The 43719-nt window shown below is 41.7% G+C and carries 40 protein-coding genes, 1 tRNA gene and 1 pseudogene; 19 read left to right on the plus strand and 23 right to left on the minus strand.

Annotated features, from left to right (window positions below; translation table 11 throughout):
* Positions 1-664, plus strand: a 664-nt coding sequence (locus PR833_RS17790; RefSeq protein ID WP_272526389.1) for a site-specific integrase, incomplete at its 5' end; no start/stop codon positions are given.
* A 233-nt stretch (positions 665-897) separates the two neighbouring features.
* Here the strand turns inward: PR833_RS17790 and PR833_RS17795 are convergent.
* Positions 898-973: transfer RNA gene (locus PR833_RS17795), tRNA-Phe, on the minus strand.
* 126 nt (positions 974-1099) lie between these two features.
* Positions 1100-1678 (minus strand): division control transcriptional repressor DicD, encoded by a 579-nt coding sequence (gene dicD / locus PR833_RS17800; protein WP_014657506.1) that lies wholly within the window; start codon positions 1676-1678, stop codon positions 1100-1102.
* A gap of 203 nt (positions 1679-1881) precedes the next feature.
* Between dicD and PR833_RS17805 the strand changes: the two genes are divergently transcribed.
* Positions 1882-3021, plus strand: a complete 1140-nt coding sequence (locus PR833_RS17805) for a glycerate kinase (RefSeq protein WP_102781125.1) — start codon at positions 1882-1884, stop codon at positions 3019-3021.
* 253 nt (positions 3022-3274) lie between these two features.
* Here PR833_RS17805 and PR833_RS17810 read toward each other — a convergent pair whose 3' ends face one another.
* Together PR833_RS17810 and aspA are read right to left on the minus strand one after the other, a co-directional pair.
* On the minus strand, positions 3275-4597 hold the full coding sequence (locus PR833_RS17810) for an anaerobic C4-dicarboxylate transporter (protein WP_004925858.1): 1323 nt from the start codon (positions 4595-4597) through the stop codon (positions 3275-3277).
* A 145-nt stretch (positions 4598-4742) separates the two neighbouring features.
* Entirely contained in the window at positions 4743-6167 is a 1425-nt protein-coding gene (gene aspA / locus PR833_RS17815) for an aspartate ammonia-lyase (protein ID WP_004925857.1), read from the minus strand.
* Positions 6168-6674: 507 nt separating this feature from the next.
* Between aspA and PR833_RS17820 the strand changes: the two genes are divergently transcribed.
* The 4 genes from PR833_RS17820 (at position 6675) to PR833_RS17835 (ending at position 10323) form a co-directional block, all read left to right on the plus strand.
* Positions 6675-7187 carry an FxsA family protein gene (locus PR833_RS17820; protein ID WP_004925855.1) on the plus strand — a complete coding sequence of 171 codons (513 nt, stop codon included), beginning with the start codon at positions 6675-6677 and terminating at the stop codon, positions 7185-7187.
* Between the two features lie 164 nt (positions 7188-7351).
* A complete protein-coding gene (locus tag PR833_RS17825) occupies positions 7352-7645 on the plus strand; it encodes a co-chaperone GroES (RefSeq protein WP_008914587.1) in 294 nt (97 codons plus the stop codon).
* A gap of 51 nt (positions 7646-7696) precedes the next feature.
* Positions 7697-9340, plus strand: coding sequence for a chaperonin GroEL (gene groL, locus PR833_RS17830; protein WP_004925846.1), 1644 nt, complete (start codon positions 7697-7699; stop codon positions 9338-9340).
* A gap of 638 nt (positions 9341-9978) precedes the next feature.
* Positions 9979-10323: a DUF4156 domain-containing protein gene (locus tag PR833_RS17835; RefSeq protein ID WP_014657509.1), complete on the plus strand. Its 345-nt coding sequence runs from the start codon at positions 9979-9981 to the stop codon at positions 10321-10323.
* 47 nt (positions 10324-10370) lie between these two features.
* Here PR833_RS17835 and epmB read toward each other — a convergent pair whose 3' ends face one another.
* A complete protein-coding gene (epmB, locus tag PR833_RS17840) occupies positions 10371-11399 on the minus strand; it encodes an EF-P beta-lysylation protein EpmB (RefSeq protein WP_272526390.1) in 1029 nt (342 codons plus the stop codon).
* A 43-nt stretch (positions 11400-11442) separates the two neighbouring features.
* Here epmB and efp point away from each other — a divergent pair, with 43 nt between their 5' ends.
* Positions 11443-12009: an elongation factor P gene (efp, locus tag PR833_RS17845; protein ID WP_004925840.1), complete on the plus strand. Its 567-nt coding sequence runs from the start codon at positions 11443-11445 to the stop codon at positions 12007-12009.
* A gap of 78 nt (positions 12010-12087) precedes the next feature.
* On the opposite strand, the gene PR833_RS17850 is transcribed toward efp, so the two are convergent.
* The 3 genes from PR833_RS17850 to PR833_RS17860 form a co-directional block, all read right to left on the minus strand.
* The gene (locus tag PR833_RS17850) at positions 12088-12285 is read right to left on the minus strand and encodes a YbdD/YjiX family protein (protein WP_004925837.1); all 198 of its coding nucleotides are present in this window, start codon (positions 12283-12285) and stop codon (positions 12088-12090) included.
* A gap of 125 nt (positions 12286-12410) precedes the next feature.
* On the minus strand, positions 12411-14504 hold the full coding sequence (cstA, locus tag PR833_RS17855; RefSeq protein ID WP_014657510.1) for a pyruvate/proton symporter CstA: 2094 nt from the start codon (positions 14502-14504) through the stop codon (positions 12411-12413).
* Between the two features lie 328 nt (positions 14505-14832).
* Positions 14833-15741: an EamA family transporter gene (locus PR833_RS17860; protein ID WP_014657511.1), complete on the minus strand. Its 909-nt coding sequence runs from the start codon at positions 15739-15741 to the stop codon at positions 14833-14835.
* A 357-nt stretch (positions 15742-16098) separates the two neighbouring features.
* Here PR833_RS17860 and sugE point away from each other — a divergent pair, with 357 nt between their 5' ends.
* Positions 16099-16413 (plus strand): quaternary ammonium compound efflux SMR transporter SugE, encoded by a 315-nt coding sequence (gene sugE / locus PR833_RS17865; protein WP_014657512.1) that lies wholly within the window; start codon positions 16099-16101, stop codon positions 16411-16413.
* A 285-nt stretch (positions 16414-16698) separates the two neighbouring features.
* On the opposite strand, the gene PR833_RS17870 is transcribed toward sugE, so the two are convergent.
* Positions 16699-17430 carry a GntR family transcriptional regulator gene (locus PR833_RS17870; RefSeq protein ID WP_004925825.1) on the minus strand — a complete coding sequence of 244 codons (732 nt, stop codon included), beginning with the start codon at positions 17428-17430 and terminating at the stop codon, positions 16699-16701.
* A 241-nt stretch (positions 17431-17671) separates the two neighbouring features.
* On the opposite strand from PR833_RS17870, the gene PR833_RS17875 reads away from it, so the two are divergent.
* The 3 genes from PR833_RS17875 (at position 17672) to PR833_RS17885 (ending at position 20558) form a co-directional block, all read left to right on the plus strand.
* Positions 17672-18832, plus strand: a complete 1161-nt coding sequence (locus tag PR833_RS17875) for a mandelate racemase/muconate lactonizing enzyme family protein (RefSeq protein ID WP_004925816.1) — start codon at positions 17672-17674, stop codon at positions 18830-18832.
* Positions 18833-18902: 70 nt separating this feature from the next.
* On the plus strand, positions 18903-20201 hold the full coding sequence (locus tag PR833_RS17880) for an MFS transporter (protein ID WP_014657513.1): 1299 nt from the start codon (positions 18903-18905) through the stop codon (positions 20199-20201).
* Positions 20202-20231: 30 nt separating this feature from the next.
* Positions 20232-20558 carry a cupin domain-containing protein gene (locus PR833_RS17885; RefSeq protein ID WP_014657514.1) on the plus strand — a complete coding sequence of 109 codons (327 nt, stop codon included), beginning with the start codon at positions 20232-20234 and terminating at the stop codon, positions 20556-20558.
* Between the two features lie 790 nt (positions 20559-21348).
* Here PR833_RS17885 and frdD read toward each other — a convergent pair.
* The 4 genes from frdD to frdA are packed head-to-tail and all read right to left on the minus strand — an operon-like array spanning position 21349 to position 24651.
* Entirely contained in the window at positions 21349-21702 is a 354-nt protein-coding gene (gene frdD, locus PR833_RS17890) for a fumarate reductase subunit FrdD (RefSeq protein WP_004925804.1), read from the minus strand.
* Positions 21703-21717: 15 nt separating this feature from the next.
* A complete protein-coding gene (gene frdC / locus PR833_RS17895) occupies positions 21718-22113 on the minus strand; it encodes a fumarate reductase subunit FrdC (protein WP_004925800.1) in 396 nt (131 codons plus the stop codon).
* A gap of 14 nt (positions 22114-22127) precedes the next feature.
* A complete protein-coding gene (locus tag PR833_RS17900) occupies positions 22128-22862 on the minus strand; it encodes a succinate dehydrogenase/fumarate reductase iron-sulfur subunit (protein ID WP_004925796.1) in 735 nt (244 codons plus the stop codon).
* Entirely contained in the window at positions 22855-24651 is a 1797-nt protein-coding gene (gene frdA, locus PR833_RS17905; RefSeq protein ID WP_004925792.1) for a fumarate reductase (quinol) flavoprotein subunit, read from the minus strand. The genes PR833_RS17900 and frdA overlap by 8 nt, the downstream gene beginning before the upstream one ends.
* A gap of 802 nt (positions 24652-25453) precedes the next feature.
* Here frdA and epmA point away from each other — a divergent pair.
* On the plus strand, positions 25454-26431 hold the full coding sequence (epmA, locus tag PR833_RS17910; RefSeq protein WP_072502745.1) for an elongation factor P--(R)-beta-lysine ligase: 978 nt from the start codon (positions 25454-25456) through the stop codon (positions 26429-26431).
* 44 nt (positions 26432-26475) lie between these two features.
* Here epmA and glpQ read toward each other — a convergent pair whose 3' ends face one another.
* Together glpQ and glpT are read right to left on the minus strand one after the other, a co-directional pair.
* The gene (gene glpQ / locus PR833_RS17915) at positions 26476-27552 is read right to left on the minus strand and encodes a glycerophosphodiester phosphodiesterase (protein WP_036942962.1); all 1077 of its coding nucleotides are present in this window, start codon (positions 27550-27552) and stop codon (positions 26476-26478) included.
* 99 nt (positions 27553-27651) lie between these two features.
* Entirely contained in the window at positions 27652-29001 is a 1350-nt protein-coding gene (gene glpT / locus PR833_RS17920; RefSeq protein ID WP_072502746.1) for a glycerol-3-phosphate transporter, read from the minus strand.
* Positions 29002-29430: 429 nt separating this feature from the next.
* On the opposite strand from glpT, the gene glpA reads away from it, so the two are divergent.
* From glpA to PR833_RS17940, 4 genes are all read left to right on the plus strand, one after another.
* Positions 29431-31086 (plus strand): anaerobic glycerol-3-phosphate dehydrogenase subunit A, encoded by a 1656-nt coding sequence (gene glpA / locus PR833_RS17925; protein ID WP_072502747.1) that lies wholly within the window; start codon positions 29431-29433, stop codon positions 31084-31086.
* Positions 31076-32371 (plus strand): glycerol-3-phosphate dehydrogenase subunit GlpB, encoded by a 1296-nt coding sequence (gene glpB / locus PR833_RS17930; RefSeq protein WP_053109812.1) that lies wholly within the window; start codon positions 31076-31078, stop codon positions 32369-32371. Before glpA ends, glpB begins: the two co-directional genes overlap by 11 nt.
* Positions 32368-33561: an anaerobic glycerol-3-phosphate dehydrogenase subunit GlpC gene (gene glpC / locus PR833_RS17935; RefSeq protein ID WP_014657520.1), complete on the plus strand. Its 1194-nt coding sequence runs from the start codon at positions 32368-32370 to the stop codon at positions 33559-33561. Before glpB ends, glpC begins: the two co-directional genes overlap by 4 nt.
* A 133-nt stretch (positions 33562-33694) precedes the next feature.
* Positions 33695-34213 (plus strand): GNAT family N-acetyltransferase, encoded by a 519-nt coding sequence (locus PR833_RS17940; RefSeq protein ID WP_163767733.1) that lies wholly within the window; start codon positions 33695-33697, stop codon positions 34211-34213.
* 45 nt (positions 34214-34258) lie between these two features.
* Here PR833_RS17940 and dhaL read toward each other — a convergent pair whose 3' ends face one another.
* The 3 genes from dhaL to PR833_RS17955 form a co-directional block, all read right to left on the minus strand.
* Entirely contained in the window at positions 34259-34879 is a 621-nt protein-coding gene (gene dhaL, locus PR833_RS17945) for a dihydroxyacetone kinase subunit DhaL (protein WP_272526391.1), read from the minus strand.
* Between the two features lie 63 nt (positions 34880-34942).
* Complete coding sequence (gene dhaK / locus PR833_RS17950; protein WP_004925762.1) at positions 34943-36013, minus strand: dihydroxyacetone kinase subunit DhaK; 1071 nt, start codon at positions 36011-36013, stop codon at positions 34943-34945.
* Between the two features lie 218 nt (positions 36014-36231).
* Positions 36232-36900 carry a 7-cyano-7-deazaguanine/7-aminomethyl-7-deazaguanine transporter gene (locus PR833_RS17955; protein ID WP_004925758.1) on the minus strand — a complete coding sequence of 223 codons (669 nt, stop codon included), beginning with the start codon at positions 36898-36900 and terminating at the stop codon, positions 36232-36234.
* A 169-nt stretch (positions 36901-37069) separates the two neighbouring features.
* On the opposite strand from PR833_RS17955, the gene tusA reads away from it, so the two are divergent.
* Entirely contained in the window at positions 37070-37324 is a 255-nt protein-coding gene (gene tusA, locus PR833_RS17960; protein ID WP_141173453.1) for a sulfurtransferase TusA, read from the plus strand.
* 68 nt (positions 37325-37392) lie between these two features.
* Here the strand turns inward: tusA and PR833_RS17965 are convergent, their stop codons facing one another.
* The 3 genes from PR833_RS17965 to PR833_RS17975 form a co-directional block, all read right to left on the minus strand.
* Positions 37393-38358 carry an Rpn family recombination-promoting nuclease/putative transposase gene (locus PR833_RS17965; protein WP_272526392.1) on the minus strand — a complete coding sequence of 322 codons (966 nt, stop codon included), beginning with the start codon at positions 38356-38358 and terminating at the stop codon, positions 37393-37395.
* Between the two features lie 267 nt (positions 38359-38625).
* Positions 38626-41025 (minus strand): zinc/cadmium/mercury/lead-transporting ATPase, encoded by a 2400-nt coding sequence (locus PR833_RS17970; protein WP_272526393.1) that lies wholly within the window; start codon positions 41023-41025, stop codon positions 38626-38628.
* A gap of 142 nt (positions 41026-41167) precedes the next feature.
* On the minus strand, positions 41168-41797 hold the full coding sequence (locus PR833_RS17975) for a lysoplasmalogenase (RefSeq protein ID WP_004925743.1): 630 nt from the start codon (positions 41795-41797) through the stop codon (positions 41168-41170).
* Between the two features lie 55 nt (positions 41798-41852).
* On the opposite strand from PR833_RS17975, the gene PR833_RS17980 reads away from it, so the two are divergent.
* Positions 41853-42257 (plus strand): DUF2500 family protein, encoded by a 405-nt coding sequence (locus tag PR833_RS17980; protein ID WP_004925740.1) that lies wholly within the window; start codon positions 41853-41855, stop codon positions 42255-42257.
* Positions 42258-42262: 5 nt separating this feature from the next.
* Here the strand turns inward: PR833_RS17980 and PR833_RS17985 are convergent, their stop codons facing one another.
* Entirely contained in the window at positions 42263-42547 is a 285-nt protein-coding gene (locus PR833_RS17985; RefSeq protein WP_004925735.1) for a DUF1145 family protein, read from the minus strand.
* Complete coding sequence (gene rsmD, locus PR833_RS17990; RefSeq protein WP_169342330.1) at positions 42537-43139, minus strand: 16S rRNA (guanine(966)-N(2))-methyltransferase; 603 nt, start codon at positions 43137-43139, stop codon at positions 42537-42539. The genes PR833_RS17985 and rsmD overlap by 11 nt, the downstream gene beginning before the upstream one ends.
* 217 nt (positions 43140-43356) lie before the next feature.
* On the opposite strand from rsmD, the pseudogene PR833_RS17995 reads away from it, so the two are divergent.
* Positions 43357-43719 (plus strand): annotated as a pseudogene (locus PR833_RS17995) (signal recognition particle-docking protein FtsY); the annotation flags it as partial.

A 43719-nucleotide genomic window follows, 5' to 3' on the forward strand; every position in this document is an offset into this window, starting at 1 on the left:
TCGTATTCTGGAACAATTTCAGCAACAGGAAAATATGCTGCCACCTGATCAGGCTCACTTTCAGGCATGTGCGGTTTATCCCACTCGATTCTGGTTTGCTGTGCTGGAAACGCTGAGGCTGACGGCTATTCGTTTTAACCAGCTGATTAACCTGCATATTGGCGATCTGGATTTTGAGGAGTGTACGATCACATTGCGCAGTGAAAGCAGTAAAAATCACCGGGAATATCAGATTGCTTTTGTTCAGCCACTACGTTGTTTACTGGCGCCCTTGGTTGAGGAAATGCGTTGTCACGGGGCGGATAAAAACGATATTTTGTTTGATGTTCATCGTCTTTATCATAAACGACTATCCCGCTCTGAAACTCCACTCAGTCAGACGATACGTTCTTTTTTCCGTCGTTTATCAAAGGAATGTGGATTTCATGTCAGTCCCCATCGTTTCAGACATACACTGGCGACGACATTAATGAAACATCCTGAACGTAATATGCAATTGACGAAACAGATGTTAGGACACCGTAGTCTCTCTTCAACTATGGAATATATTGCTCTGGATGCATACAGTACAGTCAGGATCTTGGAGAATGAGTTAGGTGAGTTTTTAACAATGGGATTAGGTGGTGAACTTACAAGGCTAGCATCAAAAAGACAGAGGATGTGATATAAATAAAAAATATTTACACAAAGTTGACTATTTTATCAACTTTGTGTATAAGCTGGATTTGATTGAGAAGGGTGTTCTAGGAAAACACCCTTACTTGATAAATCATTGTCAACCACGTGAGAAGTCATGAACGTGATTACAACTGAAATTCAAGTTTTAACCGAGCGTTGGAGATCTCACTTCCAGCGACCGTGCTAGGGAAACGGTTACACCATTTCCGAAAGGAAAGATGGTGCCCGGACTCGGAATCGAACCAAGGACACGGGGATTTTCAATCCCCTGCTCTACCGACTGAGCTATCCGGGCAACGGGGCGCATTAAACCGTATTAGGTGGTTGGCGTCAACGAATTTTTGCTAAAAAAACGCAGTTTTTAACTGAGTGTTTTCTTTTTCAGCAAAAATTGTTGGTTTAACGCGCGATTACTGTTTTATTAACTTAAAGCTCCTTTTTTACGGCATAACGCAATAGTTAAAATATCCTCTGAGAGATGCTGAGCAATTTCGACATCTTTAATATCTCTTTGAATCAGTAAACGATTCAAACAGCCCTCTAAAACTAATTCCATTTGATTTGCCACGAGCACGGGGTCTTCAATATCTAATTCATCTAATAACTCTTTGGTATATAGAAAAGAGTTATCTTTTTGTATTCGGCTTAGTTGATGGATAGGGTGCTGTGGATCAGGATAGTGATTACAGGCTGAGACAAATAAACATCCTGGGAAACGCCCTTCGCTAACACGTTGGTACAGCTGTTGGTAGCGTGCGGAAAGTTTTTGTTGGGGGCTTAACGACTCATCTAACCGTGTTTGACGTTGCCAAATTTCAATCTGTTGCCCATGATAACGCAGGCAATCGTACACTAAGGCCTCATCATCAGGCCAAAATTGGCGGATCATGTTGAAATCAGGGGCTATCTCATGGAGAAGATGCTCGATAGAGGCAGAGAGGCCTTGTTTTTCTAACTGGTTTAGAGCATGGCTTAAAATTTGTTCGCGCTGTACTGACATTGTTAGCTCCATCACAATATTGTTCTCATCTTCCCATCATAACAATGATCATTATTGATTTATAGCAGTTTGCTTTGTGAGCAATATTGTTGATGACAAAAATAGGTAAGGTGTGATCAGGGTAACTGTCAGACAATTTGCAGTATGAGAGCTATCAACATGATACGATTAAATAATTATCGTGTTTTTCATAGGTACTCATCATGAAAATTATTATAGCTCCAGATTCATTCAAAGAGAGCATGAGTGCAGAATCTGCTGCCGATGCCGTGAAACAAGGCTTCCAAGCGGTATTTCCTGATGCAACATTTTTAAGTTTACCCATAGCAGATGGTGGGGAAGGTACGGTTGATGCGTTGATTGCCGCTGCGAGCGGAGAAAGAGTATCTGTTGAGGTATTTGATCCACTCAATAAACCTATAACAGCAGCTTATGGTTTGCTTCATCAAGGAACGACAGCAGCGATTGAAATGGCTGCTGCAAGTGGATTGATGTTAGTTCCACCAAAAGAGCGTAACCCGATGCTAACCAGCAGTTATGGCACAGGTCAATTAATTAAAGATGCCTTAGATAAAGGCGTACAGCAGATTATTTTAGGTATTGGTGGGAGTGCAACGGTTGATGGTGGCGTTGGTATGCTGCAAGCCTTAGGGGCTGTTTTTTATGATGAGCAGCAACAACGGCTAGGCCAAGGGGGGGAAGTACTCAATAAGATCGCCAGTATTGATATTTCAGGTCTCGACCCTCGTTTAAAAGATTGTGACATTGATGTGGCGTGTGATGTGGACAACCCTCTTGTTGGTGAGCGTGGTGCCGCTACAGTATTTGGTCCTCAAAAAGGGGCAACACCTGAAATGGTTGCCATGTTAGAACGTGGGCTGAATCAACTGGCAAATGTAATAAAAAGCACAACAGGTATAGATTACCGTCACTTAGCAGGAGGTGGTGCGGCTGGAGGAATATCTGTCGCCGCAGCCGCCTTTTTGGGAGCACAACTAAAACCGGGCATCGATATTGTGATTCAAGCGGTCGATTTAGAAAAAGAGATGATGGATGCTGATTTAGTGATCGTTGGTGAAGGGAGTATGGACGGGCAAACCGCAGGGGGAAAAGCACCGATTGGTGTTGCCAAAGTGGCGGCAAAATACCATGTTCCAGTGATAGCATTAAGTGGTGTGTTAGGGAAAGGTGTGGACGCTTTACATCAAGAAGGCATTGATGCTTTCTTTAGCATATTGCCTCGCTTGTGCGCGCTCGACGAAGCATTAAATGAAGGCGCCATTAATTTACAGCAGACCGCTTATAATGTGGCGAAGGTGTTAAAAATAGGGCAGAAGCTTTAATCGCGCGACGATAGGTTAATTCATCACGGATAGCTGTTTTGATGACTTAATTGCTTTTATGAGGTGAATGATAGCGGTTTATGGCTTGATGACTGCACATTCAAATCTAAACATGCCCTGCTATATGTGCAATGGCGTATGAATAAATCTGCTAGTAGGATACGGTCTGGGTTATCCGTGCAACGCTATTTAGTTTTTTAAAAGAAAACCCGCAAAATATTGCGGGTTTTTGTATGGGTAGAATATCCAATAACTACAGGATCATACCGCCGAATAGGAAACCGAAGGTAACAGCTAAGATCACGGCAATAGTGCCCGGAATAAAGAATGGATGGTTAAAGACGAAACGGCCAATGCGTGTGGTTCCGGTATCATCCATTTGTACAGCAGCAACCAGTGTTGGGTATGTTGGTAGAATAAACAGACCAGATACTGCTGAGAATGATGCGATAGCTGTCAGTGGGCTAACATGAAGCGCGAGTGCCATAGGCATCAACGCTTTTGCTGTTGCAGCTTGTGAGTACAGTAGAGCTGAACAGAAGAAGAAGATCACGGCTAGCATCCATGAATGTTCATGGATCAGGTCACCCGCTGTTGCTTTAATCCAATCAATATTATGTTGTACGAATGTATCACCTAACCATGCAACACCTAAAATACAGATACATGCGCTCATACCGGCTTTAAAGGTACTTGAGTTAAGGATCGCGTCAGTATTGACTCGGCATAAAATAGTGATGAGGGTCGCTACACTCAGCATAATGATTAAGATAGCATTAGTGGTGTTCATCAATGGTGTTTTGACTATTTCTAAGCTTGGGCTGTTGATAATAGCGTAGACAACAACACCGACAACGCCTAGCAAGAACAAAAATACAGATGATTTTGCACCAGGTTTGATAGCTTTAACTTGGCTACCACGCAGTTCAACTAAGCCTTCTGCTAAACGTTTTTGGTAAACAGGATCATCAGACAGTTTCGAGTTAAACGTCCAAGAGATGATGAATGACATCAAAATGATAGCAAGGAAAGTGGATGGCAGTAAAATAGCGAGCAACGTAATATAGCTAACAGTGTTACCTGCACCGACCATGGCGGAGTTTTCCATCACAGAGGCCATATACACAACTGCCGCTGAGATTGGGGACGCTGTAATACCAATTTGAGCCGCAACAACCGCAGTTGAAAGTGGGCGGCAAGGTTTGACGCCTTGTTCTTTTGCCACTTCTGCAATGACGGGTAAAGTTGCTAAAGAGATATTCCCTGTACCAGCAAATAAGGTTAGGAAATAGGTCACGATTGGTGCAAGGATGGTGATGTATTTAGGATTACGACGCAGTAGTTTTTCTGTCTGATCGACTAAGTAATCAAGTCCACCTGCAATTTGCATTGCAGAAATGGCAGCGATCACAGCCATAATAATAGAGATAACGTCAAATGGTATAGTACCTGGTTTTACGCCAATAGCAGCGAGTACCAGTACACCTAGGCCACCGGCAAAGCCGATACCTATCCCACCGAGACGGGCCCCCAAAAATATGGCCAGCAGAACAATGATAAATTCTACGGCTAACATAGTGTTTACTCCTCGACAAATTTAAAATTAAAAATATGAAACTGTAGTGTTAATTTTTTGTGTGTGCATAAAACTAAAAAGGCACGCTTTCCGAAGGAGAGGCGTGCCTTGATTTTTAAGAGTTATTTATGGTTAGCATAAACGATTAGTCATCAAATCTTTTCGCTTTATAAGCTGGGTGTTTTAGGTTCTCAACAGAGAAAATATCATCCAGCTGCTCTTCGGTCAGTAGGCCGCGCTCCAGAACGACTTCACGGACACTCTTGCCTGTTTCAGCACAGATCTTACCTACGATATCACCATTATGGTGACCAATGAATGGGTTCAGGTAAGTGACAATACCGATAGAGTTAAAAACAAACGCTTCACAGATTTCTTTGTTCACTGTGATACCGTTAATGCATTTTTCAACTAAGTTACGGCACGCATTGTTCATCAGAGAAATGGATTCAAACATCGCTTGACCGATAGCTGGCTCCATTACGTTCAACTGTAGCTGACCCGCTTCAGCTGCCATTGTAACACAAACATCGTTACCGATAACTTTGAAACAAGCTTGGTTAACCACTTCAGGAATAACTGGGTTAACTTTTGCTGGCATAATTGAAGAACCTGCTTGTAATTCAGGCAGATTGATCTCTTTGAGGCCTGCACGTGGGCCAGAAGACAGTAAGCGCAAGTCATTACAAATTTTAGATAGCTTAACGGCAAGGCGTTTTAGGCCAGCGTGAACGGTGATGTATGCACCACAGTCAGATGTCGCTTCAATCAGGTCTTCTGCTGGTACACAAGGTAAGCCAGTCACTTCTGCTAATTTCTCAACAGCCAATTTTTGGTAGCCCGGCGCAGTATTCAAACCTGTACCGATTGCCGTTGCACCTAAGTTCACTTCTAACAGTAATTCAATACTACGTTTTAGGTTTTTCTCTTCTTCTTTTAAGAGCGTTGCAAAGGCATGGAATTCTTGACCAACGGTCATTGGTACAGCATCCTGCAATTGGGTACGGCCCATTTTCAGAATGTCTTTGTATTCTTCTGCTTTTTTCTCAAAACCTTTTTTCAGGTATTCAACCGATTCAATCAGTTTCACAACAGAGTTGTATACGGCGATACGGAAACCTGTCGGATAGGCATCGTTGGTTGACTGACTTTTATTTAAGTGGTCATTAGGATTTAGGTATTCATATTCACCTTTTTTATGACCCATCAGTTCAAGACCAATGTTTGCAAGGACTTCGTTGGTATTCATGTTTAGTGATGTACCTGCACCACCTTGGAATACGTCAACAGGGAACTGGTCCATGCATTTACCGGTATCCAGTACAACATCACATGCTTTGATAATGGTATCTGCAATGTTACGTGGAATAGTGTGAAGTTCTTTGTTCGCCATTGCTGCCGCTTTTTTAACCATTACCATGCCGCGAATAAATTCGGGCACGTCGTTAATGGTGCGGTCGCTGATATAAAAGTTTTCAATCGCACGCAGAGTATGAACACCGTAATAGGCATCAGATGGGACTTCTTTCTGACCTAACAGGTCTTCTTCGATACGAGTATTGTTTGACATGAGAACCTTCTTAATTAGATTACAGTTACTGTCTATTATGCGCTTTTAAAAAATATATACCGTAAAACAAAACATTCTAGGTGTTAAACACCTGTTACTCCATTATCAGCATGATGATCTACTGATTTATGAGTAGATGATATGCGGTTCTTTAATGATTACCTTGAACCTAGATCACTATATAGTTTGATTTATGAAACAGATTTCAAAATATGTGAACATACTCACAGATGAAACCAAAAAAATTAGAAATCTCCATGAGTTGAAAAGCGTTATAGTGACCTCCATCATTATGTCTATACTATGTGAAAAAGCGAATGTTGTTGTTTGTCTCTTAGATACAGTTCACAAAGGTTTTCCAAGAGGCGAGAACTAACCTATATCCAACGAACTTCTGGGTGTGAATAGGTGGCAAACTCTCTGAGAACATGACTCGAATAGAGAGTGGTCGATACTTGAGCAATAAGAAGAACGAAGGAGATAGCTGATTGAAATAAAGGAGAACTTGTGCGCTGGTTACCGCTAATATTGATATGCCTTCTCATTTATATTGAGTCCGTCATATTCGTTCGTGTTGCTTCAGAAATTGGGGTATTGGCAACACTCATACTGGTTGTGTTGACATCTTGTTTGGGAATTTCTCTGGTCAAAAATCAGGGAATGAAAAATGTCATGCAGATCCAGCAAAAAATGGCAGCAGGTGAAAGCCCCGCAGCAGAAATGATTAAAAGTGTTGCGTTGGTACTTGCTGGCTTCTTATTAATCCTGCCAGGGTTCTTTACTGACTTTATTGGTTTGCTGTTATTGTTACCTCCTGTGCAAAAATTGTTCGTCATGCGTTTGATTCCACATATCCGTTTTTCCCAAACTGGAAATGGTTTTAGTGCAGGGCGTAATAACCCATTTCAACAAGGTGATACATTTGAAGGGGAATTCCAACGTAAACAGGATGATCCATCATATAAACTCGATAAATCCGATGATTCTAACGAATCAGAAAAAGATAACCGCTATAAGTAAGAGCCCCCATTAAAATAGGGAAGGTAAAAACAAAAAAATTTTATCTTCCCCCCTTGAAGTCACTCCAATTAGCCCCAATCTGCTGAAACATGGTACTGGTTTATTTAGGCATACTGGTATCGTCCTTTTACCTAGTGTGGACTTTATTTATAGGAGAACTATTAATGAAAATTCGTCCATTGCATGACCGTGTTATCGTCAAGCGTAAAGAAGTTGAATCAAAATCTGCAGGCGGTATCGTTCTGACTGGCACTGCAGCAGGTAAATCTACGCGTGGTGAGGTCCTCGCCGTTGGTAATGGTCGCATCCTTGAAAATGGTGAAATCAAAGCGTTGGATGTGAAAGTCGGCGACATCGTTATTTTTAACGACGGTTATGGCGTGAAAGCTGAAAAAATCGACAACGAAGAAGTGCTGATCATGTCAGAAAGTGACATCCTCGCGATTGTTGAAGCGTAATTTTCACTTAGATCTTCTCAACTAACGAAAAGAATTTAAAGGAAAGAAATAATGGCAGCTAAAGACGTTAAATTTGGTAATGACGCACGCGTAAAAATGCTTCGTGGTGTGAATATTCTAGCAGATGCAGTTAAAGTAACTTTGGGCCCTAAAGGCCGTAATGTGGTTCTTGATAAATCATTTGGTTCACCAGTTATCACTAAAGATGGTGTTTCTGTTGCACGTGAAATCGAATTAGAAGATAAATTTGAGAACATGGGCGCACAGATGGTGAAAGAAGTTGCTTCTAAAGCTAACGATGCAGCGGGTGATGGTACAACAACTGCAACAGTTCTGGCGCAAGCTATTGTTACTGAAGGTCTGAAAGCCGTTGCAGCGGGTATGAACCCGATGGATCTGAAACGTGGTATCGATAAAGCAGTAGTTGCAGCTGTAGAAGAGCTGAAAGCACTGTCTGTTCCATGTTCAGACTCTAAGTCTATCGCACAGGTTGGTACAATTTCTGCAAACTCTGACGAAACCGTTGGTAAGTTAATTGCAGAAGCAATGGATAAAGTCGGCAAAGAAGGCGTTATCACTGTTGAAGAAGGTACTGGTCTGGAAGACGAACTGGATGTTGTTGAAGGTATGCAGTTCGATCGTGGTTACCTGTCTCCTTATTTCATCAACAAGCCAGAAACGGGTGTTGTTGAACTGGAAAACCCATTCATCCTGTTAGTTGATAAAAAAGTATCTAACATCCGTGAACTGCTGCCAGTATTAGAAGGTGTTGCTAAAGCGAGCAAACCACTTCTGATTATCGCTGAAGATGTTGAAGGCGAAGCACTTGCGACACTGGTTGTTAACACCATGCGTGGTATCGTGAAAGTTGCTGCGGTTAAAGCACCTGGTTTCGGTGATCGCCGTAAAGCAATGCTGCAAGATATCGCTATCCTGACTAACGGTACTGTTATCTCTGAAGAGATCGGTATGGAGCTTGAAAAAGCGACATTAGAAGATCTGGGTCAAGCAAAACGTATCGTCATCAACAAAGACACAACAACTATCATTGATGGTGTTGGTGAAGAGTCTGCTATCGCAGGTCGTGTTGCACAAATTCGTCAACAAATCGAAGAATCAACTTCTGATTATGACCGTGAAAAACTGCAAGAGCGCGTTGCTAAATTAGCTGGCGGTGTTGCTGTAATTAAAGTTGGTGCGGCAACTGAAGTTGAAATGAAAGAAAAACGTGCTCGCGTCGACGATGCGCTGCACGCAACTCGCGCAGCGGTTGAAGAAGGTGTTGTTGCTGGTGGTGGTACTGCACTGGTACGTGTTGCCGCTAAACTGGCTTCACTGAAAGGCGATAATGAAGAGCAAAACGTGGGTATCCGCGTTGCACTGCGTGCGATGGAAGCACCAATGCGTCAAATCGTCACTAACGCAGGTGAAGAAGCTTCTGTTGTTGTTAACAAAGTTAAAGCAGTTCAAGGCAACGAAGGCTACAACGCAGCAACTGACACTTATGGTGATATGATCGAGATGGGTATCTTGGATCCAACTAAAGTAACTCGTTCTGCATTGCAATTCGCTGCATCTATCGCTGGTCTGATGATCACAACTGAAGCGATGATTACTGAAATGCCTAAAGATGAAGGCCCTGATTTAGGTGCTGCAGGCATGGGCGGTATGGGTGGAATGGGCGGTATGATGTAAGCCAATTGGCCGCATCACGCTCACACAGTCAATAAGAACTGTTAAGCCTTCTAACCGGTATTGTTGGTATTAACCGACAATACCGGTTTTTTATATGAATAAATATGTTTGAGTTGATTGATGGTAGGCCGACCGAATGTCTAAAGTGGAGAATATCGATAATCTAAAATGACGCGAAAGATTTCGATACGCTTATTTTGAGTAAAAGCCCTTGAATTTGCTAATTGTATAATTGTGCATTTATTTTTGCGCAAAGACCGTGCGGCAGGTTATATTTGGAGTAAGGCAAAAGGTGGTTTGGTGAGTAACCAAAGGTGAAAGCGTTATAGGCTCTTTATATTTCATGTGATGTTTCGAATTATTTAGAGTATACGCGTTTTATGGTAAGCTTTGTTTGCTGACGAGGGTGGGCAAATTTTATGGTCATGCCTTTGTTGATACTTTGAACCGTTATCCATATCTCTCAATATAGATCTGGCGAATTTTGGCTGTAAATAGGCGCTCGAGTGACTATAATTTAGTAGCGCTAATGAAGATCAATTCAATGATGCCGTTAATAGCAACGGTATATTGAACAAAGAAGGGAATGAGTGGTTCTCAAACCAGCTGCAAAAACACTATGATAAATGAGGGAAAACATGCGTATTAAAGTATTGCTTGGTGCTGCTGCATTACTACTTTTAGCAGGTTGTTCGACAACAACTAATTTAACTGCGGCGGGCTCACAAGTTCGTTTTGTTGAAAACCAACCTGGAAGTGATTGCCAGCTTCTTGGTCAAGTCACAGGAACTCAAAGCAACTGGTTGAGCGGTGTCAATAGTGAATCAAGCTCTATGCGCGGCGCGGCAAATGATCTGCGTAATAAAGCAGGCGCAATGGGCGGAAATGTGATTTTTGGTGCGACTAGCCCAAGTGAAACTATCCTCTCTAGTTTTATCCCAGTTGATAGTAAAATGGTCGGCCAAGTTTATAAGTGCCCCTAAAATGAATATTTGACGCCCGATCGTATAGACGATGCGGGCGTTTTATTTCAGCACTGTCTTAGGTTTAGGTCGAGTAACGTCTTACTCGGCTCTCCGCCAATCTCCCGTGCTAATTTTGGCACCAAATAGCCAGAAACCTTCCCAAGCAATTGTTGTATTAGCAACCTAGCTTCTTGGTCGCTCACTAAGAAATGCGCAGCCCCTTGCACCTTATCTAAAACATGCAAGTAATACGGCAGGATACCCGCATCAAATAGCGCATTACTTAAATTCGCCAATGTATCTGCATCATTGTTCACCCCACGTAACAGTACGCTTTGATTGAGTAAGGTCACGCCGGCATTTTTTAATTTTTGCATCGCGGCTTTAAAGTGATCATCTATCTCATTAGCATGGTTGAGATGCGTTACCATGATCACTTGAAGACGTGAGTGGGCAAGTCGCTGACACAGGTTAGTGGTAATGCGTTTGGGGATCACTACAGGTAAACGAGAGTGGATCCTCAGCCGCTTAATGTGGGGGATCGCTTCGAGTTGCCCAATTAACCAATCCAGTTCACTGTCTTTTGCCATCAAGGGATCACCCCCTGAAAAGATGATTTCATTGAGTTCAGTGTGGTTTTTTATATAATCCACAGCTATCAACCAATTATTTTTGTTTCCCTTATTATCTTCATAAGGAAAATGTCGGCGGAAGCAGTAACGGCAGTTTACTGCACAGCCCCCTTTCACCAACATCAATGCTCGGTTGTGATATTTGTGGAGTAAACTGGGGATCGCATTATTTTGTTCATCTAATGGATCTGTAGAAAACCCCGGATAGGTATCAAATTCTGCTTTTGCAGTTAATACTTGCAATAGCAGAGGGTCTTGTGGATCGCCTTTTTTCATGCGCGAAATAAACGGCCTTGGTACACGTAATGGAAATAATTTGCGTGCGTCGTTGCCATCTTTCGATGCTTGATGGCTTTCTAGCCCCAGTATTTGAAGCAATTCATCAGGATTAGTGATTGCTTCAGCAAGTTGTTGTATCCAGACTTCTCTGGATGAGGTATTTTGAGTTACAATATCGACCATTTTTTGGCTATGCCATTTTTAGTGTATAAATTAGAGGATCTCCATGGCTACTTATAGTACCAATGAATTCCGCTCAGGTCTTAAAATCATGTTAGATGGCGAACCTTGTGCAATTCTTGATAGTGAATTCGTTAAACCGGGTAAAGGTCAAGCGTTTGCACGTGTTCGTATTCGTAAACTGATTTCTAACAAACTGTTGGAAAAAACATTTAAGTCTACTGATTCTGTCGAAGCCGCAGATGTCATGGATATGAACTTAACTTACCTTTATAACGACGGTGAGTTTTGGCATTTCATGAACAACGAAACTTTCGAACAGCTTGCAGCGGACGAAAAAGCGGTTGGTGATAACGCTAAATGGCTGATCGACCAAGCTGATTGTATCTTGACTCTGTGGAATGGCCGCCCAATCGCGGTGACTCCACCTAACTTTGTTGAGTTAGAAGTCACAGATACTGACCCAGGTCTGAAAGGTGATACAGCGGGTACTGGCGGTAAGCCAGCGACTTTAAGCACGGGTGCAGTGGTTAAAGTTCCTCTGTTCGTTCAGATTGGTGAAGTGATCAAAGTTGATACTCGTTCAGGCGAATACGTTTCACGCGTGAAATAATACCTGTTTGCTTGAAGCTAAAAAACCGTAATGTTGTAAGACATTACGGTTTTTTTTACCCAAAAAGAGAAGCTGAATTTAACAGCACTTAAACCCGCCTTTTCCACCATAGCGAGCATCTTGGCGCTCTTTAAAGAACTCTTCATATGTCATTGGTGTTTGATCTGGATGATTAAGTCGCATATGAGCAACGTAATTGTCATAATCAGGCACACCAATCATCATTTTGGCTGCTTGCCCAAGGTAACGAGCCGCATTGCCGAGTGAACCAAACATCTTAATCTCCTTACTTCGCTTCTAACTTTAGAGCGCTTGAGCGTTATTTGAAAACTCGAGCCACAAATAGGATGAGGTGGCTCGTTTTCGTTGAATCTAAGCGTATCTTGTCCATACACGATGAATTAGTGATGGCGTGTATTCGCAACAATTTCCTGATAGTTAGCTGGCATTGGTTCATATGGAACTTCATTCGCTGTTGGCTCAGAAGATTTCAATGCTTTTAATGCTGTACGGATTGAGAATATCGCGAGTAGCACGACAACGATCATAAAGAAAATTGTTAACCCAGCATCTAAACGGTTATTAAAAATCAACTGTGTTAGTTGTGACTCAGTATATTGCGATGGGATATTTCCACTATCAATCATTGCTTGGAATTTATTGGCTACAGCGAGGAAACCAACGCGCGCATCTTCACTGAATGTTTTTTCCCATCCTGCGGTCATTGTACAAATAAGCAACCACGCAGTAGGCACTAAAGCAACCCATGCGTAGCGTTGACGCTTCATTTTGAACAGGACTACTGCACAGAGCATTAAGGCCATACCTGCTAGCATTTGGTTTGCGATACCAAAAAGTGGCCAGAGTGTATTGATACCACCGAGTGGGTCAACAACACCTTGATGAAGGAAATACCCCCATGCAAGTACACATAATGCTGTTGCAATTAGGTTTGCAGGAAGTGAGTCGGTTCGTTTCAAAGAAGGTGAGATCACGCCTAATAAATCTTGTAGCATAAAGCGTGCCGCACGGGTTCCCGCATCGACAGCCGTTAAAATAAACAGCGCTTCAAACAAGATAGCGAAGTGATACCAAAACGACACATTCATTAAACCGCCGAGGGCGCCGTGTAAGATATAGGCCATGCCTACCGCCAGTGTTGGAGCTCCACCTGCTCGAGAAATAATGCTGTTTTCACCGACCTCATTGGCGATATTTGTTAGCTGCTCAGGTGTTATTTGGAAGCCCCAGCTACTGACAACTTGCGCAGCCGAAGCGACGACATCTTCAGTACCTGCAGGTGCTAACATCGCCATAGGGCTGTTCATGGCAAAATAGACACCGGGATCAATCACACAAGCGGCAACCAATGCCATAATCGCGACAAACGATTCCATTAACATGCCGCCATAGCCGATAAAGCAAGCTTGGTTCTCATTCGCAAGCATTTTGGGGGTTGTTCCTGATGAAATTAAAGCATGGAAACCAGAAACAGCACCACAAGCAATAGTAATAAATAAAAACGGGAACAGATCACCTGCCCAGACGGGGCCTGTGCCATCAATATATTTGGTCAGCGCTGGCATTTCTAAATTGGGGTTTAAAATAAGAATACCAATGGCTAACCCGATGATGGTACCAATCTTTAAAAAGGTAGAAAGGTAATCGCGAGGTGCCAGCAGTAGCCAAACAGGCAGAACTGCGGCAACAAACCCATATCCAACAAGCATCCATGTCAGTTGCACACCGGTATAGTCAAAATACGGTGCCCATGTTTCACTTTCGGCAACCCAGCCACCTGAAATAATTGCAAATACAAGGAATACCAGACCAATAATAGACACTTCACCAATACGACCAGGGCGAATATAACGGGTATATATTCCCATGAATATCGCAAGAGGAATGGTAAAGGCGACTGTATAGGTGCCCCATGGGCTGTGTGTAAGGGCTTTGACGACGATCATCGCAAGCACTGCAAGGATAATCACCATAATCATAAAGCAAGCGATAAGGGCTAAGATGCCCGCAGTATTCCCCATCTCTTCTTTGACCAATTCACCCAGTGAGCGGCCATCTCGACGAGTCGACACAAAAAGCACCATAAAATCTTGAACCGCACCCGCTAATACGACCCCTGCTAGCAGCCATAACATGCCTGGCAGATACCCCATTTGAGCAGCTAATACCGGGCCTACCAGTGGTCCTGCCCCTGCAATTGCTGCAAAATGGTGACCGAAGAGAATTTTTTTATCTGTCGGAACGTAATCTAAGCCATCGTTATGACGGATAGAGGGTGTCATTCGTGTTGAATCGACTTGTAGTACCTTTTTAGCAATAAACAGTCCGTAATAACGATATGCGATTAAATAGACACAAACCGCTGCAACGACGATCCATAGCGCATTAATTTGCTCGCCTCGATTTAATGCGATATAACCGAGAGCAAAAGCGCCTAATATCGCTAGCACAATCCAAATTAATTGTTTACCCATAGCCATCCCATCCGTTTTATTATTAAGCCGTTTGCATTTTTGTATTTGCAGATTACTGACACATATAGCTAGAGTTAACGGAAAGGCAAGATAGCTAAAACGTGAAACCTAACAGTGAGTAAAAATAAATTTCATAACTGTTATTAATATCACTAAATAATAGCAGTTAACTGGATTTTATTTCGATTTCAGCTAGAGGGAAAGCGATTGATTTGTGAGAAATGCTATTTATTTTCTTTATATTGCTATTATACGCTGGTGTAGTTGGTGCATATAAAGAGCGAAATCATAGGCAGAGCTTGAAAGTCTATACCCTGCCTAGTTTGGCTTAATGGCTTCTGATCCGTTGGATGAGCTTTTTACCAAATAAGGTAATAATCAGCCCAAACATGATGAGTATCAACCCAGCAAATTGTATGCTATTTATATGCTCATCAAGGAATAATGCACTGCTGCTTAGGCCGAATACGGGCACCAACAGAGAAAAAGGAGCAACCCGCCAAGCTTCATAGCGGCCTAATAGAACACCCCACAAACCATAACCCACAAAAGTAGATAGATAAGCAAGGTAAATGATGGTGCCAAATACTGACCAATTAAAATCAGATAGGCCTTGTACAATGGCCTCTTCACCTTCAAATAGCCATGAGCTTATTAAGAAAGGGATAATAGGGATAAGAGCACTCCAACTGACCAAGGAGAGTGCACTGCATTTTTCCTCTTGCTGATTGTGCATAATCATCCTATTGGTGATATTACCACATGCCCATGAAAGCCCTGCGATTAGCGTAAAAGTTAATCCTAATAATGGAATATCATCCAAGCCACCGGCTGTTGCACCTTTAGCCAATATTGTTAGCCCAACGACGGCAATTAGCATTCCTATGAAATGGGTGGCTTGTAGAGATTCTTTTAAGATGACGGCACCTAAGAGTAAGGTGAAAAAGGCTTGGGATTGTAAAATAACGGATGTGACCCCAGCGGGCATACCGACACGAATGGCACAAAAGAGGAAAGCAAATTGACCAAAGCTAATCGTTAACCCATACAAGAGTAATAATTTGAAGGGGATCTTTGGGCGTTTAAAGAAAAAAATAGCGGGAAATGCCACGAATATAAAACGCAATGCCCCTAATAATAACGGTGGAAGCGCGGTAACGCCGAGCTTAATGATCACGAAGTTAACACCCCAAATGATAACCACACACAGGGCGAGTAATATATCTTTGAAGCTCATGCTACTCTCAATGGCTGTCGTAAGTGAAGCTTTCTACTCTACCTCTGGTTGTATAATTTCGCGATAGAAATTTTAATACAGTACAAATATGTAAATTTCTATTGTTGATTGCAGCTAATTTGTTATTTTTTATTACTTGAGTTGGGGAAATTGAGGATTTATAATGATATTTCACTTCACGTTTTCAGGACGACCTGAATATGTACTCTAAACCGTTTGAAGTGCAGTAGAACGACAATAGAAGCATATAAACCGATACAATCGGGTTTAGTCGACAATACTGTAAGCCAAATATGGATGAGTGCACACGTTAATTAAATAATGGGGACGACCCCGGTTACATTCGGGAGAAAAGCAATGGCTTGGATCATCCTCTTATTTGCCGGTTTATTAGAAGTTGTTTGGGCCGTTGGCCTAAAATACACTCACGGTTTTACACGTCTTACCCCAAGTATTATTACAATCGTCGCGATTATTGCGAGTATGGGGTTATTAGCTTATGCAATGCGTGATTTGCCCGCAGGAACCGCTTATGCAATATGGACAGGTATAGGTGCTGTTGGTACGGCCATTGTCGGGATTATTTTCTTGGGTGAATCAGCCAATATATTCCGCTTACTTAGCCTTGGGTTAATTATTATTGGTTTAATTGGCTTAAAAGTTTCAAGCTAAAATAAATATGCTCGTCAATACGGGGGCAAATAGGCGCCCGTATTGACGGGAGATGATAAAGTTTCAATCAGTGAAAATGTGCCGAAAAATATAGACTAGAGGTTTGTGTTCTTTAGTACGTTGAAGATCCCAAATTCGCCGTTATATTTCCAAATCCTGTAGAAATAATTTCCCTGAGACATTTATTCATTAGTCAACATGCTCTTTTTCGGGTTAGGTGCTAGGTGTTTTCACTTGTGTGCTCATTAACACTGCCTCTTTATCAGGAAGCTATGCTAGGTTTACTTACTTGGGTTCTCTTTTTTTATCAATAGCTTGATTGAAGTTAATCTCTTTATTTTGATTGCGAATATGCTCTTTGATTTCAATTTCTAGAATATTGAGATCCCCTGAGCGTATTTTATCTAATAGCACTTTGTGCTCATCAATAATTTCTTCCATAGGCTTGGTAAAGGTTGATATCCCAATGATAATGGTCAACTGCTTAGAGACGTTTTCCCATAATGCGGTTAGGGTATTGTTACCGCTTAATTGGCATAATGTTCGGTGGAAATTCACGTCACAAAGCGAGAATTCATAGCTATCCGCTAATTTTGCTGCTCGCGCCATTTGCACAATACACTGGTTTAACTGTTCGATAGATTGTGGATCTAAATGCTTATTTTTGGCGATAAAGGTTTTAATAGCCTGTCGTTCTAATAGAATTCTGACTTCGATCAGTTCATCCAGCCTCTCTTCTGAAACAGGGGCCATTCGAATGCCTTTAAATGGCTCATTAATCACGATCCCTTGGCTTTCTAATACTCTTAAGGCTTCTCTAACAGGAACACGGCTGACATTCATTTTTTCTGCAATTTCTTTTTCAACAATACGATCCCCTGGCAGGATAAATCCACGGGTTGCCGCCTCAACAATTTTATCTACCACATCATCAGTGAGTGTCCTTGCTTTGATTGGCTTCCAGTAATCTTCTTGCGAGGTGATTTTCTGCGATTGTTGCCCTTTTCCAACTGTCATGATGTTTAGCCTATTAAATTTGTTACTAATCAAAGAATTAATTGGTAGTTGATTGCGCCTTTAATGCATCAAAATTATCACATTGGCCAGCAATAAACCAATAAAAAACCCACTATTGCGATATTTTTTCGAGGGGGAGATAAACCCAGAATGGATCACATATTCAACAATTGAATATTGTATACAATCTTACAATGTTGTTAAATGCTTCAAATTCAGTTAAGCAAGAGAAGGAAAAGACATGAACAACATGCTTGAAGATATAAAAATTACTGAAATTGTTGCCGTGCCTTTATTTGGGGAGAGCCCAAAAGGGGGATGGTCCAATGAAATCAAACCAGAAGATTCGATCCACGCCATTATTGCGGTGCACACTGATGCTGGCATCACGGGGTACGGCAGCGTATTCACTGATGGTCGCTTAGTTGAAGCCGCCATCCCTGTACTAGCATCTTTATGTATTGGTGAAAGTGCATTACAGCCAGAAAGAGTGTCTGAAAAACTTAGACAAAATACATTTTGGATGGGGCGCGGGGGAACGTTAACACATACGATTAGCGGCATTGATATTGCATTGTGGGACATTTTAGGTAAAGCAACAGGACTCCCCGTAAGTACGTTACTTGGCGGTAATTATCGTTCCAAAGTACAGCCGTATTGCTCTTTACTCATGGAAGAACCAGAGACGATGTTCAACGTGATCTCTGATTATAAAAAGCTTGGTTTTAAAGCATTTAAAATTGGTTGGGGCCCATTTGGACGTAACAATGATGCCAAATTAGATAGAGCAATTGTTGAGGCAGCAAGGGATGCGGCAGGTTACGAATCACACTTGTTAGTTGATGCGGGCGCAAGTGATGCATATTGGCCAAATGGCTTGAAATGGGCAATCCAAACATCGCATATGTTAGCGGAATATCAAGTTGGTTGGTTTGAAGAAGCGTTACGTCCGGATGACCTTGAGGACTTTAAAGTGCTGCGTAAAGAAAGCCCAGTGCCGATTGCGGGTGGTGAAGTGTTAACCCGTCGTCAATCTTTCTTACCATGGCTCTCTCAGGGGGCATTCGATATTGTTCAACCTGACGTGACGAAAGTGGGCGGCATTTCAGAGCAACGCCGAATCGCATGGCTGGCTGATGAGTTTGGTGTTAAGTATGTTGGACACGGTTGGAATACCGCAATGGGGCTGGCGGCCGACTTACAAATGGCTGCAGCCTTCCCACAAGTGGATTTTGTCGAGTTTATCGGTGGTAGCCAATATATTGATGGCATTGTTAAAACACCATTTAAAGTGGATGAGCAAGGGTATTTAACGATCCCAAAATTACCGGGGCTTGGTATTGAGCTAGACATCGATAAATTAGCGAAATTCACAGTTAATCCAGAGCGTTTGTTTAAGTAACTTCATATACATAAGCCAGATAGTGACAACACTATCTGGTTTCCTCTCCTTATTAAAAGGTATGGTTACGATGAAAAATAAGAACAAAGGTACAAAAATAAGGTTTTCGATAGCGATATTAATGACGCTTGCGATTGTTATTAATTACTTAGATAGAACTGTTATGTCTGCAGCAGCACCGACTATCTCAGAAGAACTGCAAATTTCGCCAGAGATGATGGGATGGATAATGTCGGCGTTTTTCTTGAGTTATGCATTATGCCAAATACCAGCGGGTTTTATTGCGGATAAATATGGTCAAAGAAAAACGTTGGCAGGGTCTGTGTTGTGGTGGTCATTAGCAACGGCTGCCACAGCATTAGCCAAAACACCACTGAGTTTTATTTCCACGCGAATTCTAATGGGAATGGGGGAAGCGGGGGCATATCCATGTAATAGTGGTATTGCGGCAAAATGGTTTCCAGATCGTGAACGCGGCAGAATAACGGCATTATTTGATAGTGGTTCTAAGTTTGGAACAGCGTTCGCAATGCCATTAGTGGTGTGGATCATTGCAAAATGGGGCTGGGAATCAGCATTTATTATTTGCGGCGCATTAGGGGTTCTCTGGGTTTTTGCATGGTTAAAGGTATATCACGATCCTGAACAACACCCAAAAATTAGTGCTGAAGAACTTGCTTATATTCGTGATGGGCAAATTAAAAAAGATGGTATTGATAATATCCAGCCGATGAAGTGGTATCAGTTGATCCGTTATCGCAATGTACAAGCTATGTGTATCGGCTTCTTTATGTTGGACTACGCCATTTATTTCTTTATTACTTGGTTCCCTGCTTATTTAATGATGGAACGAGGCATGAGTTTAGAAGAAATGGGATTTGCTGCCATGTTACCACCACTATGTGGGATCGCAGGTCAATGGCTGGGTGGTTGGACGACAGATTATCTGTATATTAAATATAATAATATCAACCTTGCTCGTAAATTACCGATTGTGGGCGGCATGCTGATTGCAACCAGTATCGCATTTTCGGGGTTAGTTGAATCTGTTACTTTAATGATGTTTTTACTGTGCTTATCTTATGCGGCACTCGCATTTGCAGCCTCAGCAATATGGTCTTTACCAGGAGATGTTGCACCACGAAATATGACGTCGGTCTTAGGTGGAATGCAAAGCGCTGTTTCTAACTGTGGCGGTATTTTAGGACCTATTGTGACTGGATATATTATTGCAGCAACCGGTTCGTTTATTTGGGCATTAATTGTATCTGGTATTGCTTGTGCAATAGGGGCATTGGTTTATTTAGTGATGTTAAGAAATATTAAGCCGATTACGCCTGATAATGAATCGTTAGAAAAATCAAATTAAACAGCTATATTATTTAAAGTTAAGGTCATAATGTTTATTTTCGATAAGGAAATAGAGGCAAAAAACATTGCCTCAGGTACGCGACGTAAGTTGTTCCCTGGCAGTGAAAATATGATGATAGCAAGATTATCTTTCACAGCCGGTACATCAGGTGACTTACACGCTCATCCACATGAACAAATGAGTTATATACTCAAAGGGAAATTTAGATATCAAGTGGGGCATGTGACTAAAGAAGTTGGAGAAGGTGATGTTGTTTATATTCCTTCAAATGAGAAACATCGCTGTGAATGTTTATCTAATGGTGAAATTTTAGATATATTCGTACCAATGAGAAAAGACTTTTTAGATAATTAAATCATTTTGCTAAATGATTAAAAATCTATTGATAAAATAGAGGGGATCTCAATGTCTAAAATTGGGATCCCCTCTCTATTTTTTAATAATTAAAATTGACCCATTAATTACATGATAAAAAACACAACCAGTAATAATCAAAGCAGTTTTATCATTGAGGGAAATACACTAACGTGATATCTCAGATATGTTATTTTTCTTCTTTATTGATTTTTCGCTGATTCAAGACAACAAGTCAAACATAAAAAAGTAAGCATAAAAATGGGGATAATCATAAACGGTGAATAAGGTGAATATTGTCTGGTAATCTTGCCGATAATAGATGTAGCAATTAACTTAACAGGAATGCGGCACCTTATTAATTAAATCTCTCAGTAGGTTGAGAAGGCTGTTACATCTGTTATCAATGAGACTCTGTAACAGGGAGCAAAAGAATAGGATGATGCTCTTATTTATTGGGCCATTTCCCGAGAATTGGTGAGAAAAATAATAGCCCAAGATGTTGAGTGCCAATAGGACACCCTAGTGTTGGGTTAAGCCGTTGCGTCGAACATATTGATTTACGCAATAGTGGATAATACAGGTATCGTCAAATCTAGTTTGGATAGCACCATGTAGGGTAATCATTCATGCCATAGCAGATTTATTGAAATCGCTAGTTTTGATAAAGAAACGGTCATTACAGTAGCCAGAGAGCGGCTTAATAACGTGGAAATAGAAAGGGAGATGAGAGGCAGTATAATGAAAAATCCCTCATAGCGGTGAGGCATATGAGGGATCAGGAAAGCTGTTACAGAGCAATGACACCAATAATAGCGATCACGCTAATAATCGCCGCACCACCATAAAATACCCATTTTGATGCTGGGACATGCACTTTAAAGTCGTGCAGTGTGTGGTGAATACGGTGCATAGCACACCATACTGGTAGAATTATCATGAGCAGTAAGAAAATACGCCCGATAAAGCTTTGGCAGAATGCGACAATACGCTCATAGCTTAGCATTTCAGGTGCAACACCTAATGGGATTAATATTCCCAAGAGAATGATGATAGCAGGTCCAACAATGGCACTCCACATACCACCGGCACCAAATAATCCCCAGAAAACCGGTTCATCGGAACGTTTAGGCGTTAGATTCATCAGATCCTCCGTTGATTAAAATAGCAGTGCGATCGCTAAAATCGCTGCCGTAACTAAGATCGTTAATGCCCAAAAACCTTTAACAATTGGCTCTTGTGACATTTTTTTATCACCAACGATAATACTGACGGCTTTTGGAGCTAGATTAAACCATGTTGTGGTATGAAGTAGCGTCGCAGCCAGTGTAATAATGTTGATAATAATGACGATTGGATTACTTAAAAATCCAACAAAGCTTGCCCAAGATTCTGGACCACCTTTTAATGCGAATACGCCGAATAACACTAAAAGGCTAAACCATAGCTGAAGAACGGAGGTACTTTCACGTACGATGTAAAAGCGGTAGAAACCTAACTTTTGCCACCAGTCGCCCTTCATTTCCCTTACATAGGGTTTACGTTTTGTAGTCATGACTTCAATTCTCCTTATCGTGGCTTCAGCATGGCGATAATAAAGTCTTGCGCGCTGGCTGCTTTCGCTTGCTGGATTGCAGCTGCTGGGTCAACATGCTTAGGACAGACTTCAGAGCAGTAGCCTACAAATGTACAGCTCCAGACACCATCATCACCGTTCAATAATGGCATGCGTTCTTTTGCTCCGTGGTCACGGTTATCTAAGTTGTAGCGCTCAGCCAAGGTAATTGCAGCAGGACCAACAAATTCAGGATTCAAACCAAACTGTGGGCATGCGGCATAGCACAAGCCACAGTTAATGCATCCAGAGAACTGATGGTATTTTGCCATCTGTGCCGGAGTCTGCTTATTCGGACCTTCTGAAGGCTTACGATCGTTACCAATGATATAAGGCTTGATAGCTTCTAAGCGCTCAATAAAGTGAGTCATATCAACCACCAGATCACGCTCGATCGGGAAGTTGCCTAGCGGTTCTACCTTCAACCCTTCAGGGTAGTCACGTAGGAAAGTTTTGCACGCCAGTTTGGGAACATTATCAACCATCATGCCGCAAGAACCACAAATCGCCATACGGCAAGACCAGCGATAAGACAGATCAGGCGCAAGGTTATCTTTGATATAACCTAAAGCATCCAGCAATGAGGTTTGCTCATCATAAGGGACATCATATGCCACTAAATGGGGCTCATTATCCGTTTCAGGATTGTAGCGCATGATCTCCATTTTTAAGTGTTTCATATCATCCATTAGCTTGCTCCTTGTTTGCCTTCTCTTGAGCTTCAGCTTCTGCACCATAAACACGTTTTGCTGGCTGAGATTTAGTAATCTTCACATCACTGTATTCAAGACGAGGTGCGCCTTCTGGGTTATAGAATGCCAATGTGTGTTTTAAGAAATTCACATCATCACGTTCAGTGCAGCCTTCGTCGAGACGTTGGTGTGCACCACGAGACTCTTTTCGATTGAGTGCGGAGTGTGCCATACATTCGGCAACATCTAAGCCAAATCCAAGCTCAATGGTATACAACAGATCGGTATTGAAAACGCTGCTATGGTCGGTAATTTCAACGTGTTTAAAGCGCTCTTTCAACTCTGCAATCTTATCAATGGTTTTTTGCATTAATTCAGGGGTACGGTAAATACCGCAGCCTTCTTCCATTGACATACCCATTTCATCACGGATTTTCGCCCAACTTTCTTTACCTTTTTGGTTGAGAAGTTTGTTCAGATTATCTTCGATATCACGAGTACGTGCTTCAATAGCATTTGCATTCGCTGGGGTTGCTTCTGCTGCATGTTTTGCGGCTTGCTCACCCGCTAAGCGACCGAATACAACAAGCTCAGCTAATGAGTTAGAGCCTAAACGGTTTGCACCGTGGAGACCGACAGAAGAACATTCGCCAACAGCAAATAAGCCTTTGATGCGAGTTTCACAGTTTTGATCTGTTTCGATACCCCCCATCGTATAGTGAGCGGTCGGACGAACAGGAATTGGATCAGTGACTGGGTCAACACCGACATAAGCTTTTGCTAGTTCGCAAATGAAAGGTAGGCGTTCATGTAGTTTTTCTGCACCAAGATGACGTAAATCTAGATAGACAACATCACCACGATGGGTACTAATTGTGCGGCCAGCACGCCATTCATGCCAGAACGCTTGTGAAACTTTGTCACGAGGACCGAGTTCCATATATTTGTTTTCAGGTTTACCGAGTGGCGTTTCGGGGCCCATTCCGTAATCCTGTAGATAGCGATAGCCATCTTTATTGACAAGAATACCGCCTTCGCCGCGGCAACCTTCTGTCATTAAGATACCAGAACCAGGTAGGCCAGTTGGGTGATATTGAACAAACTCCATATCACGCAGTGGTACGCCATGTCGGAAAGCCATGCCCATACCATCACCAGTTACAATACCACCATTAGTATTATAGCGGTAAACACGTCCAGCACCGCCAGTTGCCATGACGATAGAATTGGCACGGATTTGAACCTTTGTGCCTTCCATCATGTTGAGTGCGACAAGACCGCGAACTTGGCCTTCATCGACGATGATATCTAGGACAAAATGTTCGTCAAAGCGTTGAATTTGAGGATATTTTAATGAGGTTTGGAAGAGGGTATGGAGCATATGGAAGCCAGTTTTATCGGCTGCAAACCATGTACGTTCAATTTTCATACCGCCAAAACGACGGACGTTAACTGAACCATCTGGTTTACGGCTCCATGGACAGCCCCATAGTTCCAGTTGAGTCATTTCTGTTGGGCAGTGTTCGACGAAATATTCGACGACATCTTGCTCACACAGCCAGTCTCCACCAGCAACCGTATCATTAAAATGATAGTCATAGGAGTCATGGGCCTGAGTTACTGCGGCTGATCCCCCCTCGGCAGCCACGGTATGGCTACGCATAGGGTAAACTTTTGAGATCAGAGCAATCTTGATGTTGGGATTTGCTTCTGCGGCAGCAATCGCTGCACGTAAGCCTGCGCCCCCGGCCCCGATAATCGCTAGATCGGCATTGAAGGTTTGCACTGCGCTTCTCCATTGTTCAAGTGTAAATTGATAAATTCTTTTAAATACTTTTGATACTTAGCTATCTGCTTGTCAGTGCCACGTAATGTGATACTGCAAAAACTCTCTTTTTTAATAGTAAATAATATAATAGCTAATAATGACTTATCATGCTTTGAATTATAGCGAATAGTCCTCATGATAAATTTGATATAGAGGGGGGTTTTAGGTGATTTAGCCTATAAAGTGTGATCTATGCCAAGTTTTTATTAATTGTTTTTTCATACGTGGCATTTTAAGTATGGTGATGAGTAAAAAAAACATAAATTCAAATAATTACCATCATCTTTAGCAAAATGGATGGAGGGAAAATCTATTTGTACGATTGGGAATCGACTGGCCTAAAGAGAATAATAACAAAAATGTTGTTAGCTTGTATTTTTTGTCCTAAAGATTTACACAAAAATTAAATACAGTATGTTTGTGCTGTTATTTCTGACGTTTCCTTTCACGAAATAATAACCTATTTGTTTATTAATAATGAATGTCATTTATAACATCAGGTTAACATCATATTAGAAATAATCATGATTACTTTCTCAAGTTGACTTAAGGATTAATGGTATAAAAACGTTTTTTTGCTTAATCGATTGAAGCCGAGGATAATCACGCATTATTTCGCTCACCTTGCTATATTTTTGTTTGTCTACAGCGATTATTACGGCAGCTTATACATCAATTACATTTGATTAGTGCGAATGGATTGTTTGTCAGGCAAGAGGTGAGTAAACTGCACGACTGTGTTTATTTTGGAGTTATATTAATGAGTGAAGTAGCGGACTGGCAGCCAAGCGCACCCATCGCTAACCTACTACAGCGAGCAAAAATCATCGCTGAAATTAGACGTTTTTTTACAGAGCGCTGTGTGCTTGAGGTTGAAACTCCTGCCATGAGTCAGGCGACCATCACAGATATTCACCTTGTACCTTTTAATACCCGCTTTGTGGGGCCCGGTGCAGCACAAGGGGTCGATCTCTATTTGATGACCAGCCCCGAATACCACATGAAACGTTTATTGGCAGCGGGCAGTGGACCAATCTACCAACTCTGTCGTAGTTTTCGTAATGAGGAAGCAGGGAGACACCACAACCCTGAGTTCACGATGCTTGAATGGTATCGCCCACATTATGATATGTACCGTTTAATTAATGAAGTGGATGACTTGCTTCAACAGGTGCTGGATTGTGAAAGTGCTGAATTACTTTCTTATCAACAAGCCTTTTTACGTCATTTAGATATCGACCCTCTCTCGGCAGAAAAAAGCGAGTTAAAAGAAGTCGCTGCTCGGTTGGATTTGAGTAATGTCGCTGAGCACGAAGAAGATAAAGATACACTGTTGCAACTGTTATTTACGATGGGCGTAGAGCCTCATATCGGTAAAGAAAAACCAGTTGTGGTGTATCATTTTCCTGCAACTCAAGCATCTTTAGCAGAAATTAGTACTGAAGATCATCGTGTTGCAGAACGTTTTGAAGTTTATTTTAAAGGTATGGAATTGGCGAATGGCTTTCGTGAATTAACCGACGCGAAAGAGCAACGCCAGCGTTTTGAGCAAGATAACCGTCGACGTGCAGCCTTGGGGTTGCCTGTTCATCCAATTGATGAGCATTTGCTTGCTGCGCTAACCCATGGCTTACCTGAGTGCTCTGGTGTGGCTCTTGGCGTCGATCGTTTGATTATGATTGCGTTAAAGGCTGAAAAGATCAGTGATGTGATTGCTTTCCCTGTCACAATCGCTTAACAGTGTAGATTGCAGCCAAAGGGCTGCAATCTGCTTTTTAGTGATTATGGATGCTGTTTCTGTTTTTGGAGAAACTGTACACCTAAGTCAGGGAAATCAGTGAATGCACCATCTACGTCAGCTTGATTGTAGATAATATCAAAGAGTTGTTGTCCATCCTTAGCGTATTTTGGCAATTTATCGACCCGGATAGTATAAGGGTGTACCGCCATATTATTGGCATGGGCATCTTTTACCATACCCGTCAGTTTAATATTGTTAGGTGTTGAATCTTCACTAACCAACATATGGTAGTCAGGACCAATACCATCTGCATATTTAGCGACTTCCTTCATTGAGCCGGGTTTAAACATCCAATCATAACTATAGTTAACCCAAGTTCCATCTGGTTTCTGTTCTTGTGTTTCGTTCCAGTCAGTGTAGGCAATCAGCTGGATAAGTTTTAAATTCATCCCCATTTCAGGCATTAAGGTGTTCTTAATACGCTTGAGTTCATTTGCATCAAAGCATTGAAGGTAAACATTCGAGTTTTTATCGGTATAACCATACTGTTTCAAGACTTCGAGTGTTTTTTTCGTAATATCTTTGCCTTCTTGCTGGTGGAACCAAGGGGCTTTAATTTCAGGGTAGATACCAATATTTTTCCCTGTCGATTTATTCAGACCTTGAACAAATTCGATTTCTTCTTGGAAGGTATGGATCCGAAAATCAGATTTGCCCATGGGGAAGCGGTTAGGGTAGCTCTGAACCTTCTTGCCATCGACAATATCAAACCCTTCAGTGAACTTTAATGATTTGATTTCATCAAGAGTAAAGTCGATAGCATAATAGCGGCCGTCTTGACGTGCTCGATTAGGAAAACGCTCAGCGACGTCTGTCACGCGATCAAGGTAATGGTCATGAAGTACCACTAACTCATTGTCTTTAGTCATGACTAAATCTTGTTCAAGAAAGTCGGCGCCTTGCGCATAAGCCATCGCTTTTGCTGGTAATGTATGTTCTGGTAGATAACCACTGGCACCACGGTGTGCGATCACGACTTTCTCGGCGGCTTGTGCCACCGCTGAAGCTGACATCACTAAAACCATACTTGCCACCAATGTTTTTAATGGGAAGTGCATGATTGTATCTCCTTGTCACTTTTTTGGTAAAAAAAGGGCTATATCGTTTTTTGATATAGCCCAGAGCTTAGTGCGTTAACGTGAATCTTTAATGAAGTGTTAGTTCATTTTCGCTAATTCACGTTTGTGTTTAGATTCGCTAATCATCACAATAAAGAGTAAAACTACAGCGAGTGCAGAGCCACCGATCATGACGGCAAAGCCACCGTTCCAACCGAAGGTATCAACAGTATATCCGATAATAATGCTTGCTAGAGCAGAGCCTCCAAGGTAACCAAACAATCCAGTAAAGCCAGCCGCAGTCCCCGCTGCTTTTTTTGGTGCCAGTTCAAGAGCATGCAGGCCAATCAACATAACAGGGCCGTAGATTAAGAAACCGATAATTATCATACAAGCCATATCAACGTTTGGATTACCGGCTGGGTTCAACCAGAATACAATCGTAGCAATTGTAACTAAGAGCATGAAGAAGACGCCTGTTGCTCCGCGGTTACCGCGGAAGACTTTATCAGACATCCAACCACACAGTAATGTTCCTGGAATTCCTGCATATTCATATAAGAAGTAAGCCCAAGAAAATTCTTTTATGTTGAAATGCTTAGCTTCTTGTAGATAGCTTGGTGACCAATCCAAAATTCCATAGCGTAGTAAGTATACAAATACGTTCGCAATAGCAATCATCCATAACAGTTTGTTTGGGAAAACATACTTCATGAAAATTTCTTTTGCTGTTAGTTCTTGCTCATCAGATGCTTTATAATCTGTAGGGTAGTCATTTTTGTATTCTTCGATTGGGGGAAGACCGCAAGATTGTGGGGTATCACGCATGAGTGCGAATGCTATTAGTGCAACGATGATGGCAGCGAAAGCTGGCATATAGAATGCCGCTTTCCAGTCATTAAACCATGCCATACCTAACATAAATAGCAACGCTGGAATGCCGCCTCCAACATTATGCGCACAGTTCCAAACTGAAACGATACCACCTCGTTCTTTTTGTGACCACCAGTGCACCATAGTACGACCGCAAGGTGGCCATCCCATACCTTGGAACCAGCCACATATAAATAGCAGCCCAAACATGATCCAAACACCAGAAGTTGCCCATGGTACAAAGCCCATAATCAGCATTACGGAAGCGGCTAGTATCAAACCTGCTGGCAAAAAGTAACGAGGGTTTGCACGGTCAGAAAATGACCCCATGATAAATTTAGAAATACCATAGGCAAATGAAATTCCCGATAAGGCAAAACCTAGCTCACCTTTTGTGAAACCTTGTTCGGTTAAGGCAGGAATAGCAAGGGCAAAATTTTTTCTTACCAAATAATAGGCAGCATAACCCAAAAAGATCCCGATAAAGATTTGCCAGCGTAGTCGGCGATAGACTGGATCTATCTTTTCTGCTGGCAACCTCGATATATGAGGTGCTGGCTTAAAAATGCTTAACATATAGCCTCCGATGGCTTATTAATCGTTATTTACTCTTATCTCTTATATTTTCTATATAAAAGACTGTGAGTGTTTATTCTTGATAGAGTGATAAAAACGAAAGTATTCGAATTTAATTTCGAGCAATTTCTTTCATAAGTGCTCTTATGATAGTCATAAAAAAACATTCTATCTGTAATCTACTGCACAAATATCTGTTTTATTTATGGGAGGCATAGTTAAAGTCATTTAAGGAGGAAAAGAAACCATAACAGATGAAATTATTGTGATTAACATCACGAATTTTGTCTTTTTATCGCTAATTTTGGTTTGATTGCTTTCGTTTTTGTTCCTTATCAAACATCAAGCACGTTTCTTGTCTATATTTAGTTATAGATTATAAAAATAGACCATACTAAAAGTAATGTTGATTAATGTGAGGAATGCGACATGAATGGCTCATCTGTGACTGAAACGGATGTCATCATTATCGGTGGTGGCGCAACAGGTGCAGGTGTTGCTCGTGATTGCGCCCGCCGAGGATTGAAAGCAGTTTTACTCGAAAGGCATGATATTGCAACAGGCGCAACAGGACGCAACCACGGCTTGCTACATAGTGGTGCTCGCTATGCTGTCACGGACGGGGAATCAGCAAGAGAGTGTATTGAAGAAAACAAGATACTAAAACGTATTGCACATCATTGTATTGAGAAAACTGACGGTTTATTTATTACGTTGCCTGAAGATTCTCTCGAATACCAACAGCAATTTATTCAAGCTTGCCAAGCGGTAGGTATTGATGCTCATGCTCTCGACCCCGCAGAAGCGATCCGCCTTGAGCCGTCAGTCAATCCCCAATTGATCGGTGCTGTGAGAGTGCCTGATGGTACTGTTGATCCTTTTCGTTTAACCGCAGCTAATATGCTGGATGCTCGCGAACATGGTGCGAAAGTGCTCACTTATCATGAAGTCATCGGACTAATTCGAGAAGGTGATAAAGTACGCGGTGTAACAGTTTACGATCATCAAGCTAAACAACAATATGATATTTATGCTGAAATTGTGGTTAATGCTGGGGGGATTTGGGGACAAAAAATTGCGGAATACGCAGATCTGAAAATCAAAATGTTCCCTGCAAAAGGTGCGCTTCTGATCTTAGGCCACCGATTAAATAACATGGTTATTAACCGCTGCCGCAAGCCTGCTGATGCGGATATTTTGGTACCTGGAGATACGATTTCACTGATCGGCACAACATCGACACACATCGAATATGATCAAATTGATAATATGTATGTGACACCGGAAGAGGTCGATATTTTGATCCGCGAAGGTTCAATGCTCTCACCCGCATTAGCGAAAACACGCATATTGCGCGCTTATGCGGGGGTTAGGCCACTAGTTGCCAGCGATGATGATCCTTCTGGACGTAATGTGAGTCGCGGTATTGTGTTGTTGGACCATGCGAAACGCGATGGCCTTGAAAACTTTATCACAATTACTGGTGGTAAATTAATGACTTATCGCCTCATGGCAGAATGGGCAACAGATAAAGTGTGTGAAAAATTAGGGCATACCGCCAAATGCACTACAGCAGATGCCCCTTTACCAGGGTCGCAACATAGTGCTGAAGAGGCACTGCGTAACGTTATTTCAATTCCTGCCCCCATTCGTGGTTCTGCAGTCTATCGTCATGGTGACCGTGCTACCGCGATATTAACGACCGATAGACTAGATAAGAGCCTTGTTTGTGAATGTGAAGCGGTTACCGCAGGTGAAGTACGTTATGCTGTTAACTCATTAACAGTTAATAACTTACTTGATTTACGGCGTCGGACTCGCGTTGGCATGGGAACATGCCAAGGTGAGTTATGTGCTTGCCGAGCCGCTGGGTTATTAAACCGTTTTAATGTGACAACACCACATGAAACCGAACAGCAGCTAGGACATTTTTTGAATGAGCGTTGGAAAGGCGTAAGACCTATCGCTTGGGGGGATGCATTGCGAGAAAGTGAATTTACTAGTTGGGTTTACCATGGCTTATGTGGCATGAATGAAAGTACCTTAGATAAGGTTTCTAACGAGGAGGCTGACCATGAAATATGATGCAGTCGTGATGGGCGGGGGGCTCGCTGGGCTTATCTGTGGTATTCGCTTAACTCAATCAGGTTTATCTTGTGCTATTGTGAGCGCAGGGCAAAATGCGTTGCACTTTTCATCTGGCTCTTTGGATTTATTAACGCATTTACCCGATGGCCAAAGCGTAGAAAAACCATTAGATGCCCTAGATAAACTGAGTGAGCAGGCGCCAGAACACCCGTATAGCCGGCTTGGTAAACTTTCGGTGATTAAACTCACTCATCTTGCAGAGACACTATTACAGCAAAGTGGTGTGAAACTTAAAGGTTCTAGCGATGAAAATCATTATCGCATAACGCCATTGGGTCATAAGCGCCTAACATGGTTGAGTCCTGAGTTTGTGCCTACAGTTAACCTCCATAAAAAAATGGATATGGGAAAAATAGCGGTTGTTGGTATTGAAGGTTTTTTAGATTTTCAGCCGCAAATGGTGTCTGATGAGTTGCAAAGAGAGGGAGTCAGTGCGAGTGCTTATTATGTTCATTTGCCGCTCCTTGATAGACTTAGAGAAAACCCCAGCGAATTTAGAGCTATCAATGTGGCACGTTGGTTAGATAGGCCTGAAAACATGGCGCAAATAGTGGCTGAAATAGCACCACTAGTCGTTGATTCTGATACTATTTTTATGCCAGCGTGTATCGGATTAGATAGTGAAGAGCCTTTGCTTGAGCTACAAAAGCAGCTTGGTAAACCCATCTACTTGTTGCCTACATTACCCCCTTCATTACTGGGGATCCGATTGCATGAGATGCTGTTACGTCAATTTCGCCGTCAAGGTGGGATCATCATGCCGGGTGATAAGGTGACTTCAGTGAATTGTATTGGGTCACGCATAGAATCAGTGAATACACGTAATCATGGTGATATTTCACTCAAGGCTTCTCAGTTTGTCTTAGCCACCGGCAGTTTTTTTAATAATGGGCTTGTTGCTGAGTTCGATCGTATTTATGAGCCATTAATGAACCTTGATTTATGCCATATTCCTCAGCGTGCACAGTGGACCAATAAAGCATTTTTTGCTTCACAGCCATATATGACGTTTGGTGTTCAAACAGATGAGCATCTACGGGCACAAAAAGAGGGGCAAACTTTCGAAAATCTCTATGTGGCAGGCGCGGTTTTAGGCGGTTTTGACCCTTTAACTGAAGGTTGTGGTGCGGGAGTTTCATTGATAAGTGGCTTACATGCAGCAAATGAAATTGTGGGCTATTTTGAACGACAAAGAACCATGCAGGCGGAGGTGGCGCAATGAGTATTCAGGATGCAAGCTTTGAAAGTTGTATTAAATGTACTGTTTGTACGACCTATTGCCCTGTAGCGAAAGTTAATCCGTTATATCCTGGGCCAAAACAAGCGGGTCCTGATGGTGAGCGTTTACGTTTAAAAGACCCAATGTTATATGATGAGGCATTGAAATATTGCACTAACTGTAAACGTTGTGAAGTTGCATGCCCATCGGATGTTAAAATAGGCGATATTATTGCTCGTGCTCGTAATACATACAGCCAACAAAAGCCGAAATTACGTGATGCAATACTCAGTCATACCGATTTAATGGGATCACTATCGACACCTTTTGCTCCAGTGGTAAATACCATCACGGGGCTAAAACCAGTTCGTCAAATTCTCGATAAAGCTTTAAAAATTGACCATCGTCGGGAGTTGCCTAAATATTCCTTTGGAACATTTAGACGTTGGTATGCAAAACAAGCGGCGGAACAACAAAAATTTGCAGAGCAAGTTGCCTTTTTCCATGGTTGCTATGTCAATTATAACCATCCACAGCTCGGTAAAGACTTAATTAAAGTGTTTAATGGAATGGGAATTGGCGTTCAACTATTAAAACGCGAAAAATGTTGTGGTGTGGCGTTAATTGCGAATGGCTTTATGAAACAAGCTAAGCGGCAAGCAAATGTTAATTTAGAATCGCTACAAGAAACCATCCTTGAGAAACATATTCCGGTTGTTGCAACGTCATCGACGTGTACTTTTACACTCCGTGATGAGTATACACATGTTTTAGATGTCGATACCTCACAAATGCGCGATAACATTGAATTAGCAACACGTTATATCTATCGCTTATTAGAGCAAGGCCGAGAGCTTAAACTCAAGCATACACCTCTGAAAGTGGCTTATCATACGCCTTGTCATATGGAAAAAATGGGTTGGACATCATACACATTGGAGTTGATTAAGCGTGTACCTGGCGTTGAATTGATCGTACTCGATTCTCAATGTTGTGGTATTGCAGGAACATACGGCTTTAAAAAAGAAAACTATGAAGTTTCTCAAGGGATTGGCGCAGGGTTATTTCGCCAAATTGAAGACAGTGGGGTTGATATGGTGATTACAGATTGCGAAACCTGTAAATGGCAGATAGAGATGTCGACCAGTAAAAAATGTGAACACCCGATAAGCCTGTTAGCCAAAGCATTATAATAAAAATAATGAGCTGTTTAGTTAACCCGTTAGGGAGAAAGGAGCCCACCTTTCTCCCTTTTTTGTAATAGTACTGCCATATTCTATCATGTCGTAGTAACCTTATGATTTAATGCATAATGATAGGTTTGACATGTTAGGCACGGATCCCTCCTTTAGACTTAGAAAATTGACGCGAGAAGATAAGGACTTCTTTTTTCAACTGTATACGAACCTCGATGTTTTACGTTTTATTTCTAACCCAAAAACGGAAAAAGAAATTCTTGCCGCGTTTGAAAGTCGATTAATCGAATGGAATTTACATTCTGAACATTGGCTATGTTTAGTGATTGAAGATATTGAAACTCACCGGCCTATGGGATTGATTGGCTTTTGTTTATCATTAGTAAATCAACAGCGAGTTGGTGAAATTGGTTATTTGATTGACCCTACTTTTTCAGGTAAGGGCATTGCGACGTCGGCTCTGAAAATGCTGTTATCATCCCCTGATTATGCACAAATTCGCACATTTATAGCAGTAGTGACCGAAGGTAATATTGCTTCTGAAAAAGTGTTGGTTAAAAACGGATTTTCTATACAAAAAGTGATTACTGCAAACTATGAGATTAATGGTTTTGTGTATGATGATATTTGTTATGAATTAAATCGATAAAACATCACGCTGGTGGTGAATAAACAACACCAGCGTGATGGAGAGTTAAAGTGATTTCTGTAAAGTTTCCAGCAGTAGCAACACTGATGTTCCACCAGGATCTGCATGGCCTATACTGCGTTCACCTAAATAACTGGCTCGGCCTTTTCGTGCTTGCATAGGGATTGTTGATGCCACACCTTGTTTTGCTGCTTCTACAGCCGCACTTATTGCTTCATTTAAGGTTTGTGAAGTCGCTTTTTCAAGTGATTCACAAACAGGCCACCAAACATCGCACATGGTTTTATCATTAGGTTCGGCTTTGCCTCGTGATACAACACCTTCCGTTCCTTCTTTGAACAGCTCAGCTAAATCAGCAATGCTTAAATTTTCTTTACCCGCAGCACTTTGCGAAGCTTTAATAAAAAATGTGCCGAAGAGTGGACCACTTGCGCCACCGACACTAGATAAGAGTGTCATTCCGGTGGTTTTCAGTAAGGTAGCAATATCTTTGTCTTCAACAGAAGGTAATTTTTCGGCTACTTTCTGAAAACCACGATGCATGTTGAGTCCATGGTCGCCATCACCAATAGCGGTGTCTAGCTCGGTAAGCCGATCTTGTTCATCAGCAAAAGTTTGTGAACACTGTATCAACCAATGATAAATTTGCTGTTGTGTTAAGTTCATGATGTTTTGGCTCCATTTTTACTGCTTAATTTATTGGTTATTGGGAGTAGAAGTTTTGTGTTATCAACACTTCCAACGTAAAGCCGGGGTATTGACTGGTTCATCCCATAACATTAAGTCTTCATCATCCACTTTTAATAGCGTAATTGAGATGCCTTGCATATCAAGTGCGGTGCAATAGGAGCCGACAAGGCTACGTTCAATAGTCAAACCAAAATCGTGACAACAAGTTTGTAGTCGGTGGTACACAGCGTACAACTCAGATAATGGTGTGGCGCCAAGGTTATTAACTAATGCAATTACGCGATCGCCTTTTTTCAGAGGGTGTTTAGTGTGTTTATGCTCTTGCCAGCAGCCATTTTCACGATCCCATTGGCGGATTATGCGTTCGTAGTGACCGTTTTCGAGCAAAGTTTCAAACATTTGATCGACAGTATCGTCTAAATTAGTAAATTTGCGCCGTTCAATGCCGGGCTCTCCGTGGATCCCCACGCCAAATTCCATTTCGTTATCTGGAAGTTCAAATGAGCGTTTTCCTGCCGCGGGTACGGTACAGGCTTGTAAGGCAACACCTAAACTATAACCATGATTATTGATCTTGTGGCCTAGTTCCACTAATTGCTCAAGAGAATATCCTTTGGTCGCTGCCGCGCCGAGTATTTTTTCCATCAAAACGGTATTAGCGACACCTCGGCGTCCTGCTGTGTATAAACTATCTTTTACTGCAACATCATCATCAACTAATACGGTAGCGATTTTGATCCCTGCATCGTGTAAGAGTTCAGCGGCCGTTTCAAAATTTAGGACGTCACCAGTGTAGTTTTTTATGATCATTAATACACCTTCGCCGCTATCGATGGCCATTGCACATTCCATCATTTGGTCTGGTGTCGGGGATGTAAACATCTCTCCTGGGCATGCCCCATCTAACATTCCTTGACCAATATATCCGCTATGCATCGGCTCATGACCGCTACCCCCACCGGAAAGTAGGCCAACTTTGCCTTTGATAGGTGTATTACTATGAACGAGGTAGGTTGGGTCAACATTCAAACGTAATTCAGGATGAGCAGCAATAAGCCCTTGATTGACTTCACTTATAATATCTTCAACACGGTTAATCAGTTTTTTCATCTTATAAACTCCAAAAGATAGAGAGTGATGGTTATTTCTGTTCGCTTGTGTTCTTTTTTGGTTGAATTAAAACGGAATTGGCGCGGATCGTTTCGATTGTGCAACCAGACTATCACGGCTGTGAGATTATTGATGAATAAAACCAATAAAATGAGAGTTAGATCGGTAATTTTTCAGAGGTGAGCGAAGGGGAGTACTATTTCCCCTTCGCAGTTGCACTAATGTTGATTGGCGAGTTTTTGCTCGGCAGTTTTGGCAAAAAATGTCTTCAAAATAAAATTGAGTAAAACACCATAAGCAGGTAAGAAAAATAGCATACAAATAAATAGCTTAAAGGTATAGTCAACTAAGGCAATCTCTACCCAATTCGCAGCCATAAAAGGATCACTGCTTTGATAAAATGCAATAAAGAAAAAGGCAATGGTATCAATTAAATTACCGAAGAACATGGCGCAGGCGGGGGCAACGTACCAACGTTTATTTTGACGTAATCGGTTGAACACACTGACGTCCATTATTTGCCCAAGAACATAAGCCATAAAGCTAGCAGCGGCAATTCGAGCCACAAATAAGTTAAATGTATTTAATGCTGCTACTCCTTGCCATTCACCTTGAAAAAATAGAGCTGATATAACATAGGAAATGAGTAGAGCAGGCAACATGACCGCAGTGATGATCCGACGTGCAAGTGGTGCACCATAAATACGTACAGTAAGATCAGTTGCTAAGAAAATAAATGGAAAGGTAAACGCTCCCCATGTGGTGTGAAAACCGAAAATATTAATCGGCAACTGTACAAGGTAGTTACTAGAGGTAATAATTAAAATATGAAATAAAGACAGCCAAATTAATGCACTGGCTTTTTGCTGTGCTGTGAATGAAAACATATTGTACCTTTTTAAGTAGCAATGGGGTGAGGGAACCCATAAAAAAACTTTCCCGACATTGGGAAGTGCGCATAATACGCTTGTTGCGCAACAAAAGCAAAACTGTTACGTCAGAGAGGATAATTTTATTATATAATTAGAGCATCTTTTATTTTTTAGAAGCGTAGTTATGTCTGATTTATTTTTAAATGCCACTAAAACTCTTAATACACTTGGTTTGCGTTGCCCTGAGCCAGTTATGCTAGTTCGTAAAACTGTTCGAGGAATGAATGCTGGCGATACTTTACTCATCATTGCAGATGATCCTGCAACTACACGTGATATCCCCGGTTTTTGCCGTTTTATGGAGCATGAATTGCTGGCAGTTGAAACGGAACAAACCCCATACCGTTATTTGTTACGTAAAAAAACGGAAGGCCTGTAAGCCTTTTTTAGTTAAATAGGCTGCTTGCGTGCGGTGAGCTTAAAGGCTATCGCACGAATATGGCATTATTACTGGTAAGTGCCCTTATCCTCTTGAATGATAAGTTGTAACTCCTCATAGCTAAAATTTAGGCTCTTCATCACAAGTTCGAAGCTTGCACCATTTTTTAGGAGTGAAAGTGCATTTTCATGCCTGGCTTTTTGCATGCCTTCTATCTTGCCTTCTATCTTACCTTCTATCTTACCTTCAATCTTACCTTCTAGTTTGGCTTTATCTTTTAAACGTTGAGCGATATTCATAGCAACACCTTGATGGTTTTCGATTTGTTCAATTAACTGTTGAATTATTTGTTCAAAATACTGAGATGAATCTAACGTAGTGAGCAGATAATTAATAATAATGCTGGTATCTTGCTCACTATTATAGTGCCTATTTAATGCTTGGGCGAGCAGACTAGCCACTTGCTGATATTCGTCACGTAGATTTTTATGCTTCAATGCAAGTTCCATTACTGCAATCTTTCGATGATTAACTAACTCATTGTCATCAATAACAGTGATATCCACTAATGGAAATGGATTAAAGTACAGTTTATCAGCGAGTTCGGGCCAAGAAAAACAGTGAGTCCATGTTTTCAAATAGGGATAGGGGGAGCTATCTCCATGGTAAAATAAAATAGGTACTACGAGTGGTAAACTTTTATGGCCTTGCTGAAGGTGTTGATTCATTGCCAAAAATGAATAATGCATTAAGCGCCAACTCATTAATTTATCAGGTGTTGATTGATGTTCAATAAGGAGGTAAAGATAGCCATCACCAACTTCTGTTTGTACAGTATAAAGAACATCAGATAATCGAGAGCGCAGTTTTTTATCGATAAAAGAAGAGTTAGTAAGTGCTAATGTATTAAAGTCACATAAAGACCGAATATGTTCTGGCAAATGAATGTCGAAAAAATCGCGAGCATTATCTATTTGGGTTAAAAAACCTTTAAAAGCGGCATCATGTGGTGTTGTAGGGGCTTTTTGTATCATACTCGCTACCTTCATCAATGTCCTTATGTTACGAAGATATTAGCGAATATAGAGATAAAATAGAAAAAAGTTACTCCTAATTTAGCGTGAAAAAATAATTTATTTTTTATAAGCGACATCTCATTACTTGTTGTATTTAAAGTCTTTATTGCTATTTAATAAAAATTAAAATGTAAGAAATGATAGTTTACTAGATAATAATGATTAAACGTTCTATTTATAACAAAGAAGCGCCGTTATGGCGCTTCTTTAATAATACAATAAATATTATTTTTTAATTTGTGGTAGTTTTACTTTTAGTAAACGTACCGCATTTGCTGTCACTAAAGCTGTTGCTCCTGAGTCAGCAAGAACAGCGACCCAAAGCCCTGTTATTCCCAGTAGGCTGGTAACTAGGAAGATTGCCTTTAACCCTAAGGCTATTGTGATATTTTCACGAATAATCTTACGAGTGGACTGTGATAAAGCAATCACTTCAGGTAATCCAGTTAAACGGTTATGAGTCAAGGCAGCATCGGCAGTTTCCAAAGCAACATCCGTTCCGCTACCCATTGCTACACCAATACTTGATGCTTTCATGGCTGGGGCATCGTTAATACCATCGCCGACCATCATAGTGCTATGGTTACGGTTTAATTCCATCACAGCAGTGACTTTATCTTCAGGCAGTAAACCTGCACGGTATTCCATACCTAGTTGACCAGCTATAGCTGCGGCTGCGCGAGGATTGTCGCCTGTTAGCATCACCGCATTAACATTCAAAGCCCTTAACATACTCATGGCATCTATCGCATCGCTTCGTAATGTATCTTGCAGTGCGATTAAGCCGATGATTCGGTTATTTTCCAGTGTGATAACGACTGTTTTGCCTTCCGCCTCTAGTGATTCAACTCGATTTTGCCAAATCCCATCAAGTGGGCTATCCAAACGGCTTGGGGCGCTCACTAACACATGTTTACCATTAAGATAACCTTCAACCCCTTTCCCTGCGAGAGCCTTACGATTTTCGGCTTCAACGACGTTAATTGATAAGGCTTCTGCCTTATTTATAACGGCTTTTGCTAAAGGATGATGAGAGCCTGCCTCAACAGATGCAGTGATTTGTACTAGTTCATTTTCAGTTATACCGTCGACAGGAACCAAATCAGTAACATGAGGTTTACCTTCCGTCAACGTTCCTGTTTTATCTAGTGCAATAGTGGTGATTGAACCTAACTGTTCGAGCGCTGCACCGCCTTTAATTAATGCACCACGACGTGTGGCGGCTGCTAACGCAGAGGTGATTGCCGCAGGTGTAGAAATCACTAAAGCACATGGACAACCAATCAGCAGCAAGGTTAAGCCTCTGTAGATCCACGTTTCCCATGGTGCGCCAAAGAATACGGGAGGGATCACCACGACTAATGCTGAAAATAGCATGATCAGTGGAGTATAGATACGACTAAAGCGGTCGATAAAACGTTCAATTGGTGCTCGACGTTCTTCAGCTTCCTCAATCAATTGCAAAATACGGTCAATCGCGTTTTGCCCTTGCTCTGAAACCACTTTCATCTGTACTGTGCGATCGACAGATAAGCAGCCTGCCGCTACTTTTTCGCCAACATTACGTTCGACGGGAACAGATTCACCCGTGAGTGAGCTTTCATCAAAGCTGGCGAAGCCGGAGATCAATTCCGCGTCAGTTGGTAAGCGACCACCGGGTGCAATTTCAATGATATCACCTGGACGTAGCTGTGAGACTGGAACTGTGGTTTTCTGACCATTTTTAATTAATAAAGCTTCTTCTGGTACAAGTGCCATAAGAGCACTGACACCGCGTCGTGCTCGACCAGCAGAGTAAGACTCCAGCATTTCCCCCAACATAAATAGTAAGATAACCATCGCGGCTTCTTCTGTTGCCTGAATAAAGATGGCACCTATAGCGGCGACAGTCATCAGGGTCTCGATCGCAAAAGGTGTACCAGTACGGAGCAAACGTAATGATTTACGCGCAATGGGATAAAGGCCAAATAAAGTCGTTAGTGTAAAAGCAATGAGACCAATTTGAGGGTTAATGCGCTCCACCCCCCAGCTAATAGCCATTAAGATTGCTAAGATGATCACAGGCTTCGACTCGCTCAATAGGCTAGGCGGAGGTGTAATAGCAGCAGCGCTATTGATACCAACATCTAATAGCTCATAGCCAGCCGCTTCTACGGTTGCGCGGACAGCGGAACTAATATCTTTATCGGCATCAACAACGAGTTTTTCTGTGGCAAATAGGACTTTAGCCTGTTTTACCTCAGTGATTTGTTTTACCGCATTTTCGATTTTTTGAGCGCAGCTAGGACAATCCATACCGCGAATTATCCAATTGAAACGTTGCCCTGCGGCTTGTGCAGGTGCAACATCATTTTGCAGCTCACTTGAAGAACTACAACATGCCGTATGCTGATGGCTATGCTCATGTTCTTGATGATCATGTGCTTGATGAGAGGTTGAACAGCAGCTCTGGTGCTGATGAGCCTCCTCATCATCGTCAGGATGTTTCTCGACAGTATCGTGTTCGTGAGTATGTGAGTCATTACTTACATTTTTACTGTTTTGAACCGCAGTTGAAGAGCAGCTGCTGCTCGAACAGCAAGCGCTATTATGTTGATGTGCTTCTTTATGGTTGTGTGAGTGCATATGCGCCCCCTTATCAAACAATGACCTTAATCAATATTGATAAGTCTATACTTTGGAGTCTACTCCAGAGTCAAATAGATTAGGGGATGCCAATTGATAAAAAATGCTATTTGAGAATTTTATCAATTGGCAGTGAAGAAAGTTATAAATAGACCGCGCGGATAATGAAGAATTGTCCGAGGAAATAGAGGGCCGCGACAATGGCTTTCGACGCTTTAAAAGGAAAGCGGAAACGAGCAATTAGCCAAATACAGTTAGAAATAAACAGCAAAAATGCCCCGACCATGATTGAGAAGTTGTAATCGCGACCTAGGCCAAAGAATTGGTCACCGGCTACCCAAGCCATAATCATACTCATGATTAATAATGCAAAGATCATTGCCTGTAACTCTTTGAGTTTTGTCCAAATTACACCTAAAGTGATAGCTGCAATAATCAGAGGTATTGGGAGCCAAGGGAGATATAGGCTGAAATCTAACTGCATACCAAAACTGATGGTATAAAGAAGATAACTTACAAACAGCAAGGTTACAGATGCAAGTAAGCGCTCACTTGAAAACATTCTCATCATATCGGCGAGTAATGAAACTGCCAATGCAGCAAGGATCAAATATCCTTGTGTGGTGAGAAAATCTGCATTCCAGCCCCAGAGCAATAACAGTATCAGTGTGACGGGACGAAATAACCAACGTTGCCACTCAGGGCCACGATATGCTGCATCAACATACAGCCAACCAGAAAAAAGTACTGCAAGGAATGGCCAACTAATCATAAACACATCCTTATAAATTCAATGAATGAAGCAACTAGGGTGGTGTTCCTTCTGTATGATTAAGATAAACTATACTGATGAACACTTTAAGCACAATGTTAACTTTATGAATAAACCTATCTTACTTATTATCGTATTGGCGATTATTGCTGTCTTGGCAACAAAACGCTTTTTTGACCAACGCAAGCAAAATGAGATCAATGATAATGCTGTGCCAGTCAGTTATTCGGTGGTTGTTGATAGTAAAAAAGATTACCCTTATCCCAATATGCGTTCCCGTGAACGGGATGTGGTTTCACCTGAAACCTTTCGTTATGAGGTCTATTTTAAACCACTAAATAATACGGCTGTGATTAAAGTGATCGTCAGTGAATCTCAATATCAAGCTATTGAACAGGGTCGCCAAGGAACGCTCCGTATGCAAGGAACCCGGTTCTTAAGTTTTGAGCCTGACGAATAACCTAATTATTCTTTCTTATTATTCTCAAGCGCTTGTTTTTGCTTTTTTTGCATTGCTAACATTTCAAAGACACCGAAGAAAAAAATTCGGGTCTGTAACCAGCCGGATAATTTTTCTCCTTTAGCGAGTGTTGCTTTCAGGAGGACAGTTTGCAGTGCATGCATAACAATCATAAATATCATGGCAATATCCATAAAATATTTAAATGGCTTAGGAAAAGGCTGGATTAGATTAAATATCATAAACCCCCAAACGCAAATCATTAGCACTCGACCTGCATTAACTAGCATGGCTGTTTTCCTCAATTGAATGGCGAATAAATAAACGATAAGCCACTTGCCCCGCAATTTTCTCACGATGCAGTTGCCAATTAGTGGGGATGTCAGTAAGTGGTGACTCCGCCTCTGACTCAACATATATCCAGCTTTCATCTGCCAGCCATTGGTTTTTTTCTAACAACTGGATAGTGTCGCTTAAGAGTCCTTTACGAAAAGGAGGATCAATAAATACAACATCAAAAGGTGTACCATTTTGACCCAGTATTTCAAGGCTGTTACCGTTGATAATGTTAGCATTATCAGATTGCAGGCGCGCTTTATTTTCTGTTAGTAACTGGGCGTTTTGTTTATCCAATTCAATAAACGTCACACTATCGGCAAAGCGTGATAGTGCTTCAAATCCTAATGAACCACTACCAGCAAAGCAGTCAAGGCAACGAGCTTCACGTATGATAGGCATTAACCAGTTAAATAAAGTTTCTTTGATTCTATCTGTAGTGGGACGTAAGCCCTCACTATCACGAACAGGGAGCTTTCGCCCGCGCCATTTGCCACCGATAATGCGTATCTGACCTAAAGAGGCGCTTTGTGGTTTTTTTGCCATAATATCCATTGCTACTCAGTTTTGTTGAGCTTTATAAAATGCGTTGTCTTATTGTAACGCGCCATTTTCACAGTTTTAACTTAAAAAATCAGATTAAATTGTCATGATTTTTCTTTCAGATATGTGTTGCGGCGCGATGAAATGATAGACTGCATGTAATTTTATTGCGATTTAATTATGAAGCGCCATGTTTTTACCGCGAGGAGTGTAGTGGCTGATGGCTAAAGACAAGAAAAAAGGTTTTTTCTCATGGTTGGGTTTTGGTCGTAAAGACGAGAAAGAGGCTCAACAGCAAGAAGCAGAACAACAAAAAAAGATAGATGCAGACAAAGAGATAGAGCTGCAAAAACAAGACATTGATGCTACAAAAATGGCAGAAGAAGCTGAACGTCAGTATCAAGAGAAAAAAGCAGAGGAGCAGGCTGCAATTAAAGCGGCTGAAGAAGCCGCAGAGCGTCAGTATCAAGCAGACCAAGCTGCTATTAAAAAGGCAGAGGAAGAGGCAGAGCGTCAGCGCCAAGCCGAGCTAGCCGCAATCAAAGCGGCGGAAGATGAAGCAGAACGCCAACGCCAAGAGGCG

Source organism: Providencia sp. PROV189 (assembly GCF_028480065.1).
Lineage (GTDB): Bacteria > Pseudomonadota > Gammaproteobacteria > Enterobacterales > Enterobacteriaceae > Providencia > Providencia stuartii.

Coding starts and splice junctions, on each gene's coding strand:
- dicD (WP_014657506.1), bottom strand. CDS start 1,678: ATGTCAGTACAGCGCGAACAAATTTTAAGCCATGCTCTAAACCAGTTA.
- PR833_RS17805 (WP_102781125.1), top strand. CDS start 1,882: ATGAAAATTATTATAGCTCCAGATTCATTCAAAGAGAGCATGAGTGCA.
- PR833_RS17810 (WP_004925858.1), bottom strand. CDS start 4,597: ATGTTAGCCGTAGAATTTATCATTGTTCTGCTGGCCATATTTTTGGGG.
- aspA (WP_004925857.1), bottom strand. CDS start 6,167: ATGTCAAACAATACTCGTATCGAAGAAGACCTGTTAGGTCAGAAAGAA.
- PR833_RS17825 (WP_008914587.1), top strand. CDS start 7,352: ATGAAAATTCGTCCATTGCATGACCGTGTTATCGTCAAGCGTAAAGAA.
- groL (WP_004925846.1), top strand. CDS start 7,697: ATGGCAGCTAAAGACGTTAAATTTGGTAATGACGCACGCGTAAAAATG.
- PR833_RS17835 (WP_014657509.1), top strand. CDS start 9,979: ATGCGTATTAAAGTATTGCTTGGTGCTGCTGCATTACTACTTTTAGCA.
- epmB (WP_272526390.1), bottom strand. CDS start 11,399: ATGGTCGATATTGTAACTCAAAATACCTCATCCAGAGAAGTCTGGATA.
- efp (WP_004925840.1), top strand. CDS start 11,443: ATGGCTACTTATAGTACCAATGAATTCCGCTCAGGTCTTAAAATCATG.
- PR833_RS17850 (WP_004925837.1), bottom strand. CDS start 12,285: ATGTTTGGTTCACTCGGCAATGCGGCTCGTTACCTTGGGCAAGCAGCC.
- cstA (WP_014657510.1), bottom strand. CDS start 14,504: ATGGGTAAACAATTAATTTGGATTGTGCTAGCGATATTAGGCGCTTTT.
- PR833_RS17860 (WP_014657511.1), bottom strand. CDS start 15,741: ATGAGCTTCAAAGATATATTACTCGCCCTGTGTGTGGTTATCATTTGG.
- sugE (WP_014657512.1), top strand. CDS start 16,099: ATGGCTTGGATCATCCTCTTATTTGCCGGTTTATTAGAAGTTGTTTGG.
- PR833_RS17870 (WP_004925825.1), bottom strand. CDS start 17,430: ATGACAGTTGGAAAAGGGCAACAATCGCAGAAAATCACCTCGCAAGAA.
- PR833_RS17875 (WP_004925816.1), top strand. CDS start 17,672: ATGAACAACATGCTTGAAGATATAAAAATTACTGAAATTGTTGCCGTG.
- PR833_RS17880 (WP_014657513.1), top strand. CDS start 18,903: ATGAAAAATAAGAACAAAGGTACAAAAATAAGGTTTTCGATAGCGATA.
- PR833_RS17885 (WP_014657514.1), top strand. CDS start 20,232: ATGTTTATTTTCGATAAGGAAATAGAGGCAAAAAACATTGCCTCAGGT.
- frdD (WP_004925804.1), bottom strand. CDS start 21,702: ATGAATCTAACGCCTAAACGTTCCGATGAACCGGTTTTCTGGGGATTA.
- frdC (WP_004925800.1), bottom strand. CDS start 22,113: ATGACTACAAAACGTAAACCCTATGTAAGGGAAATGAAGGGCGACTGG.
- PR833_RS17900 (WP_004925796.1), bottom strand. CDS start 22,862: ATGGATGATATGAAACACTTAAAAATGGAGATCATGCGCTACAATCCT.
- epmA (WP_072502745.1), top strand. CDS start 25,454: ATGAGTGAAGTAGCGGACTGGCAGCCAAGCGCACCCATCGCTAACCTA.
- glpQ (WP_036942962.1), bottom strand. CDS start 27,552: ATGCACTTCCCATTAAAAACATTGGTGGCAAGTATGGTTTTAGTGATG.
- glpT (WP_072502746.1), bottom strand. CDS start 29,001: ATGTTAAGCATTTTTAAGCCAGCACCTCATATATCGAGGTTGCCAGCA.
- glpA (WP_072502747.1), top strand. CDS start 29,431: ATGAATGGCTCATCTGTGACTGAAACGGATGTCATCATTATCGGTGGT.
- glpB (WP_053109812.1), top strand. CDS start 31,076: ATGAAATATGATGCAGTCGTGATGGGCGGGGGGCTCGCTGGGCTTATC.
- glpC (WP_014657520.1), top strand. CDS start 32,368: ATGAGTATTCAGGATGCAAGCTTTGAAAGTTGTATTAAATGTACTGTT.
- PR833_RS17940 (WP_163767733.1), top strand. CDS start 33,695: ATGTTAGGCACGGATCCCTCCTTTAGACTTAGAAAATTGACGCGAGAA.
- dhaL (WP_272526391.1), bottom strand. CDS start 34,879: ATGAACTTAACACAACAGCAAATTTATCATTGGTTGATACAGTGTTCA.
- dhaK (WP_004925762.1), bottom strand. CDS start 36,013: ATGAAAAAACTGATTAACCGTGTTGAAGATATTATAAGTGAAGTCAAT.
- PR833_RS17955 (WP_004925758.1), bottom strand. CDS start 36,900: ATGTTTTCATTCACAGCACAGCAAAAAGCCAGTGCATTAATTTGGCTG.
- tusA (WP_141173453.1), top strand. CDS start 37,070: ATGTCTGATTTATTTTTAAATGCCACTAAAACTCTTAATACACTTGGT.
- PR833_RS17965 (WP_272526392.1), bottom strand. CDS start 38,358: ATGATACAAAAAGCCCCTACAACACCACATGATGCCGCTTTTAAAGGT.
- PR833_RS17970 (WP_272526393.1), bottom strand. CDS start 41,025: ATGCACTCACACAACCATAAAGAAGCACATCAACATAATAGCGCTTGC.
- PR833_RS17975 (WP_004925743.1), bottom strand. CDS start 41,797: ATGATTAGTTGGCCATTCCTTGCAGTACTTTTTTCTGGTTGGCTGTAT.
- PR833_RS17980 (WP_004925740.1), top strand. CDS start 41,853: ATGATTAAGATAAACTATACTGATGAACACTTTAAGCACAATGTTAAC.
- PR833_RS17985 (WP_004925735.1), bottom strand. CDS start 42,547: ATGCTAGTTAATGCAGGTCGAGTGCTAATGATTTGCGTTTGGGGGTTT.
- rsmD (WP_169342330.1), bottom strand. CDS start 43,139: ATGGCAAAAAAACCACAAAGCGCCTCTTTAGGTCAGATACGCATTATC.